At 65.0% G+C, this 42,949-nt stretch carries 43 protein-coding genes and 1 tRNA gene; 33 read left to right on the top strand and 11 right to left on the bottom strand.

The genetic code is table 11. The annotated features are described in order from the left end of the window. Window positions 1-87: 87 nt before the first annotated feature. Window positions 88-1,632 carry a Rieske 2Fe-2S domain-containing protein gene (locus ACFXKA_RS38870; protein ID WP_379431264.1) on the bottom strand — a complete coding sequence of 515 codons (1,545 nt, stop codon included), beginning with the start codon at window positions 1,630-1,632 and terminating at the stop codon, window positions 88-90. 45 nt (window positions 1,633-1,677) lie between these two features. After that, the gene (locus tag ACFXKA_RS38865; RefSeq protein WP_379431263.1) at window positions 1,678-2,520 is read right to left on the bottom strand and encodes a hypothetical protein; all 843 of its coding nucleotides are present in this window, start codon (window positions 2,518-2,520) and stop codon (window positions 1,678-1,680) included. A 99-nt stretch (window positions 2,521-2,619) separates the two neighbouring features. Here ACFXKA_RS38865 and ACFXKA_RS38860 point away from each other — a divergent pair, with 99 nt between their 5' ends. Then, entirely contained in the window at window positions 2,620-3,372 is a 753-nt protein-coding gene (locus tag ACFXKA_RS38860) for a lysophospholipid acyltransferase family protein (RefSeq protein WP_354847587.1), read from the top strand. 92 nt (window positions 3,373-3,464) lie between these two features. On the opposite strand, the gene ACFXKA_RS38855 is transcribed toward ACFXKA_RS38860, so the two are convergent. From ACFXKA_RS38855 to ACFXKA_RS38835, 5 genes are read right to left on the bottom strand one after another with little or no spacing between them, the layout of a single operon-like run. Further along, a complete protein-coding gene (locus ACFXKA_RS38855; RefSeq protein WP_379431262.1) occupies window positions 3,465-4,079 on the bottom strand; it encodes a hypothetical protein in 615 nt (204 codons plus the stop codon). A 38-nt stretch (window positions 4,080-4,117) separates the two neighbouring features. After that, window positions 4,118-5,800: an ABC transporter family substrate-binding protein gene (locus ACFXKA_RS38850; RefSeq protein WP_379431261.1), complete on the bottom strand. Its 1,683-nt coding sequence runs from the start codon at window positions 5,798-5,800 to the stop codon at window positions 4,118-4,120. Between the two features lie 44 nt (window positions 5,801-5,844). Beyond that, window positions 5,845-7,704: an ABC transporter ATP-binding protein gene (locus ACFXKA_RS38845; RefSeq protein WP_379431260.1), complete on the bottom strand. Its 1,860-nt coding sequence runs from the start codon at window positions 7,702-7,704 to the stop codon at window positions 5,845-5,847. Further along, the gene (locus ACFXKA_RS38840) at window positions 7,701-8,654 is read right to left on the bottom strand and encodes an ABC transporter permease (protein ID WP_379431259.1); all 954 of its coding nucleotides are present in this window, start codon (window positions 8,652-8,654) and stop codon (window positions 7,701-7,703) included. The genes ACFXKA_RS38845 and ACFXKA_RS38840 overlap by 4 nt, the downstream gene beginning before the upstream one ends. Further along, window positions 8,654-9,631 (bottom strand): ABC transporter permease, encoded by a 978-nt coding sequence (locus ACFXKA_RS38835; protein WP_354847600.1) that lies wholly within the window; start codon window positions 9,629-9,631, stop codon window positions 8,654-8,656. Before ACFXKA_RS38835 ends, ACFXKA_RS38840 begins: the two co-directional genes overlap by 1 nt. 259 nt (window positions 9,632-9,890) lie before the next feature. Here ACFXKA_RS38835 and ACFXKA_RS38830 point away from each other — a divergent pair, with 259 nt between their 5' ends. Further along, window positions 9,891-10,691: an HAD family hydrolase gene (locus ACFXKA_RS38830; protein ID WP_354847632.1), complete on the top strand. Its 801-nt coding sequence runs from the start codon at window positions 9,891-9,893 to the stop codon at window positions 10,689-10,691. A gap of 4 nt (window positions 10,692-10,695) precedes the next feature. Here ACFXKA_RS38830 and ACFXKA_RS38825 read toward each other — a convergent pair whose 3' ends face one another. After that, window positions 10,696-12,852 (bottom strand): N-acetylmuramoyl-L-alanine amidase, encoded by a 2,157-nt coding sequence (locus ACFXKA_RS38825; RefSeq protein ID WP_379431258.1) that lies wholly within the window; start codon window positions 12,850-12,852, stop codon window positions 10,696-10,698. A gap of 319 nt (window positions 12,853-13,171) precedes the next feature. Here ACFXKA_RS38825 and ACFXKA_RS38820 point away from each other — a divergent pair, with 319 nt between their 5' ends. Both ACFXKA_RS38820 and ACFXKA_RS38815 read left to right on the top strand, forming a co-directional pair. Then, window positions 13,172-14,602: a SpoIID/LytB domain-containing protein gene (locus ACFXKA_RS38820; protein ID WP_379431257.1), complete on the top strand. Its 1,431-nt coding sequence runs from the start codon at window positions 13,172-13,174 to the stop codon at window positions 14,600-14,602. Window positions 14,603-15,066: 464 nt separating this feature from the next. Beyond that, window positions 15,067-15,315, top strand: coding sequence for a hypothetical protein (locus ACFXKA_RS38815; protein WP_379431265.1), 249 nt, complete (start codon window positions 15,067-15,069; stop codon window positions 15,313-15,315). On the opposite strand, the gene ACFXKA_RS38810 is transcribed toward ACFXKA_RS38815, so the two are convergent. After that, window positions 15,241-15,495: a helix-turn-helix domain-containing protein gene (locus ACFXKA_RS38810; RefSeq protein ID WP_379431256.1), complete on the bottom strand. Its 255-nt coding sequence runs from the start codon at window positions 15,493-15,495 to the stop codon at window positions 15,241-15,243. The genes ACFXKA_RS38815 and ACFXKA_RS38810 overlap by 75 nt on opposite strands. Before the next feature lie 140 nt (window positions 15,496-15,635). Between ACFXKA_RS38810 and ACFXKA_RS38805 the strand changes: the two genes are divergently transcribed. From ACFXKA_RS38805 to ACFXKA_RS38680, 26 genes are all read left to right on the top strand, one after another. Beyond that, window positions 15,636-15,872 (top strand): hypothetical protein, encoded by a 237-nt coding sequence (locus tag ACFXKA_RS38805; RefSeq protein ID WP_379431255.1) that lies wholly within the window; start codon window positions 15,636-15,638, stop codon window positions 15,870-15,872. Beyond that, window positions 15,872-16,606: a hypothetical protein gene (locus ACFXKA_RS38800; protein WP_379431254.1), complete on the top strand. Its 735-nt coding sequence runs from the start codon at window positions 15,872-15,874 to the stop codon at window positions 16,604-16,606. The genes ACFXKA_RS38805 and ACFXKA_RS38800 overlap by 1 nt, the downstream gene beginning before the upstream one ends. An 843-nt stretch (window positions 16,607-17,449) precedes the next feature. Beyond that, on the top strand, window positions 17,450-18,223 hold the full coding sequence (locus tag ACFXKA_RS38795; protein ID WP_379431253.1) for a PE-PPE domain-containing protein: 774 nt from the start codon (window positions 17,450-17,452) through the stop codon (window positions 18,221-18,223). Window positions 18,224-18,366: 143 nt separating this feature from the next. Then, window positions 18,367-19,197, top strand: a complete 831-nt coding sequence (locus ACFXKA_RS38790) for a glycoside hydrolase family 25 protein (RefSeq protein WP_379431252.1) — start codon at window positions 18,367-18,369, stop codon at window positions 19,195-19,197. Next, entirely contained in the window at window positions 19,194-19,439 is a 246-nt protein-coding gene (locus ACFXKA_RS38785; protein ID WP_379431251.1) for a hypothetical protein, read from the top strand. The genes ACFXKA_RS38790 and ACFXKA_RS38785 overlap by 4 nt, the downstream gene beginning before the upstream one ends. Window positions 19,440-19,467: 28 nt before the next feature. Then, a complete protein-coding gene (locus tag ACFXKA_RS38780) occupies window positions 19,468-19,830 on the top strand; it encodes a hypothetical protein (RefSeq protein ID WP_379431250.1) in 363 nt (120 codons plus the stop codon). A 149-nt stretch (window positions 19,831-19,979) separates the two neighbouring features. Beyond that, window positions 19,980-20,051: transfer RNA gene (locus tag ACFXKA_RS38775), tRNA-Trp, on the top strand. Between the two features lie 77 nt (window positions 20,052-20,128). After that, window positions 20,129-20,419 (top strand): hypothetical protein, encoded by a 291-nt coding sequence (locus ACFXKA_RS38770; RefSeq protein ID WP_379431249.1) that lies wholly within the window; start codon window positions 20,129-20,131, stop codon window positions 20,417-20,419. 365 nt (window positions 20,420-20,784) lie between these two features. Next, window positions 20,785-21,399 carry a hypothetical protein gene (locus ACFXKA_RS38765; RefSeq protein WP_379431248.1) on the top strand — a complete coding sequence of 205 codons (615 nt, stop codon included), beginning with the start codon at window positions 20,785-20,787 and terminating at the stop codon, window positions 21,397-21,399. Window positions 21,400-21,401: 2 nt separating this feature from the next. Then, window positions 21,402-24,833, top strand: coding sequence for a hypothetical protein (locus ACFXKA_RS38760; RefSeq protein ID WP_379431247.1), 3,432 nt, complete (start codon window positions 21,402-21,404; stop codon window positions 24,831-24,833). Beyond that, the gene (locus ACFXKA_RS38755) at window positions 24,830-25,687 is read left to right on the top strand and encodes an immunity 49 family protein (RefSeq protein WP_379431246.1); all 858 of its coding nucleotides are present in this window, start codon (window positions 24,830-24,832) and stop codon (window positions 25,685-25,687) included. Before ACFXKA_RS38760 ends, ACFXKA_RS38755 begins: the two co-directional genes overlap by 4 nt. A gap of 18 nt (window positions 25,688-25,705) precedes the next feature. Further along, window positions 25,706-26,188, top strand: coding sequence for a hypothetical protein (locus ACFXKA_RS38750; protein WP_379431245.1), 483 nt, complete (start codon window positions 25,706-25,708; stop codon window positions 26,186-26,188). 74 nt (window positions 26,189-26,262) lie between these two features. Next, the gene (locus tag ACFXKA_RS38745; RefSeq protein ID WP_379431244.1) at window positions 26,263-26,850 is read left to right on the top strand and encodes a hypothetical protein; all 588 of its coding nucleotides are present in this window, start codon (window positions 26,263-26,265) and stop codon (window positions 26,848-26,850) included. Window positions 26,851-27,088: 238 nt separating this feature from the next. Continuing rightward, the gene (locus tag ACFXKA_RS38740; protein ID WP_379431243.1) at window positions 27,089-27,379 is read left to right on the top strand and encodes a hypothetical protein; all 291 of its coding nucleotides are present in this window, start codon (window positions 27,089-27,091) and stop codon (window positions 27,377-27,379) included. Window positions 27,380-27,447: 68 nt separating this feature from the next. Next, window positions 27,448-27,756, top strand: a complete 309-nt coding sequence (locus ACFXKA_RS38735; protein ID WP_379431242.1) for a DUF5361 domain-containing protein — start codon at window positions 27,448-27,450, stop codon at window positions 27,754-27,756. 103 nt (window positions 27,757-27,859) lie between these two features. Further along, window positions 27,860-30,262, top strand: a complete 2,403-nt coding sequence (locus tag ACFXKA_RS38730) for a hypothetical protein (RefSeq protein WP_379431241.1) — start codon at window positions 27,860-27,862, stop codon at window positions 30,260-30,262. Further along, window positions 30,259-31,152 carry a phage tail protein gene (locus tag ACFXKA_RS38725; protein WP_379431240.1) on the top strand — a complete coding sequence of 298 codons (894 nt, stop codon included), beginning with the start codon at window positions 30,259-30,261 and terminating at the stop codon, window positions 31,150-31,152. The genes ACFXKA_RS38730 and ACFXKA_RS38725 overlap by 4 nt, the downstream gene beginning before the upstream one ends. Continuing rightward, window positions 31,152-32,768, top strand: a complete 1,617-nt coding sequence (locus ACFXKA_RS38720) for a phage tail protein (RefSeq protein WP_379431239.1) — start codon at window positions 31,152-31,154, stop codon at window positions 32,766-32,768. Before ACFXKA_RS38725 ends, ACFXKA_RS38720 begins: the two co-directional genes overlap by 1 nt. Window positions 32,769-32,788: 20 nt before the next feature. After that, window positions 32,789-33,817, top strand: a complete 1,029-nt coding sequence (locus tag ACFXKA_RS38715) for a hypothetical protein (protein WP_379431238.1) — start codon at window positions 32,789-32,791, stop codon at window positions 33,815-33,817. 10 nt (window positions 33,818-33,827) lie between these two features. After that, on the top strand, window positions 33,828-34,904 hold the full coding sequence (locus tag ACFXKA_RS38710; RefSeq protein WP_379431237.1) for a hypothetical protein: 1,077 nt from the start codon (window positions 33,828-33,830) through the stop codon (window positions 34,902-34,904). A gap of 14 nt (window positions 34,905-34,918) precedes the next feature. Further along, the gene (locus tag ACFXKA_RS38705) at window positions 34,919-35,968 is read left to right on the top strand and encodes a hypothetical protein (protein ID WP_379431236.1); all 1,050 of its coding nucleotides are present in this window, start codon (window positions 34,919-34,921) and stop codon (window positions 35,966-35,968) included. Further along, a complete protein-coding gene (locus ACFXKA_RS38700; protein WP_379431235.1) occupies window positions 35,965-36,297 on the top strand; it encodes a hypothetical protein in 333 nt (110 codons plus the stop codon). Before ACFXKA_RS38705 ends, ACFXKA_RS38700 begins: the two co-directional genes overlap by 4 nt. Before the next feature lie 116 nt (window positions 36,298-36,413). Further along, a complete protein-coding gene (locus ACFXKA_RS38695; protein WP_379431234.1) occupies window positions 36,414-37,736 on the top strand; it encodes a hypothetical protein in 1,323 nt (440 codons plus the stop codon). Continuing rightward, entirely contained in the window at window positions 37,736-38,194 is a 459-nt protein-coding gene (locus tag ACFXKA_RS38690) for a hypothetical protein (RefSeq protein WP_379431233.1), read from the top strand. Before ACFXKA_RS38695 ends, ACFXKA_RS38690 begins: the two co-directional genes overlap by 1 nt. Window positions 38,195-38,208: 14 nt before the next feature. Next, window positions 38,209-38,967 (top strand): N-acetylmuramoyl-L-alanine amidase, encoded by a 759-nt coding sequence (locus ACFXKA_RS38685; protein ID WP_379431232.1) that lies wholly within the window; start codon window positions 38,209-38,211, stop codon window positions 38,965-38,967. Between the two features lie 9 nt (window positions 38,968-38,976). Beyond that, on the top strand, window positions 38,977-39,210 hold the full coding sequence (locus ACFXKA_RS38680; protein ID WP_379431231.1) for a hypothetical protein: 234 nt from the start codon (window positions 38,977-38,979) through the stop codon (window positions 39,208-39,210). 115 nt (window positions 39,211-39,325) lie between these two features. Here the strand turns inward: ACFXKA_RS38680 and ACFXKA_RS38675 are convergent, their stop codons facing one another. Next, complete coding sequence (locus ACFXKA_RS38675) at window positions 39,326-40,042, bottom strand: helix-turn-helix domain-containing protein (RefSeq protein WP_379431230.1); 717 nt, start codon at window positions 40,040-40,042, stop codon at window positions 39,326-39,328. Between the two features lie 260 nt (window positions 40,043-40,302). Here ACFXKA_RS38675 and ACFXKA_RS38670 point away from each other — a divergent pair, with 260 nt between their 5' ends. Next, complete coding sequence (locus ACFXKA_RS38670) at window positions 40,303-40,500, top strand: hypothetical protein (RefSeq protein ID WP_379431229.1); 198 nt, start codon at window positions 40,303-40,305, stop codon at window positions 40,498-40,500. A 67-nt stretch (window positions 40,501-40,567) separates the two neighbouring features. Here ACFXKA_RS38670 and ACFXKA_RS38665 read toward each other — a convergent pair whose 3' ends face one another. Next, on the bottom strand, window positions 40,568-41,068 hold the full coding sequence (locus ACFXKA_RS38665; protein WP_379431228.1) for a MarR family winged helix-turn-helix transcriptional regulator: 501 nt from the start codon (window positions 41,066-41,068) through the stop codon (window positions 40,568-40,570). 107 nt (window positions 41,069-41,175) lie between these two features. On the opposite strand from ACFXKA_RS38665, the gene ACFXKA_RS38660 reads away from it, so the two are divergent. Together ACFXKA_RS38660 and ACFXKA_RS38655 are read left to right on the top strand one after the other, a co-directional pair. Next, the gene (locus ACFXKA_RS38660) at window positions 41,176-42,114 is read left to right on the top strand and encodes an EamA family transporter (RefSeq protein WP_379431227.1); all 939 of its coding nucleotides are present in this window, start codon (window positions 41,176-41,178) and stop codon (window positions 42,112-42,114) included. 29 nt (window positions 42,115-42,143) lie between these two features. Continuing rightward, the gene (locus tag ACFXKA_RS38655) at window positions 42,144-42,782 is read left to right on the top strand and encodes an NAD(P)-dependent oxidoreductase (protein ID WP_379431226.1); all 639 of its coding nucleotides are present in this window, start codon (window positions 42,144-42,146) and stop codon (window positions 42,780-42,782) included. Window positions 42,783-42,949 lie beyond the last annotated feature (167 nt).

Here is a 42,949-nt window from a genome sequence, read left to right as displayed (position 1 = left end):
TATGGGGTGCGCGTCACGCCGTGAGGGGCCCGGGGCTTTGCGCCGGGCGGGGGGCGGCCGATGCCCCGGGCATCGGCCGCCACCGGGTCAGACCAGTTTCTTCGAGCGCAGCTCGTGGCCCTTGGAGGTCTTGCAGCGGCCCGATTCCAGATCCCACTGCCAGCCGTGCAGGTTGCAGGTGAGCGTATTGCCCTCGACCACACCGAATTTCGACAGGTCGGCCTTGAGGTGGGGGCAGCGGCGCTGCACTTCCCAGCCGTCGAGCTCGGTGGAGGCGGAATCGTCGTGCGCCTCGGCGAACCAGCCGTCGGCATACGCGATGCGCTCGTCGGTGAGGCACTTGAAGAAGGTGTAGAGGAATTCGTTGTAGCCGCCGATGCGCCAGGTGGTGAAGCGCGTCGACAGGAAGATGGTGTTCACCCAGTCCGGCTCGTCGTCGCGCAGCACGGTGCGCACCAGCTGCGGGTCGATGCGGAATCCGTAGCGGTACTTGCCTTCTCCCTCGATGGGCTCGCGCACCACCCGCTTGGGGAAGTCGAGCACCACGGTCTCCTCGCCCATGACCAGGCCGACCGGGTAGCCGATGCCGTCGCAGATGAGGTCGCTCTGCGCCATGATCGGCTCGAACTTGGCCTTGAGCGCGGGCAGCAGCGGCTCGCCCTCGGCCGGGGCCCAGGTGGCCTTCTCGGCGGCCAGCACCGGCGCCATGCGCTGGGCCATGGCCTCGATGTAGGCGGCCTTGTCGCCGTAGATGGTGTCCGGGTCGACCGGGTGGGTGAGCGAATTCAGTTCCTTGCCACGCAGATCCGCGATCGAGCCGGGGATCATGAGCAGCCCGCCCTCGTTGCCGTGGATCTTCATCTGATCCAGGAAGACGATCTGGTCGGGGAAGATATTGCCCTCGTCGCCGCGGTCGTCGTTGAGGTAGCGCAGCTCGTCGTCGAGGAAGACCGGCGGGCCGGCCGACGGGACGACCCAGGTGGCCCCGACCTGTTCGATGTAGGAGCGGCAGCGGTCCATGCCGCGCTGGCGCTTCTGCTTGCCGAAGTTGGCCTTGGTCTTGGCCGGAATGTCGTACACCATCGGGTACCAGATGGCGCCGGAGTACTGCAGCAGGTGGATGTCCACGTGCCCGAAGGCGTCGTGCAGCACGTCCATGTCGACGGGCCGGGCGTCGTTCATGTTGAAGCACACGGTCTCCCCGTCGGCGACGACCAGGGCGGAGTCGCCGATCGGGCCGTCGGCGGGCGCGCGCAACGCGATGATCATGATGTCCAGGTCGCCGCCCGGACCGGTGACGGTGGTCTTGACCGAGTCCTCGGTCTCCACGAACTTGGTGAAGCCGAGCTTCTCGAGCTCCCGCTTGAGGTCCGGCACCGGGTAGTCGGGCAGCAGGACGGTGGCGTCCTTGTTGACCTTGTCGGCCAGGTGCTCGGCGTCCCAGTGGTCACGGTGCAGGTGCGAGACATAGAGGAAATCGCAGTTGCCGAGCTCGTCCCAGTCCAGCTGGGTGTTGTCGGGGAACGGGAACCACGATCCGAAATAGGCCGGATTGACCCACGGATCGCAGAGGATCGTTCCGGCAGCGGTTCGAATGTGGAATCCGGCGTGTCCGACGCTGGTGATCTGCACGAGCTTCATTCCTCCCTGACCGTTACCAGCCACCCAGAGTACTGGCTAGCCGGAGACGTCGCCGATGCAGTAACCCTCGGAGCCCGACTTCAAGGTGTATATCTGCTTTGTCTGGTCTCCGGCCCCGGTGGTGACGGGTACCGACACGGTGATGTACCCGCCGCGCGGCCACTCCGACTTGATGGACTGGTCCACGAAGGTCCTGACCGCCCCCGGCTTCGACGGGTTCACCGCCAGCGGCGCGGTGGCCGGTTTCCCGGTGCCGTCCGGATCCCAGGTCCAGCCCGCGGCGCAGACCAGTGGATACGCGTCCTCCCGGTCAGTGGGGTGCAGCGGCCGGCCCATGGAGCGAGAGAGGAAGCGCCGCACCGTGTGTCGCGCGTCGGCGTCGTTGAAGCCGAGTTCGCCGCCGGTCGGGTAGACGTGCGGGCAGGCATAGCCGGTGGCGATGTCGCGGTCCTGCGCGGTCACGGTGACCTCGGCGTTCTGCCAGGTCACGGCCTGGCCGCTGGACACACCCGGTCCGGCGAGCGCATCGATGATGATCTGCGGCTCGGCGTACATGCTCTGAATATTGGGCGGCGCCATGGTCCAGCAGCGGTCGGCCAGTTCGTCCAGCCCCCTTCCCTGCAGGTCGGCCGCCCAGCGCGCGACGGCCGGCGCCGCATTCGGTTTCCCGGGCGCCGCCCCGACGCCGCTGCTCACCGCCGCGACCGGGCTGGGGCTACTGCTGATTTCACTGGACATATCGAGGTCGGCCCCGAAATCCGTGCCCTCGATTCCGGCTTTCGAATCGCAGCCGCCGGCAAGGCAGGCCGCGCCGACTATCAGCGTCCCGAGCAACCACTGGTGGATTTGTGCACGCAACGCTGTCCGGCCGTTTTCCACTCGTGCGAACCTCTTTCAGTGTCGAGAAGTCACATCAACTGAATTGCTGTTACCGGGATCACTGGATGCCGCGCGGGCAGCGACTAGGCTAGCGGAACTGTGGAACCCGTCTATTACCCCGTCATCGGCCTGGCCCGCACGATCTTCGCGCTGCAGGGCCTGAAGTTCACCGTCAAGGGCGACGAAAACATTCCGGCGACCGGTGGCGCGGTGATCGCGATCAACCACACCGGGTACATGGACTTCACCTACGCCGGTCTGCCCGCGCGCACCACCGGGCGGTACATCCGCTTCATGGCCAAGAAGGAAGTCTTCGACAGCTCCGTCTCGGGGCCGATCATGCGTGCCCTCAAGCACATTCCGGTGGATCGTGCGGCGGGAGCGGAGTCCTACCACGAGGCCGTGAAGCGGCTGCGCGCCGGCGAACTCGTCGGCGTCTACCCCGAGGCCACCATCAGCCGCAGCTTCGAACTCAAGGAATTCAAGTCCGGCGCGGCCCGCATGGCCATCGAGGCCGGCGTCCCCATCATTCCCATCGTCATCTGGGGCGCCCAGCGCGTATGGACCAAGGGCTTCCCGAAGCGCCTGGGCCGCACCAACACCCCCATCTCCATCGCGGTCGGCAAGCCGATCCAGCCCTTCGAGCCCGCCGCGGCCCTCACCGACGAGCTCCACGCCACCATGTCCGACATGCTCCTGGACCTGCAAAAGGACTACGTCCACGAGCCCGGCGCGTACTGGGTGCCCGCGCGCCTGGGCGGCAGCGCCCCCACCCTCGAGGAGGCCAACGCCATGGACGCCGCCGAGGCCGAGGAGAAGGCCGCCCGCCGCGCACAGAAGCCGGCCGAATAACACAGCCCTACGTTCAACGGCCTGCTACGGGGAATCGGAGCCCCCGGAGCAGGCCGTTTCCGGTTGGGGCACCGAGCCCGGACGGCTTCGGCTCAGCTCGGGTCGGAGCCGCGAACAGCCGCCAGCCAGGTGGCCGCTGCCGCCGCGACCAGCGTCGCGACCGCGAAGGCAGGCCATCCGCCGCCGGAGGAGTACACCCACAGCAGTCCCGCGAACGGCCCGGCCACCGCGGACTGCGCATCCAGCAGAAGCTCGCGCCCGATCCCCGTCCGCCCCATCGCTTCCGGATCCGGCCGCACCGGATTATCGATCAGTTTCCCCACCGGCTCCGAATCCCGCAGTCGCCCAGCCGGATACATCCGGCGCCCCCCGACATGCACCGCCCGCCCGGACAATTCGGCCGTGTCGGGCGTGAGCATCACCAGCACCGGATCGAAATACACCGGCAGCCAGCGATTCTTCCCCTCGATCGTGAACTCCAGCCAGGACCGGCTGACCAGCCGATGCTGCTGCCGCACCCGCCGCACCGCCACCTCCCGCCGCTCCGGCCCGCCGGGCAACCCCGCGGGCAGCCACCCCAGCGCGACAGCGAACCGAAACCCGCTGTAGCCCAGGATGATCACGGCCACCGTGCCCAGCATGGCCACTTGCTCCGGATCGGCGAACGGGACCCAGGCGAGGGTGATCGCCAGGGTCCCGATCGTCACGAGCGCCGGATAGGCCAGGGGATGGCCCGTCCGGAAATTCACTTCAGGAAGCCGATTTTGGTGTAGTCGAGGCTGGCCAGACCGGCCGCGCCGTAGTTGGCGAGATTGGCGCGAACGGCGAGATTGCCGGGCGACTGCATGAGCGGCATCGAATGGCCTTCGGCGAACACCTGTTTGTCGACCTGGTTCGCCAGGTCGATCGCCTTGTCGGGATCGAGTTCGGAGACAGTCTTCTCGATCAGGTCGTTGAGCTCGGGCGAGCCGATCCGGCCGTAGTTGCCCTGGACGTCACCGGGGTGGTAGCCCCAGATCTGGTCGAGGCTGCCGAGCGGGAACAGGTCGCCGACCCAGCTCCAGAAAGCGATATCGAAATCGCCGGGCTGAATGACCTTGGTGAAGTAGTCCTGGCCGGGCTTGGTGTCGATGGTGAGCTTCACACCGATCGCCGACAGATTCTGCTGCATGATCTGCGCCATCTGCACCCAGGTGTCGTCGTTGTACATCACGTCGCGGATCTCGAGCTTGCGCCCGTCCTTCTCCCGGGTGCCGCCGCCGGCGGGCACCTTCCAGCCGAGATCGTCGAGCTCCTCGGCGGCCTCGGTGGGGTCGAAGGCGGGCGCGTTGTCCTGGTAGCCCTTCTGCCCGGCCATGTAGATGTGGTTGTTCAGCGGCTTCGGGTCGTTCACCAGTCCGCTCTGGATCGCGGTCGCGATGCCCTGCCGGTCGACGGCCTTGCTGATGGCCACGCGCAGCTTGGGGTCGGCGAGGATCGATCCGGGCGCGCCGTTGAAGGTGAAGTGCGACCACTGATTACCGGGCGCGCGGCGGATGGCCACGCCGTCGGTGCTCTGCGCGGTCTTGAGATCGTCGCGGCTGCCGATGCCGACAGCGTCGATCTCATTGTTCTGCAGGGCCGGAATCAGCGCCTGGCTGTTGAGGATGCTGAACGTGATGGTGTCCAGCTTCGGCGTCGCGCCCCACCACTTCGGATTGTGGCCCAGGACGATTCGGCCCTGACCGCGGTCGGTGGACTGTACGACGAACGGGCCCGCGGTCGTCGTGATGGCGTCGACCAGGCTCTTGTTGAAGGCCTCCGGCGTGCTGGTCACGGACTTGGGGTAGAGGAAGGAGTTGCCCGCGAACTGGCCCTTCCACTCCGCGAAGTGCTTGTCGAAGGTGATGACGGCCTGCCGGTCGTCAACCCCGCGCTCGATCTTCCCGACGCGGTCGAAGCCCTGGCTGTTGGCGATCAGGAAATCCTTGTTCTTGCCGCTGAGCGCATTGGCTTGGGAGGCGATGTCCTCCCAGGTGATCGGCGACCCGTCGGACCAGAATGCCTTCGGATTGATCGTGTACGTGACCTGCTGCGGATTGGTATTCGTCAGCTGGATATCGGTGAAGTAATTGGTGTCGACGGACAGATTGCCGGCCGCGTCGGACACGAAGGCGCGCGGCATCATCGACCGCTCCACGCCGGTGATCTCGATGTCATTGCCATCGATGTTCAGCGTGTTCCAGTTCGCCGGATACGCCGAGATGGCCAGCCGCAGATTGCCGCCGTCCTTCAGGTCCGCGACATCGTGCGGGTTGATATCACTGGTGGTGCCGAGTTCGGCCTTGCCCTGCGGGGAGGTGTTGTCACCGCCACCGCATCCGGTCGCCACCAGTGCCACGGCGACCAGTGGGACCGCGAGCCTCGAGCCGATCGAGCGAATCCTCACCGGTTGCTCCTTCCGTCGGAGTATTGCTGGAACACTCTGCGCCCCTATCCCGAAACGACCGGGACCGGGACAGCGTCGATGAGGGCGCGGGTGTACTCGTGCCGAGGATCGCCGAAAACCTGCTCGGCCGCACCGTATTCGACGATCCGGCCGCCATACATGACCGCGATGTCGTGCGCCAGATTGCGCACCACCGACAGGTCGTGTGACACGAACAGATACGACAGTCCGCGCTCGGCCTGCAGGTCGCGCAACAGGTTCAGCACCCCGGCCTGGATCGAGACATCCAGCGAGGACACCGGCTCGTCGAGCACCAGGATCTCCGGATCCAGGGCGAGCGCCCGCGCGATATTGATGCGCTGCTTCTGCCCGCCGGAGAAGTCGGCGGGATAACGGTCGGCGTGCTCTGGGCGCAGGCCGACCAGATTCAGCAATTCCCGTACCCGGCGCTGGATTTCGTTGTTCGAACGGCCGTCGATGCGCAGCGGCTGGGCGAGCGCGTCGAAGATCGGCAGCCGCGGGTCCAGCGAGGCCGACGGATCCTGGAACACGATCTGGAGCTTGCGACGGATTTCGCGGCGGCGGGTCTTGGTGAGGGTGGCGACATCGCTGCCGAGCACCTCGATGCGGCCGCTCTCCGGCGCGACGAGCTCCATGATCTGGGTCAGCGTCGTCGATTTCCCGGAACCGGATTCGCCGACCAGCGCGAGCGTGCGGCCCGACTTGATCTCGAAGCTGACGCCGTCGACCGCCTTCACCTCACCGGTCCGGCGTTTGAAAACCACACCGGAGGTGATCGGGAAGGTCTTCTTCAACTCCGAAACCCGCAGGACCACTTGCTCATCGGTGGGGACGGGGATCTCGGCGGGCGGCACCTCGCGGCGATAGGCCGTGAACAGCTCCGCGGATCCGACCTCGGCCACCCGGATGCAGGCAGCGCGATGGCCGGGTTCGGTGTCCTGCAGGGGTGGTTCGGCCGCCAGGCAGTCCTCGACCGCGACCGGGCACCGCGGCGCGAACGGGCACCCCGGCGGCAGCTCGTGCATGGCCGGTGGCGCACCGGCGATGGGCACCAGCGGCACCCGCGCCGGCCCGTCCAGCCGCGGGATGGAACCCAGCAGGCCGACCGTGTACGGCATCCTAGGTGTGTTGAAAAGTTCTGTGGTACGCGCGGTTTCGACGATCCGTCCCGCGTACATGACCGCGACCCGGTCGGCGAGCGTGGCCGCGATACCCATGTCGTGCGTGATGAAGACGACGCCGGCGCCGGTGATGTCGCGCGCCTTGCGCAGCAGATTCAGGATCTGCTTCTGCACCGTGACATCCAGTGCGGTGGTGGGCTCGTCGCAGATGATGAGCTCGGGATCATTGGCGATGGCGATGGCGATCACCACACGCTGCCGCATACCGCCGGAGAACTCGTGCGGAAAAGCCTTGGCGCGCACGGCCGCATCGGGGATGCCGACCAGGTCGAGCAGTTCCACCGCCTTCTGGGCGGCCTCGCGCTTGCTCATCTTCCCGTGTGCCAGCAGCGCTTCGGCGATCTGGTCACCGACCTGGTACACCGGCGTCAACGCCGAGAGCGGGTCCTGGAAAACCATGGAGATCTTGCTGCCGCGCAGCGTGGACAACTGCCGGTCATCCATGCCGAGCAATTCCTGCCCGCGCAGACGGATAGACCCCTGCACCCGCGCCTGATCGGGTAGCAGGCCCATGATCGCCAGTGACGATACCGATTTTCCGGAGCCGGATTCACCGACGATGGCCAGCACCTCGCCGTCCTGCACGGTGTAGCTGACACCGCGCACGGCGTCGATGCGGCCTTCCTCACCGGGAAAGCTCACGCGCAGATCGGAGACCTCGAGCAGCGGGGCGGTAGTGGTGCGAACCGTCTTGTCCGTCATGCCTTGGCCTTTCCGGCGTTCTCGGCCTTGCTCCCGCGATCCTTGCGACGTGAGCGCGCCCGCTTCGCGGTCGGGTCGAAAGCGTCGCGCAGACCGTCACCGACCAGATTGGCGCACAACACGATCGTGATCAGGAACGCGCCCGGGAACATGAACAGCCACGGATAGGTCAATGCCGACTTGGTTCCCGCAGCGATCAGAGTGCCCAGGGAGACGTCGGGCGGCTGCACACCGAAATTCAGGTAGCTGAGCCCGGATTCGCCGAGGATCGCGGCACCCACGGCGAGGGTGGTGTCGATGATCAGGATGGAGGCGATATTGGGGAGGATGTGCGTGGTGATGATCGTCCGGGCCGGCGCGCCCATATACCGTGCGGCCCGGACGAATTCGCGATCCCGCAGGCTCAGTGTGAGCCCGCGTATCAGACGTGCGCTGATCATCCAGCTGAACAGGGACAACAGCAGAATCAGCAGCAGGACGGATCCGCTGCCCTTCATACGCGGCGCGAACAGGGCCACCATGATGAAGCTCGGCATCACCAGCATCAGGTCGACCACCCACATGATGGCGGTGTCGGTCCATCCACCGAGCAGCCCGGCCACCGATCCCATTACGGCCGCGATGGTGCCGGAGATCAGTGCGACCGAGAAGCCGATGATCAGCGACTTCTGTAGTCCGCGCAACGTCTGCGCGAGGATGTCCTGACCGATCTGATTGGTGCCGAACGGATGTCGTGAACTCGGTGGCTTCAGCAAGGCCGTGTAATCGAGCTGCTGGTAGTCGTATTTCAGCAATGGCGGCAGTGCATAGCAGAGGATCAGCATCAGCAGCAGGATCGCCAGGGCCGTCACTGACACCTTGTTACGGAGGAAGCGCCGAACCACCAGTTTGCGGCGGCCCGCCGCCATGGGTTCGGGCGTGCCCGCGACGATGATTTCGGTTTCGGTCATCAGGCACGCACCCTGGGGTCGAGAATCGCGTAGACGATGTCGGAGAGCAGGCCCGACAGCAGGATCACCAGGGCAGCGAACGCGGTGATGGTCACCACCGGGTACAGGTCTTGCGCGGTGATCGAATCCACCAGCCATTCACCGACGCCGTGCCAGCCGAAGATCTTCTCGGTGAAGACGGCACCGGTGACGAGTCCGCCGAATCCGTAGGCGAACAGCGTTGCCATGGGGATGAGCGCGGTTCGCAAGCCGTGCTTGAACAGGGCACGGGTGCGGGTGAGCCCCTTGGCGCGGGCGGTTCGGATGAAATCGCTCTGGAGCACGTCCAGCATGGCGTTGCGCTGATAACGACTGTAGCTGGCGGCCGCGCCGAGGATCAGGCCCAGCGTTGGAATCACCATGTGCTGGAGGCGATCCACGAACTGGTTCCACGCGCCGTGCACGACGTTCGCGGAGGTCTCACCGGTGTAGTAGAAGACCTGCGTCCCGGTCAGCGTGTTGGTCTCCAGCGCACCGTATTTCAAGAGGGTCGCCAGCAGGAATACCGGAGTGCTCAGCAGCAGCAGGGAAAACACGGTGGTGACGTAGTCGCTGAGTTTGTATTGCCGGATCGCGCCCGCCGCGCCGATCAGCACACCCAGCAGGGTGCCGAGCACGGATCCGATGATCAGCAGCCGCAGGCTCACCCCGATGCGGCGCGGCAGCTCCTCGCTCACAGGCTGTCCGGCCATGGTCTTGCCGAAATCGCCGTGTGCCACGATGCCGCCGACCCACTCCGTGTAGCGCTGCGGGATCGGCACGTCCAGTTTCAGCTCATCGCGTTTGGCATCGATCACCGACTGCGGCGGGCGCGGGTTGCGATGCTCGAGACTGTCGAGTGGGCGAAAGGTGAGGGACGCGAGACTGAAGGTCAGGAACGACGCCAGCACCAGCAGCACGACATAGTTCAGCGCACGTCGCAGCAGAAAACCGGCCATCATTCCCTTTCGGGGTCGAGTTCTGCCCCAGATCATAGGGAGTGAGAACCGTAAACGCGGGGTACGGACCGCGGATGGCACGGCAATCCGTGTGTTATTGCGCGCGTCCTGGTGGGTGTGGGGGTCGTGGGGTGGTGTGGTGCGGAGCGGTGTCCGAAAGGTCTCTTTTGTACGGCGAGGTCCGGAATCCACGGGCGCACCGGTCGTGGCTCGAGGCAGGATGGAGTAGGTGACGCTCTTTCACCTGCCCAAACCCAAGATGGTCGCCTCCGATGTGGACGGCACGCTCATCGACCACCGTGAGCAGGTGAGCGCCCGCACCAAGGCAGCGATCAACGCCCTCCTCGCGGACGGGGTGCCGTTCGTGCTCGCCACCGGAAGGCCGCCGCGCTGGATCGATCCGGTCGTCGATGGGCTCGGCTTCTCGCCGCTGTGCGTGTGCGGCAACGGTGCGGTCATCTACGACAGCGCTGCGGATCGGGTGTTGGACACCCGCACCCTGGATATCGAAACCCTCACCTGGGCGGCCGATCTGGCCGAGCGCCTGCTGCCGGGCTGCGGCCTGGCCGCGGAACGGGTCGGTTCCAGCGCGCACGACGCGGCCACACCGCAGTTCGTCAGTTCGCCCGAGTACGAGCACGCCTGGCTGAATCCGGACGACACCCAGGTCTCCCGCGCCGAGGTCATCTCCGCGCCCGCGATCAAGATGCTGATCCGCCTACCCGGCGCCGCCAGCGCGGACATGCGCGCCGTGCTGGACCCGCACCTGGCCGGCCGCGCCGACCTCACCTACTCGACGGACAACGGCCTGATCGAACTGTCCGCCCCCGGCGTGACGAAGGCCACCGGCCTCGCGACCATCGCACAGCGCCTGGGCGTCCAGCACAGCTCCCTCATCGCCTTCGGTGACATGCCCAACGACGTCCCCATGCTGCTCATGGCCGGTCACGGCGTCGCCATGGCCAATGCCCACCCCGAGGCCATCGCCGCCGCCGACGAGGTGGCCCCCTCCAATATCGAGGACGGCGTCGCTCGCACCCTCGAACGCTGGTGGTCCTGACCGTCTAGCGGGGCGCGGCCGCGGGGATGGGGGCGGCCTGGGCCGGGGTGCCGGGGGCGGGGATGTGCTTGCCGGGGATGGGGTCCTGGACGGCGCCGTAGTTCTTCAGGACGGTGGTGACGATTCCGGTGATTTTGTTGAAGATCAGGGCGCCGTTCTGGAAGTCGGTGCGGACGCCGTCCTGGACCGGATATTCATTACTGGTGGGCAGGCCGAGAAGGCCTGTGCCCGCACCCAATTGCAGGAAGCGCTCCAGAATCTTGCCGACCACCGAGAAGATCTGACCGGTCGGCGAGGCATACACGTAGCCATTGGTGAATTGGCCGTACTGGCCGCCGTCCGCCAAGGCGATCGGTTCCGCTTTCGGTTGTCCCAGTGGGCCGTTCGCGCCACCCTGATCGTTCCAGTAGCGGGCCACCGGGCTGCGGTCGAGCATGTCCAGGATCTTCTGGGTGAGATCGGCCAGGGCGGCCAGATCCGCCTGGCCGTCGGCATCGGGGGCTGGGGCGGGCTGCGGATTGCCCGCGTTCTGGCCGGGACGGACCCGCGTCGGACCGGGATCCTCGGGCGCGTTCGTGCCGGCCGCCACGTCCTCGGCGATCTGCCGGATCTTGTCCATCAGCGCGTAGGCGGCGTCACCCGGGCAGGTGGTGTTGCCGACATCGCGGTGCGCGAAGATGTTCGGCAGCTTGACCGCCTGTCCCAGAGCGTATTTCGTGTAGTCGCTGCCCTCGGAGTACATGGTGGTCTGACCCTCGGGCTCGATGCCCGCAACCTTGGCCCGCCAGCCGATGTACTTGCCGATCGCCTGGATGGACACGTCCGTCGGGGTCTCGTCCTCGTAGTCGCCCATCAGCGCGACGCCCGCGGTATTGATATTGAAGCCGCCCGCGTGCGCGCCCTCGACCGGCTTGTCCAGGCCGCCGTAGCGGCCCTCGAAGATCTGCCCGTACTTGTCGACCAGGGCGTTGTAGCCGATGTCGCACCAGCCCAGCGTCTTCGCGTGATACGAGTAGATGGCGCGCACGATGCCCGCGGACTCGGCCTTGGTGTAGTCGTTGCGACCCGCGGTGTGGTGCACGGTGATCGCGTTGACGCCGTCGTCGTAGGTGGGTTCCTCGCAGCGCAGCGATTCGTCCGCGCCCCACTGCGCGCGGGTGATCACCTTGGGCCCGCCGCCGGGCAGCGGCGCCGCCACCGTCTGCAGATTCTCGTCGATGTTGCCGCGGCCCGGATCGATCAGCACCGCGGCCAGTTTCTCCAGATTGATCTGCGCCGGATCGGCCGAACCGTCGTCCAGCGATTTGGGTTCGGCGGGCGCGGCGGCCGGCGTGCGGGTCACCAGCATCTGCACGGTCTTGGTATTGCCGACGTAGATCGGCTCGGTGCCGGTGCGCTTGCCCGGCGCGGGATGGTCCCTGCCGTTCTCGGTTTCGGCGTCGTACCAGGGTCCCCAGGTGCCATCGGGACGCTGGGCGCGGAGCTTGGTGGTGGTGCCGGCCAGGTTCGGCGCGGTGAGCGCGACCATGCTGAACGGGGTGTCCCGGGTCAGCTCCTTGACCTGTGCGCCGACCTTGTCGACCAGATCGGCGGGCACCGCGCCCGCGTTCAGCGCGGGGGTCCGCAGGTCACCGGTGAGACCGGGCACGGGATGCGGGCCGGGGGCGGCCGGATTGTCGGCGGTCGGGATCGGCGCCGGCACCCCGGAATCGGCCGGGGCGATCGGTGTTCGACCACCGGGAGCCGGTGTGGCCGCGGGAGCCACTGGCGCGGAAGGGGTTTCGGCGCCCGGCGGCCCGGAGACCTCGGGCCCGGGTTCGGCGATGAAGCCGGGCACGCTCGCGGCCGGACCGGTCGGCCGGGCGGAACCGGGGGTGACGATGGTGGCGTTGGGGAGCGAGCCCGGGAGGGTGGGGCGGGTGACGTGCGGCCCGGTGTCGGATGCGGGCCCGACGGGCTGCTGCGGCGAGCCGTTCAGCCGCGGTAGCGGAATCTCGCTGGGTAGTTGGACCCCCGGAATGAGATCCGGCGGGATCGGAATCGATCTGGGCAGCGGCAGCATTCGCAGATCGGACAGCCGCAGGTCGGGCAGGTCCAGCCCGGTGAGCTCGCGCAGCGGCAGGACGATATCGGGCGCCGAGTCCAGGGCGACTTCTGCCATTTGTGCAGGTATAGCTGCCCAATTGCTTTCATCGGCGTTCCGGACATCTCGGGAATCGCTCAGCGCCAGAATGCCGACGGGAGCGGACAGCGCGAGGACGGTGATGACCGGGAGCGCATACGCGGGTTTCGGTTTGTGATACGGCACAAGCATCTCCCATTCAGGTAAATCCGTCTAACCGCGCCCGGAGCACAAGCTTGCTACTTGGCGCATCAACGATCACACTAGTCCCTACTGTCACATTCCCTGAACGTATGGTTGAGGCTTAGTTTCGGGGTAACTCGAATGTAGCTTCGGCTCTCGACAGAACGGGTATGACATGCCGAACGGGTACCTAGCCAAGCGCCGTAGACGGCGCGGTCTGCTCACCCTCTCCCTCGCCGTCGCGGCCACCACCGGCGGCATCGCAGTACTGGTCTGGGCCTGGCCCGACAATGCCTTCCTCTTCACCGCCGGCGCCGGTCACGGGCGCGGCCTGAGCCAGAACGGCGCCTTCGACAAGGCCGTGGCGGGTTGGAACGCCGACCGCATCCTGGCCACCTATTACTCCGGGGCCGATCTCGCCGACGTCGGTCGGACCACGGTCCGCGTCCGCCTCATGGAGCAGGACGGCAAGACCCTCGACCTCGCCTCCGACTCCGTCTTCTACGTCGCCGGCCGCCGTGTCATCCCCGGCCAGGCCGCGCATCTGACGCCCACCGCCACCGGCGCCGACGTCACCATCACCCAGGGTTGCGACGGCAACACCCTCTGGGAGGGCGGCACCGACGACCCGTGGGCCTACCCCGTCACCGACGGCACCGACCGCCCCGCCAACGAGCAACTCGAGATCTGCGGCGGCAACGCCTACCGCGGCGTCCTCGGCGTCGCCCTCGACAACGGCTCCCCCCGTACCGTCAACGAGGTCGACCTCGACGACTACCTCAAGGGCGTCGTCCCCGCCGAAATGGTCCCCGGCTGGGCCGACCAGGGCGGCGCCGAGGCCCTGCGCGCCCAGGCCATCGCCGCCCGCTCCTACGCCCTCGCCGAAGACCGCTACTCCTACGCCCAGACCTGCGACACCACCGATTGCCAGATGTACCTCGGCACCGACAAGGAGGACTCCCGCACCACCAGCGCCGTCGAGGTCACCTCCGGCCGAGTCCTGGTGCGCGACAACCACATCCTGCGCGCCGAATACTCCGCCGCCCCCGACGGCGGCCTCCCCACCCCCGCCTCCGCCATGGAGGTCGGCCCCGCCCTCACCGACTTCCCCGCCGCCGCAACCCCGGCCGACCCCAACCTCCCCTTCCCCGACCCCCAGTCCCCACAAACCCAGCCCACCCCAACGGAATCCGACCCGTTCGCCCCCACCACCACGGCCCCCATCACCACGGACCCCGTCACCCCGGGCGCCGCGACCCCGGACACAACGGTCCCGACCTACCCCGACCCCACCAACACCGTCCCCGGTACCCGAATTCCCGTCACCCCGGGCAATGTCCCCCCGGCGATCCCGCTGCGCCCCACCCCCGACGACCGCTCACGGATCACCATCCCCCTGCCGTCCCCCGGCAGCGCCGACCCCAACTCCACGCCCTCCAACCCCCGCACCGTCCCGGCCCCAGCGAGCTCGGGCCCGGTCAACCTGGTGATCCGGACCGCGACTCCGGCTCCCCGGACCACCTCCACCCCCAACCCGCCGACCTCCCCTGTCCATGCCCCGGCGCAGCCGCCGGGCCCAGCGCCGGCGAACCGAACTTCGGAATAATTGGCACGAATAGTCATTGTCAATCCGCCTGTTGCGACTTCGTATGTATGTTCCTTCGCCGCGAAATGTGGTTAATGGCAGGTGATTTCACTGTGCATCGGCGCAGGTCAATGGAGTCCCGTCCAACCTGTCGATAGTTCTGTACAGGCTCTTAATCGCTCAGATCCATTGTGTCAGAGATGAACCGGGGATTGTCTGGCGGAATGTGTATACTCCGCTCGTTGACCTTGATTCGAAGGTGTTGTGCCCCAGGGCATCACGGACAGGTGGATGTATGCGTTAGGTCTGTGTACCGCGCGGCATTTGGGGGCCGGGCGGTGGGTAGTTGCTGTCGTGGGGGTCGACCAGGCGCGGCGTAGTGCCATGTTGCCACCATCGACTCGTCGGCGGTCTTTCATGACCCGGTCGGGTCGACGGATTGGTGGTCCGCTGTTCGCGGGCTGGTATGAAGGGGTATTTGCGCCGTGTCCGCAGAAGCGTTGGCCGCGTGGTTCACTCAGGTTTTCGATGCGGAAAGCCTGACCCTGGTAGCAGGTCAGTTGGGTGTCGAGTTAGCGCAGCGAATCATGTGCGGCAAGGCGACGGTCGCCGACCTGTTCCTGGCGTCGGAGGTCATTGGCTGGGAGTTGGGGGAGCTGCTACCGGCTTCGCTTGACGAACTGAACGGCACGGTCCATGACCTCGAGCGGCGAGATATCGAGTGCATTGCATAGTGCGAACAGCTGATGCATATCGGGGGAGCGCTCCCCGTTCTCGAAGCGCTGGATGGTACTGACCGCGACGCCTGACGCCGCCGCGAGCTGAGCCCGTGTGTAGTCGCGTCGCGCGCGGGCAGCGCGGAGTTCTTCACCCACTGCGCGGTTGATGCCGTCGTGGAGGTCCCGCAGTTCCATATGGACCATCATGAAGTCCAAATGGAGTTATTGCAAACAGTCCCAGCAGCTTCTCAGCTCAAACATAGGTTGAGGTAACGATCAGATAACAGGTCCGTTTGGACTTGATGGAAGTCCGTTCGGACCATACGGTGGTCCGTATGGACTTGCTGAATCGACATATCGCCGACAGGGTCGCATGGGCGCTGGGTTGTCTACGCATGGACATCGGGCAGTTGGTTGCGCAAACCGGCCTCGCTGAGGCCTCGCTTGCGGCCAAGCTCGCCGCGAACGGACGGTTCACGGTCAGCGAGTTGGTGCTGATCGCCTGTGCGCTCGACCGGGATCCAGCTGGTTTCATCCCTGGGATCGCTGCCGTCGAAGGCGAGGTGGCCTGATGTGTCAGGATGCCTCGACCCATCTGTATCTGGACGAGGGTGCACTCCGTGATCTCGCCACATTGCTGGATGGGGTGCCGGGCCTGTCGGAGGATCTGCAGGACGCAGTAAACGGGCAAGCGCGTCTGGGGCCGGCCCGCACTCGCGTGAGTTCTCGATCCAGCGATCAGCCGCTGCCCTTCAGTGTGGGTGCGGCAAAGGTGCGCGACCACTTGCACGCGACCTTGGTCGCATGGGTCCGGCTCGTTTGTGAACAACGCGCCATCGAGTACGACGGCCGGACGTCGACGGCCGGATTGGCTCGCTGGCTCCGTGCCAACCTCATCGCGCTCGCCATGACCGAAGGCGTCGATGCGGCGCCGGCCGACATCCGCGCGGCCGTCGAGGCTGCCGAACGAGTGGTATGCCCACAATCGGAACAGATTGCGGTCGACGCCGCGGCGCTCGAGAATGCTCGGCGGGCTCGCCTCAATGCGTCGGGAATCGTCACGCTTGCAAAGGAATTGGGTGAGCCGTTCCGCTCGGTGACAGTCCGTCGTATTCAGACGCTGCGTGATGCCGGCCGGGTTACCCCGGTGCCGGGACCCTGGGCGTCGGATTGGCCGGAGCAGTTCATCCTCGGTGAGGTGCTGGACGCGCACCTGGCGTACCCGATGCGTCGTCGGAAATCAGCCTCATCCCGCGCCGACGCGCATCCATCGCGACTTCACGTCGTGGACGAACTCGCCTCCTGAAGGCCCATGGCACCTCTATCGGGGTGGTGTCACCGCAAGTCCATGCATTTGCGTGATCCCTTGTCGCGAAGACAAAGTCACGGTTCCAAGGCCGCCGACCGCAGCTCCCCGCCCGGTTCGGTGGCCTTTTGTCGTTCCCGCATCCCTGACCAGGAGGTCTGTCATGAACTATTCATTGCTCGAGTTGATCGAGATGGCCGGGCATACGGCACCCAGTACCCCGCTGTCCGTAGAGAGTGCCCACGAGATCATGCGTCTCCACCGTGAATGCCCGGCCGGCAGGTGCCCCCGGAAGTCGGCGGCGTTCGATTCGTTGGCCGCCGCAGGGCGCCTGGTGCCGGACTCCGGTCGCCGCAGCTGATCTCTGAAGTGGCTTCTACCAGCGCTTTTCAAGAGATTTGATCTTGGGTGTTGACATTCCTCGCCGCTTAAGTGAAGCTATCTGCAGCGCCACAGTTGTGCCTTCCTCCCGAACTCACGGGAATCATCACTCCACCAACGGTTTCCATTCCTGACGATCCGGCTTGGTTCGAGAGTTGTTGTACTGCAACAGATATCGATGATAAGGCCACCGGCTCTTTCCCAAGACCCATGTGGCCGGCCCCCGAAACCCTTTCGCAGGTATGAACGCGGGATCAGAGCCCGCCGCATGCTCACCCCTCGTGCGCCCGTCTCCCGCAGGTGGTTCGCGGTCGCAGACGCCGCAGCAGCACAGGGGTGCCACGGTCCCGCCCTCGAATCCCTCGAACCCGAGGGCGGGACCCAGACCTCGACGGCCCCACCCGCAGCCTTCATTCGCGGGTGGGGCCGTCCGCTATCCACCGGACCGAAAGGCGATTCCGCGTGATCACCGTCCTGACCTGCCGCGGTACCGGAGAACCCCTCGGATCCCCGGTGAACATGCTCACCGCGGTGACCCGGCAGCTTGACCCGGCGATCTACGAAATCGGCCCCGACGTCGACTACCCCGCCGCCATCGGCCCCGCCAATCCGCAACTCGGTGTCGGCGGCTGCAGTGAACAGCAATCCATCGACCAGGGCATCACCGCCCTGGTGCGGGCAATCCACGCCACCCCGAACAAGGTCGGACTCCTCGGCTACAGCCTCGGCGCGGAGGTGGTTACCCGCTTCCTCGAGGCAAAGGCTCGCGGCGAGTACCCCGACTGCGAACTGGCCTGGGCCGCGAATTTGGCCAATCCGCTGCGTATGCAGGGAGATTCGATCGATCCGAACGCTGTCGGCTTCGGCATCAATGGTCAGCGCGGGCCTTGGCCCGACGAGTTTCCGACCTGGGAGGTCGCGAACCCGGCGGATGGAATCACCTCATGCCCCCCGGATTCGCCGCTTCGCACCCTCGCCGACACGGTATCCGCCTTCAGTTTCGCCGACATGGGCGGCTGGACCCGCGACCTGGCCGACCGCATCCGTCGAAATCGCTGGCAGGCAATGCAGTTCGGCTCCTGGTCGCATCCGCTCCGAATCTGGGACCGGTGGTCGCAGGCCGCGGCGCTGATGGAGGGCTATCTGAACGGTGGTCAGCACACCACCGCCTACATCACCGGCGGCTTCTGCGATCGTCTGGCCGCGATCCTCAACCGCTATCCGGAGAGGGGGTGAACGGAGTGATCACCATTGCCGAAGATCTCATCAAGCTGATCGGCGACCTGATTCCGCTGGTCCTGCCGCTGTTCGGGCTGTAACCGGCCGCTCGCCAGGTCGGTGACTCGAATTCCGGCGGCACACAACATGAGGAGAGCTCCATGACCATCTTCGGGATCGACATCTCCAATAACAACGGTCCGGACATCGACCTGGCGCAGGTCGCCCGCGAAGGGTTTCGATTCGTCTTTGCCAAGGTCTCTGAAGGAGACCGCTTCGCCGACCACACGTGGCCGGCGTATCGAGATGCAGCCCACGCCAACGGATTACTGGTGGCGGGCTATCACTACCTCAGGGGCGACGCCGACGTCGAAGGCCAGGCCGACCTGTATATCGCCCATCTCGGCGACGCGGCGACCATGGTCGACTTCGAAGCGGATTCCGGTGATCTGTCGACCTTTTGGGCGTTCGTGAACGCGGTGAACGCCCGGGGGCGCCAGATCAACCTTTCCTACCTGCCCCGTTGGTACTGGCAGCGGATCGGCTGTCCGGACGTGTCGACCGTGCCCGGGTTGATCCAGTCGAGCTACGTCTACGGTTCGGCTCCCGCCGCGGCGCTGTATCCGGGCGACGACTCCCCCTTCTGGACCGGCTTCGGCGGCAAGAACGTCGACATCCTCCAGTTCACCGACGCGGCCGTGGTCGCCGGGCATCGAGTCGACGCCAACGCCTTCCTCGGCACCCTCGACCAACTCCGCGCTTTGCTCGGGTTGGCACCATCTACTACTCAAGGAGTCCTCATGGCGCTCACAGATGCCCAGCAGGCTGACCTGTACGAGAAGGTCCAGGAAATCTGGGGTCAGCTCCGCGGCCCGGACGGTCAAGGCTGGCCGCAACTCGGTCGCAATGCCCAGGGGCAGAACATGACTCTGGTCGACGCGGTGGCGAAGCTGCAGCAGGACCTGCTTTCGGCTCCGAAGGCCACATCATGAGCGCTCCGGGCGCGTTCGTGTCGCGCAATGCGAAGGCAGTGGTCTCCGTCATCGGCGGAATCATCAATGTGCTGGCGGTCTCCGCGGCCCTGTTCCAGTTCGCGCCGGCCGAATACGCCGGTGTGGGCGCCACTTTGCTGGTGGTGATGGAGGCGCTGCGCAGCACCAATGTCTGGATCGTCAAGAACGAACCGGCCCTCGTGTCCGCCATCGACGAGATCGCCGCACCGCAGGCCGGGTGATCGCTTGTTCGAGACACTGCTACTCGCCGTGGCCACCTTCCTCGGTGGAACCGGTACGTCGACCTTCTTCACCTGGCTGCGCACCCGCCGCATGCAGCCCATGACCAGCCTGCGGCACGAGGTCGCGGCGGCCAAGGACGTGAACGACATCGCGATCAAAACACTCTCGCGGGTATCGCAGGAGTTGCGCGACGTCACCGGCCGCCTCGACGCCGTCGAGGCCGCCCAGGAAGCTTCGATACGCGAATTGACCAGAGTGACAGGGCTTTTCCGTGAAGCTCTCGCGGTATTGCGGGGTGTCATAGAAGCCGCTCAGCACGGCCGCATCCCGGAACTGCACATGTCCAGGGAACTGATGGACGAAGTCGAATACAACCGAGCGATCCCATGACATCACGGGATCTGCCACGTTGAAAACCGGAGGCGGGCATTGTGTCCCGGGTTCGACTCCTCAGCTTTCCGCAACCGTCATGGCATCTGACGGCATATGCGATGCCAGGTTGGCAACCTGATCGGCACGCGCCCGGTCGAACAGCCCGAATGGGCGTAGCTCAGTGGTAGAGCAGCCGTCTCCAAAACCGTGTGTCGGAAGTTCGATCCTTCCCGCCTGTGCAGTGCCGTTGTCCCGAGGCCGAGTATCGGGGCACTCTCCAACTAGAAAGGGGTGTCACTTGCTTCCAGGCCGCATCATGGAAGTCAACGTGTCGATGCTGAACGACCAGTTCTTCTGTGCTGGATTCATCGACATTTGGCGTTTTGAACCCAAAGGCGATCAAGGATCGATTACCGCCTTCGTCCGCTACGACCCGGACAACCTCGGGGAGGTTTACCGGATCGATGTGAAGCGCTACCCCGAGTGGCTGCCTCCGGACATCGATTTGGATTCCGGACTGCAGAATCATCCGCTCGGTGTGGTTCATACCCCGTTCGGTTGGTACAACACGGTTTACCGTGCCAAGAAGGTTCTACCGGTTAGTTAGACCGCGTGCCCCGACAACAGGGAGTTGTCGAGGCAACAGTGGCATACGCGCCACACCACGCGCGTTATTGCGGCGGCACGGGATGCCGAGCAGTGGGGTCAAAGCTCACCAGTCCACCTTCGCGTGGGCGTACGTCCATTACACCGACGCGATCGTCAAGGGCTGATACTCCGCCCATTTCCGGTGCACCCGTCTTCCGCAGATAGCCCGCAGTAGCAGACCCCGTTCGTTATGCCGAAGGGGCGCAAAGGGTCCCGTCCCCGGCCCTCCCCACTCCGGGGCGGGACCCGTCCCACCCACCGATCCCGAGCCCGGAATGGGCCCGGGGTTTTGCCATGCCCTCGTCCCGGAAGGTCCTGAATCCGATGCCAGACAAGGAAGTCGTCGAATCCATCCGCTTCGGCAACCACCAGCCCCCTTCCGAGTACGTGAAAACCGATACCGGCCAGCTGGTCACCCCCGAATTCCTCGCCCTCATCCAGCAGTCCCTCTCCGGCAAGCTCACCGAGTCCCGCCAGACTGACGAACCGTCCCCCGAGGTCAAGGCGCTCGCCGAAGAACTCTCCGTCATCCACCTCCCCGAATGGCGCAGCGAAGTCGGCCGAAAACTCGCCGAACCCACGGTAACCAGCATCAAACAGGCTGTCCGAGTAGCCGAATACCTCGTCCAGCGAGGCGTCCGAGTCCACCCCGAACTCGAGGAAATCCGCTGGACCGCCACCCCCGGCGGCCAGCCCGGCGTCTTCGACACCGGCATCCACATCACCAAGGACGCCGCCGGCAACTGGCCCGCCCCCGACCCCGAAGACTTCTACAACCTCGAAGACATCCAGGTCACCAAAACCGACGAGGGCCTCTGGGTAGCCACCCACCCCCGCGGCCTGGCCGCCGAAGCCCCCACCAAAACCGACGCCTACGCCACCCTCGTCGACCAGCTCCGCCAGCGCATCGAACAAGCCCGGCACACCCGTCAGGAGTGATCATGCCGATCACTCCGACCGAAACAACCAGCAGCGGCCGCACTTACGACATTCCGGTCAAATCACCCGCTGACGCTGCCCAGCGACTGGCACGGATCCACAGCGTCAACACGCTGCTCTCCGACACACGCACCCAAGCTCCCGACGTAGTCCTACCAGGCTCCGCGTTCGTCGCCGATCCCGACGCATTCTCGAACCTCGGCAACGACGGATACCGTAACGGCGGACCCGGAACGGTGCCGAACCCTGGCCAGGGAACCCGCCCCCAGCCCACGACACCGACGCACCCTCAACCGGGCGTCACCACACAGCCCCAGCCGCCGGCACCCGCGCCGCCGACACACCCTCAACCGGGTGTTACCGCGCAACCTAGCAGCGTTGCGCCCACGGCTACACCGGATCCCGAGCCCGTGCTCAAGGAAGCCACATACACCGGGCCGACCATGTTCGACATCGGCAACAGCGCACCGCCGAATCAGGGTGAAGGCCAACCGTGGGTGGTGCAGGATCCCAACCTCGGCAAGATCACCAACACGATCGTTGCCGGAACCGGAGGCCAGACCGTCGATTCGGTCATCGAAAAGCCCGACGGCAAAACCGTCACCCTGCGCCGCGTCGCCAACGGCATGGGCGGCTACACGATGTGGATGAACGCCGGCGGCGTCATGTCGGTCTCGTACTCGCCCGGAACCAACGGCGCCGCACCAGGTCACATCCTCCAATACACGATGGCCGACGGCGACGACCCGGCGAACCCGTCGATCCTCTCCGATCTCATCGACGGCGGCCGAACCTCGGTCAACCTCGACATGCGAACCGGAAACACCTGGGGCACATCCTATCTGGACAACGGTGAACAGGAAGTCACGGTCCTCACCCAGGACAAGTTCCAACAAATCTTCCGCACCTACCACGACGAGATGGGCAACCCGTACACCGAGCAGGTGGGCGAAATCCGCCCGGATATGACCGGCTGGTACCTCGGCACCGACGGCCTCAGACGCAACTACAACCCTGATCACAGCGTCGACGTCTCCGGAATGGACAGCACCCGCACCTCCCAGAACCTGCACATCACCCGCACCGGGCAGGTCAGCGGCACCCTCTCCAACGACGTCCAAGCGCGGATGGTCACCATCACGCCGAACGACACCGGTTCACTCGAAGTAACCCAGGACTTCCGTGGAAAAACCCTCCACATCACCAGATTCGACCTGAAGGGAAACCCCCTCAGAGACTGGGCCCTCGGCGACAACGGCAAGTGGATCGACTACACCCGAAACACCGACGGCTCCACCACCTTCAACCAGCCCGACGGCACAAAAATCCAGATCAAGGACATCTGGCGATACACCGTCTGGAACCCGGACGGATCCCACGAGGATTACGACGAGTCCCCGAAAGTCGACACCCGCTCCTTCGGCCAGAAGTTGAAGGATGCCGCAGGCAACGCCTGGGATGCAGGCTTCGAAAAGGGACGAGGCCTCGCGCTTGGCCTCAGTTCCATGACTGGTTTCAGCAACCAGTACAACGACATCGCCACGTTGATGGGCTGGGACTCGAGGCTGCCGACGCAAAAGATTCCCTTCGCGAACATCGGCATGCGCCTGGACCCCGTGACGGGGCTCGCCTACGGCATGACAACCGGAATCCTCAAAGGCGTCTTCGACACAACCGCCGCCGACTTCAAAACAGCAATATCAGCAGGCAAAGCAACTGGCGACTGGCTCAGCGGAAAAACCAGCTTCGCCGACGCCGTAGTCCGCGTCTGGCAAGAAGCCGCCTTCGACAGCATCAACACCCGGTCGCAGTTCTTCCTGATGACCGATCTCCGCGGCGCCACAGAGCACCCCTCAAAGACAGCCGGCGAACTGACCTTCGGCGCTCTCACCTTGCTCCTACCAACAAAAGGAATCGGCCGAGGGCTCGGCACCGCAACAAAGACCAGCATTTCGACCGCAGCGAAGGCCGCAGAGCTGACGAACGCAGCAGTTCATGCAATTCGGCGTTCATCAATCGCCGACTCTGCACTCCGAGACGCGATGCGCTCACAGATGGTCGATTCAGCACGTGCAGTTGCGAAAGCAGTTCAGCTGAACAGCGCTTCCGCAGCCCGAACAATGTCTCAAGCGCTGGAGTCTTTCCGTACAAATCGAGCCGAATTGCTCGAGAGGTTGCAGTCGGAGAGCGGTAGAACTGAGTACTTGCCTCGGCAAGCTTGGTTGGACGACAGTGGGCGACCTTCGCGTACTCGAAACCAGCGACCTGAAGTCGCCGAGGGGAACATCACCGGAATCATCAAGCTCGACGCGTGGATCGAGAGATTTGTAAAAGATCTGTCCAATGGTCCGCCTCCAACCGGAGGGTTGGTCCGCGTGGGCGCTGGAGGCCCATTCGATGCCTTACCTGGCTCAGCATCTAGAAACTGGCTGGAAGGAAGACTATTTGAACAGCGTAACCGAGGCGGTTCGTCAGTGCCGCGATCAGGTTCTTCTCGGCGCTCCACGTCACCCCAGTGGAACGTCCCAGCGGATATCAAGAAAACACCGGCCGACTTCAATTCCGTAGATGAGTACCAGGTCTGGCTTGCGAACACTTATCCGGGTTATCGGAATGCCTATTATAGAAAGAACGGCCAGCGCAAGCTTACCGAAGTCCGCGACCACACTGGTACAACCCCTCCACATCTTGTTGAAGTATCTGCCGGCGTTTGGGATCTGGCTAGTAAGAAGGCTCCTGCGTTTAGGCCACACTACGGTTCGCTTGAAATCCATCGAGAACGCAGAGATTCTAGTTTGGAGACTATGGACATCATGGATCCGTTTGCTAGCGACAGGCGGACCGCGGTTGATAAATCTATCGAATACAAAAATCTCAAGCTCAAGGCCAGAGACCTCTACGAGAACAATCCAACGTCTAAGAATAAAAAAGAATTGGATCTGGTAACGGCCGACTATAAGGCGGCGCATCATGTAGCCACCAAGAATTCTGAGATCTATGGTGAGACTGTTTGGCGCGAAGTGGTACAGCCTGAGAATTTCCCAGGCGGCAAGCGAGTAGAGGTCGAAGGGCCAGGCAACGGCAACGATAGGTTCGATGACATTCTCCATTTCCCAGACGGGGTATATATGGTTGTCGAAGCGAAGGCTGATAGGTACACAAGCTTGAATGAACGCGCTTTGCCGAATGGGAAGAAGGCTCTCGAGGGAACTCAACAGTATTTCTTCAGCATTCTGCTAGCGATGCTGAAAAGTCGCGGAGAGGCGGCCCGGGTTGCTCGTGCGCTATACAAGGCATTCGGAGAGAATCGAATAATGTATATCGAGGTCCGGGGTAAGAGTGCTACTTTTGTCGACTCAAGTGGGAAGAGGATTGGCCTGTATGATGGCTACATTGCCCGGAACTTCGACCTCAGTAAAGGCGGCACCCCGTGACCGTAGTCATCACCCGTCATGGAAGTCCGACAAATGCCGATCTAGTGCGAGCAAGGGAAGTCCAATCAGACCTGGCCATGTTTATAGACTCGCTCGAAGATATGCCTCAGTCGATCGGGCTTGCCTTCGGTACTGCGCTTCTGGCAATGCAAACTAATTGTTGGGTGGACCAGGATGCGGAATACTTTGAAACTTGCGAGTCGTTTGCTATAGCGATGCAACTAGGCACCGCTATGTTTGCCATTTCCGGCATCGACGATGGCCCTGTCGAATCTCTAATTTCACAGAAGTCGCGCTTGCTGTCGAGAATTGGACCTAATAGTTTCGCTAATGTGGACAATTGGCTGAATTCCTTCTATCTCGCTGTAATATGTCGGGATCAAGCGCGTATGGCCAAGCTTTGCGACATCCCATCGGGCAGCCTTCGATCCAGTAGTGTTGCAGATGAATTTCTATTTCTTTGGATGGATGTCCTGCAGATTTTCTGGCTCCAGCGCGATGGATTGTTTCAAAAACTGAAGTGTTCGATAGAGTCCTCGTATGCAGAGGTTGTAAAGGTTGCACCGGAAGGGCTTCTACAGACCGTCCTGTACCCTCCTATAAATCTCTTCTATTCGCTTGTGTTCAAGAGTGAAGACTCTTTCAATGCCGCACTCAAAGACGCCATTGAACTACATAAAGTGTATTGGACATCAGATGTTGATCGCCTCGTGGATGTTGCAGGCAGCGTGGCACTTGCGCCTTTGGCGATCGCTTGCATTGCATATGATATGGAGATTCCGGTTCGAGTCGAATCCAGCTATATGCCCCGGCATTTACTGACCGGCAACTGGCTCGACGGATTTCCTATCTAAGGGGCGATATTCTGATTGATGATCGACAGTTCATATCGGCATCGATTGAAAGGTATTCCTGTTTTGGATGAGCAGATCATTTTCTCCAGTATCGAAGCGGCCTTAGTGGATTTTCTTACCTCTCGGCTCATCGAGCCTTCGAGTTCCGTAACTGTTGCAACCAGGACTCCTGAGCCGCGGCCCTCGCGAATGGTTCGAGTCTCGCGTAACGATCGCAAGTATCTGTTGGATCTTGAGGATTATCCGAGCCGTCGTGGCGCCAACAGGATCCTTGATCGCCCCCGCGTCGTATTCGAGTGTTTCGATGATTCTGGCGACGCTGTGGAATTGGCTTCGAAGGTGCGCGGCATTATTAATGCTGCCGCACCCGGGTATATCGGCACCGTCTGGTGCGACTACGTCGAGGATGTCGGCGAAGAGAATGATACTGATCCGGTGACTGCCGCTCCGCGGTACACGATTGTCACCGACTTGATTGTGCGGGGCAAAGTTCTCGCCTGACTGCGTGTAAGTGGCAGTCACAAATGAATATCCAATCCCTAGGGCCTGCGCAAATCCCAAGGGAGATAACGAAAATGGCTCTGCCTTCCAGCAAGTACATTGGCGCCGGCACTCCGAACATCGCCGTTACCGGCGGTGTTCTGGTGGCGCCGCTGGCTACCGCGCTGCCGACCGCTGCGGCTGGCTCCATCGATCCCGCGTTCAAGGCGCTCGGCTATGTGTCCGAGGACGGTATCGAATCGATGGGTGAGCGCAAGATCGAGTCCGTGAAGGACTGGAACGCGGACATCATCGCGCAGCTGCAGACCGAGCACTCGGTGCGTTTCGGTCTGACCCTGTATGCGGTGTGGGACAAGGACGTGCTGAGCGAGGTCTTCGGCGCGGGCAATGTCGTTCCGACCGCCGCCACCTCCACCTCCGGTGCGCTGTACCAGGTCAAGGAGACCGGTACCCCGCTGCCGCGTCACTCGTGGATCTTCGACATGGTCACCGAGGACAAGAAGCTGCGCATCGTGCTGCCGAACGCCAAGATCACCTCGGTCACCGAGAAGAAGTTCGTGTCGAACGCCCTGGCCGGTTTCACTATCACCGTCGAGGCCTTCAAGGACGACGCCGGTGTGAAGGCGTACCGCTACCTGGACGACGGCATCAAGGCTGCCTGATTATCGAGGCCGGCTGATTCCGACGGTATTTCACCGTCGAAACATCATGACGGAGTGTGACCCCGTGTAGCTCGGGGTTGAACCCTGTCCGATGACGGCTCAGGCCGTCCTGTGAAAGCCCCCAACGGCGGCGGTAATTCCAACCTATGCGCAGGCCCGCCGCCGCCGTTGGGCCACCCGAAGCAACGCCCCTGTAACCGCAAAACCATCAATACTCAACGAAAGGGTCTGCGTACCAATGACTTCCCCGAAAGCCCCTATTGCGATCACCACGCCGGTGAAGGTGAAGGACAACTTCCACTACCAGGTCGAGGGTATCGACATCGAGCTGCCGTCGCTGACCTACCTCAAGCCGGGTCTGGTCCGCCGGATCCGCCGCCTGGGCGACGTGGACGCGATGTACACCCTGCTGGAGTTGGCGGTCTCTCCCGAAGCGCTTGCGGCCCTGGACGATATGGATCCGGATGCCTACCACGAGATGTTGGAGGCCTGGCGCGCGCACTCGGGGATCAGCTTGGGGGAATCCTGAGCCTCGATGCCCTTCTCGAAGAGCATTCCGAGGCAATCGAATACGACCTGATTGCCCTCGGCCTGCGGTTGCGTCAGCTCAGCGGTGAAGCGCTGAGCTGGGGCGACCTGAAGGCCATAGTCAAATTCCTGCCGCCCGACTCGGCATTGATGCGCACCATGCACCCCGAAACCCACCGCTGGCAGCTCGATCAGTATCTGCTCGCGGAGATGGCCGACTGCCTGCGCTGGCTGGTGTGGTCCAAGAGCGACGACGCCCGGCACGGGCGCAATCGTCCCGAGCCGATTCAACGGCCCGGGCTCGAGTCCGGCCGTGAACGCGTGGGGACCGCGATGGGCGTCGACCGGATCAACGAATTCCTCGGCTGGAGTGAGTAATTCCTCGCCGGTGGGCGAGCTCGGGCGCAATCGGCCCAGAAATTGGATGTGAATTGTGGACAAGCAACGCCCACCGGCGATGACACTGCCGGACATTCTCGCGATGACGACCAGCGGGCAGCCGGCTCCCGGGAAGCGGATCACGCTCCCCAGCGGCGCCCTGTGGGAAGGAGGCCCCACTCCGGGAACCTCCCTCGTCACGCTTCCCGACCAGGATCCGATTCTCGTCTCCGACAACGGTTCCGGCGCACCGAACTCCCTCGTCGGCAGGTCCGGCCCGTTCGCCGCGCTGGCCCACGCGTTCGAAGAAGTGCTCGGCCACGTGCCGAACTTCTTCGCGGACCGGGTCGCGACGCAAGCGCTGAACCTGCTCCGGGACAACTCGAAGGGCGACGAGACCGAGACGCGGATCGTCAAATTCAGTGCCAAGACCACGCTGCTCAACCCCGCCAAGCGAGGAGGGCGGTCGACCGACCGATCGGAAGATTCTGAGGACCAGGATGATTCGGTCTTCGACAGGCAGAACCCGGTTCGGCGTGCGCGCGGGGGCATGGTCTTCAAGCCGGGCGATACGGTTGCCGGCGGAGGCCTGGTCACAGGCTCCGGCGGCCCGTCGTCCGACTTGGTTCATCTCGCGGCTTCTCGTGGCGAGTACGTGGTCAATGCCGATGCGACCGCGCAGGCGCTGTCGCTGCTCGAGGCGATCAACTCCGGTTGGGTGCCCTCCGTGGACTTCCTGGCGGGCATGCTGCCGAGTCTCGCGGGCGCCGACCCGAGCCGCACCGCCGCGCCCGGCAACCCCAGCCAATGGCGTGATCTCCTCGGCCAGGGAGTCATCGCGGACACGCTGGGCGGCCTGGGCAATGCCGCGGTCGACGCGGCATCCTGGGCCGGCGCCGCGCTGGGATCGGCCCTCGCTCCCATGTTCGGACGGGGCGGATTGCTCGCCCCCAGGCCTGGTTCGGCCGCGTCCACGACGGTGCGGAGCGATCAAGGCCTGACAGACTCCCGATCCGCGGTGCCCATGACGGCATCCATGCAAGCCACACCCTCTGCCACGCTGGGGAATCTCGGTGCCGGACAGCCGAGTCCAGCCGGGAGCGGAACCGGCGAATTGGGTTCTCTCGCAGCTGCTCTCAGCTCTGGGATCAGCGGTGCGGCCACTGCGGCGGGTAGCCGGCTGGGCGAGGTTCTGGGTTCGGCCATCGCACCCGCCCTCGGTCCGGCCGGAGAACTCGCACCGGTAGTCGGCGAGCAGCTGGGCCGATTGATCGGATCGCAGTTCGGTAGCCAGCTGAGTACGTCACTCACCGTACAGGCCGGACTCGGTGGCGGACAGACGAGTTCTGTGACCGGTACCGGGGGAGCGGCGGGAGCCGCACCGGGCGGAGCGGGAGCGAACTACAGCGAAGGCGGTTCCGCACCGGAACCGACTCCAGATGCCAATGGTGGCGGCAGCGTTGTCAACAACTCCGGCCCGGCGGGCTCGCCCAGTGGCGGCAGCCCCGCTGGCGGTAATACCAATACCCAGGCGCATTGGGAGTACCTGTCCGGTAGCGAGGACGGCACCCTGTCCTCGGGCTGGGCGTACCTGGCACCGGAAGTGAACATTGCCAAGACTCCCGGCATGCAGGTCCAGGCCTTCGTGAAGGACGACCCCAACATCCCCAAGCGGTACGTGCGGACGCCGAAGGGCCTGACCTGGCTCGATGCCCTGACCGGCAAGACGGCGAACGGTGACGCGCAAACCCTTCAGGACGACATTCACCAGTACAACCCCAGCGAAGGCAATTTCACCGATCTGGTGTCGTTGGCCGCCAACAAGGTCGGTCGAGACCTGGGCACGCTGCTCTCCCCGGTGCTGGGGGATCAAGCTCCGGACACGTTGGGCCAGTTAGCCCAAGACCTCATGGCCCCGATCGGACAGGCCTACAGCAATGCCGACCCCAATCACAACTGGACCGACACGATCGGTCGCTGGCTCAGCCAGGCGACCGGTATCGAATGGAGTCCCAAGGGAACCTCGGGATCGTCGTCCGCGAACCAGGTGACCAACGAACAACAGGTCGGCGTCGCCGCTTTCGAATCCGGAGTCCAGGGCCTGCAGCAGCACGGTCTGCTCGGCGGCCTGACCGGAGCGATCTCGGGCGCCGGTTCGACCCTGGGCAGTCTCGCGGGCAATTTCCTCGGAACCCTGGCCGCGCCGTTCCTCGGCCCCGCGGCTGCGCTGGGTCCGATCATCGGCCAGTTCGTGGGTTCGATGATCGGCGGCTCGCTCGCCGAGGAATTCACCCGCCCCATCGAGTGGGCGGGCAATGCGGTGAAAGAGCTGGTGGGCACCGGTTTCGGTCTCACCGATCTGGCTGAGGGCCCGGGCGGGCACACCGTCCGTGGCGATATCTACAACTTCAACGGCATGGACCCGAAGAGTGCGTCGATCGCGGTGGAGCGGGTCCGTCGGCGCCGGGCTGTGGCGCAGCAACGCGGAGGAGGTTTCGGGCGATGAGCCACCAACTTTTGGAAACCCACGGCACGAAGGTGGTCGTGTGGGATGTCAACGGACGAGTGTGGCACCTGTCCGGAGTGAACTCCGGGCGGGAGGGTGTGCGCTTGTCCCAGCAGACCGGCTTCATGTTCGCGCCGGTTCAGCTGCTGGTGTCGGAAGGCGCGCGTCAAGACGGTGCCACCTTCGTGCGGTCGGTCCGCTCGAAGAAGGAGTGGGACTTCCTGGTCGTCATCTCGACCTCGGCCAAAGACGCTGGGGTGGACCCGATCCGGGACTTCCACGCCGTGCACGATGCCTGGTTTCGAGGCTGGTCCACGGACAAGCCGGTGACGGTTGGCTATTACACGCGCCACCAGGGCTGGCGATTCCAGCAGGCGCAGCTGGACGCGGCGCCGGAACCGGTCGGTGAGGTGGACCCGGCCCGAAATGCCATGGCGGTCTACAAGATGTCGGCCACCGCGATGGATCCGCTCGAGCGGCACTTCGACGAGAACTCGGTCTGGACCAATACGGCGGGCGTAGGTCAGGGCATCGTGCGGTTGCGCAATGCCGCCGATCAGCCGGTATGGCCGCGCTACACCATGAACGGCCCCGGAAAGTGGTCGATCCTGGACCCAGTTCCGGGTGATCTGCCACGAATGGTGCAGACGCCGACGCTGACCGCCACTCAGACCCTGCGGATCGACACCCATCCGCGGCACCGGACCGCGACGGTCTACGACAGCTCGGGTGTGAAACCGGTCAATGTGTGGGCGCAGCTCAGGGGCCGCCGCTGGATGCAGTCGATGGACCCGTGGAGTTCCACCGAGATCACCGTGCAGGTCGAGGGCGGCACCACCGCCTCCAGCATCATCGCCTCGGTCACCCCCCGATCCTCGAGGCCGTTCTGATGACCGCGGGCACCTGGGATCCGTACGACGAAGCACGCCGGATGGACGAGCAGTTCCAGGTAGATCAGGAGCAGGCACGCAATCCCGATGTGCTGGTTCGCTATTGGAACAAGTTCATGGAAGAAGTGGGGGAGGAGCACAGCTACCTGTCGCTGCAGTTCACCTATCCGCGTAACTCCGCCGGCGGCTTGAAGATGATCTGCCCGCGCGACATGGTGCACTTCGACCACCTGTTCAACAACCCGGACGGTGAAGACGCCACCATTCCTATCACGGTGAACACCAAGGGTTTCCGGTGGGACGGATACATCACCAAGGCGTCGATCGTCCGGGACGAGAACGGCGTCGAAACCGTCGATATCGAGGCCATCCACGCCTGGAACCACATCGCCACCATCTGCTGCTGGGCGTCGCCGTTCGCGCCGGTACTGGCACAGTTCCCCCGGCATCACATCCTGTTCGGCCCGGTCCGGACACTGGTGACCACCTACCTGTCGATGAACCTGATGCGGTTGCAGGCACCGGGATGGGCCCCCGCGGACGGACCGGACACCCCAAAGTGGAATGCGGGCAATACCCTCTTCCCGATCGCCGTCGTTCCGGTCGACCCTCTGCACGACACCAGTCGCTGGAGTGCGGCCTCCGCGCGATTCGACATGGCGGACAAGCTGTTCCAGCCGATGCTGGAGGACTCCGGTGTCATGCTGACCGCGCGGTTCTTCCTGCCCGAGGAGGACGAACAGCCCGCACCGCAGTACTTCTACCTGGAGAAGCCGACCGTCGTGATCGACACGGTCGACAAGTCCGGCGTGACCGGCAACACCGGTACGCTCCTGGACGGAATCAAGTCCTGGATAGAGGAATTCGCCGACGACGGCACCACGCCGATGCGCTACCCGAACCTCGACTCCACCACCGAGTACGAGGCCGTCTACGGGCAGCCGGGCAAGTTCGGCACCACCAGGAACTTCCCCTGGGTCTGGTACTTCGAAGGCGAGTACTCGGGAATCGGCGCCTCCGAGATCGCGCTGCACAAGCCGACGGCGACCGACGTCATCATCGGCGGCCGGTCCCCCGGCTGGGTGAACGCCGGCATCGAAGTCGTCATCAAGGGCCTGCTGTCGCTGATCGGGTTCGGGTGGCTGTATCGCGGTCAGCTCAACGACGTCTTCCTGGCCTGGATGGTGTACCGCGACATGGAACGAGCCCGCCGGGCCGGGCCTTACGCCTTCCGTGAGTTGTACATCACCGGCAGCGACAAGGCCTTCAACCTCGACGGCCTGGTCGCCGCGCGCCAGGGCCTGCACCTCACTCGCGGCTACACCAGCCACAAGGTGACCATCGAGGACAACGCCCCCTACCTGCTGGGCAGGGACTTCGGGCTCGGCGATCAGATCGGCTTCGCGGTCGGCGAGCACGTGTTCACCGACTATGTGACCGAACTGACCTTCACCGACGATCGGCAGACGCCGGCCGTCTGGCAGATCACCGTCGGCGACGGATCCGACGAAGAGGACTCGGTCGTCAAGGCCTGGCAGCGCCTCGGCCGCTTCGCGGCGGCCATCAAGGATCTGTCCACCGACGTCGGCGCGGATCTGGACCTGCTCATCTTCTAACCTCGCTGGGAGGAAACACCATGGCGGACATCAGTTTTCCCGCCCGAATCACCATTGCCCGGCAGCCGGACGCCGATGGCCTGCCGGTACTGAACGCGAAAGTAGCGCTCTCCGACGACGTGGCGGACCTGGCGCTGCCTCCCGGTCCGGCCGGCGCAACCGGCCCGAAAGGCCGCCCGCGCAGCACCTTTCGAAAGATGGGTGAAATCCCCACCGCCGCGGCGCGCCCGGGTGGACTCGGCGCCGACGACCGCGGCAAGTGGTGGCATCGACTCGACGACGACGGCATGGACGTGTGGGACGGTGCGCAGTGGGTGCACTCGCCGCACGCGGTGGGTCCGCAGGGACCGCTCGCTGAGGCCAATACGCTCGATGTCGCCCCGACCCTGCACAAAGCAGAATTGACCGTCCCGGCTCTGGATTTCGTCGGCAAGGGCGCGAATCAGCAGGTGAAGGTCACCGCACCGGCCGGTCTGGCCGGGCCCACGGGGCCCGCGGGCGTCTCGGGCAGGATCGTCGATTCGCCGGACTACGACCGCTCGACCAGTCCCGGTTCGAACTACGTGTTCGCCTATCACCGTCCCACGCAGAAGTTCCGGCCGCTCCCGCCGCCGATGGGTGTCGGCCCCTGGTCCTGGTTCCAGGAGGACTTCGTGGCGGATCAGGAGGTCGACGCGCCGCAGCTGACCGTCGGTACGTTCACCGTTCCCGCGCTGTCGTTCGGGTGGCGGCCGGTGGTGCAGGGGCATGTCTACCTGTACGGGGCGAGCTCGGCGGTGGATGCGACCGTGCGGCTGGGCAGCTCCGACGGCGTGATCGTGGCCGCCACCCGTCCGTGTTCCGGTGGGTATCTGTACCTGCCGTTGATCACCGCCTACCGCGACGAGGATTCGGTGCCGACGCTGTCGCCCAGTTCGAACTTCGCGACGCTGCCCGCAGGACAGCCGGCCACCTTCGTGGTCAGCCTGAACCGCGTGGGAAACGGCAGCGGGAAGATCGGCTTCTCACGCACCCAAGCGTCGCTCGTCGTCCACGCCCAGCCCATCTGAATGAGGTGACATGTCAACCGTAGGAGAATATTTCGAGTCCACGCTCATTCGCGGGATCGACGAGGGCGTCGGAACGGCGGGGGTCGTGCAGGCGCTGCACGGAACCCCGCGCGATGGTTCTCTCGAACTGATGACCGGCATGCCCGGTCGGGTGGGACCGCAGGGTGAGCCGGCCGCCACGTTCCGCTGGGAAGGCGATATCGCCGACCGGGCCGCGCTGGCGGCGCTGTCGGCGAAGTTGAACACCGCCCATGCGGGTAAGGCGTGGCGCGTACTCGAAACGAACACGCTGATGTACTGGAACGGAACGAGTTTCGACTCCTTCATCGACGCGTTCGGCGGCGCCGGACCGGTCGGGGCACCGTGCAATGTCACGATCGGCACGGTCGCGACCGGTCCGGTGAATTCCGATCTGGTGGTGACCGTGACCGGAACACGCCCGAACCTGGTACTGAATCTGACCGTCCCGCAAGGAGTCAAGGGAATCAAGGGAGCCGCGGGCGGCCCCGGCCCGATCCGGCAGGCGCCCGACTATGCCGACGGTCCGCACGTCGATGGCGCGGTCCCGGTGTGGAATACGACCACTCAGCTGTGGGCGCCCCGCCCCAATCCCGGTCTGCGAGGCCCGTGGTCGATCACGGGCGCACTGGCATGGGACGGCGGTCCGGGCTTCGCTGCCTCGCAGACCAAGGTCGGCACCTCACCGAATACTGTGGCGCAGCTGAAGATTCCCGCCCAGGACGTCGATTGGCGGCCGGTGATCGCGGGCGGCACCCTGATCTTCACCGACGAAACGATCGGCAGCTTCAACACCCGCGTCGACGCCGAGGTTCGCATCGACTCCGCGTCCGGGCAGATCGTCGCGCTCGGCGCCGGATTCCCGTTCGGCGCCGATGGATTCTGCTCCTTCCAGCCTTACTACGGCACTCGGACGATGACTCCCGACAGCTCGGTCGGCGTCGTGCAGGCTGGCCGGGCGGTCACGTTGTACGTGGTGCTGCGGCGAAACCGGGGCGACTCCAACTATTCCTACCGCCAGGACAACTCGCACATCGTGTGCTGGGCCCGTCCGGTGACGGCCTCGTGAGCGTGGAGAACAGCATGACCGACGAACTACAGACCGCTTACGACGAGAACATCATGATCACCATGCGCGGTGTCTCCGACTCGGTCGGCCTGCCGTACACGGTGAATCCGCTGGAACTGGTCGATCGCGAAGCGCTCATCGAGCTACGCGAAGGGCCCGCCGGTGAGCCCGGACCCGACGGCGATCCAGCCTGGCCCTGGCAGTGGCGCGGCGACGTCGCCGATGTCGCGGCATTGAAGACACTGAACCTGACCACCGCCGATGCCCGCAGTGCTTGGCGAGTGGTGTCGGAGAACGCCGTCTACTACTGGACCGGCCTCGATTTCATCGCATTCGCCAACGCGTTCGGCCGACCGGGCAAAGCCGGCCCGGCGAATGTGCTGACCGGCACCGCCATCGCCGGTGCACCCGGATCCTCCGCCTCGGCACGGATCACCGGAACCACACCCGGCCAGAATCTCGAAGTCACCTTCCCCCGGGGCGTCCAGGGTGATCCCGGCGACCCGGGCGCCGCCGGCCGCATCCAGAACGCGGCCGATGTCCTCATCGACACCGATCATCCGGTTGCCCAGGACTACGTTCTCGAATGGAACGCAGCCCTCGGCAAGTTCGTCCCGGCCCCCAACCCGAAACTCGGCGGGCCGTGGGCGATCGGCAAGAGCCAATTCAGCGGCGGCTCGAACCTCAACGATCAGAAGGTGATCGCCACTATCACCATTCCGGGGCAGCCGACGGCCTGGCGCCCGCAAGTGCGCGGTTCGGTCCGGGTCTTGTCATCGAACGGCAACGGCTACGGCACCCGCACCGATGTCGAAGTGCGTATCGGCGGCCCGTCGGGCGAGCTCGTCGGTTACGGCTACGGCTACGACATGAGCAACTGGGATTGGGTGCTGATCGGCCCGAGATTCGAGTACCCGCTCTCACCCACGGCGAATTTCGGTGTGGTGCAGCCCAACCAAACCGTCACGCTCTACGTGATCGCCAAGCGCACCAAGGGCAACCAGTCGTTCTCCGTCGACAACACCGGCGCACAGCTGATCGTCTACGCGGGGCAGGTGTCATGACGACCATCTTCCGACTCCAGGTCGACGTCGGATCGGAGTGGACGGACATTCTGGTACCGAAGGACAGCGAACTGATCTGGACCAGCACCGAATTCGGCAGGCTCGTCACCTACTGGAGCCACCCCGGCGAAACGACCACTACCGCGGACGAACTCCGCAAGCTTCGGATCGATTCTCTCCCGCTGGCGCCCGGGGCGGATTCGGGTAACACCGTCCGCGGTGTCTCCGGGCTGCCCGGTGCCGTCGCCTATATGAAGAACGATCGGCTGCTCTGGGTCTACCGGCAGCCCGCGGAACCGCCCGCGGGCGGCACGGCTGCGGCCGAGTAGATCCGCACACATGGCGCTCAGACGCGCTGACATCCAGCGCGGCTCCGCGGCGGAGCCGCTCTCGCTCTCCGGCATGCCCCTCTCGTGGCTGCCCGCTGTTCGAAAGGCATTGATCGATGGCTGATCTGGCCCCACTGAAGTACGGCAAGGTCGTCGGGCGCTTCCTCGTGAACATCGCCCATGGCCCCTATACCGCCCCAGGCTCCGGAAACGACGATCTCCCCGAGTTCCCGCCCCTCGCAGGTACCGTCACTTTCACCGCGGAGGCGCCGAAGGTACTGGTTGCCGCCGCGCAACCCGCGCCGGCCACCTATGTCCAGTTGCCCGACCACTACGTGTGCGAACTGGATGAACTCGGTTACCTCACCTGGCGGGGTCGGCGCGGCATCCGGCTGGTCGCACCGAACGCCGACACCAATCCGAACCAATGGACCTGGCGGGTCTCTTTCGCGCTCCAGTACGAGGGCGAACCGGTCACCCTGGAGCCGTTCAGCTTCACCGTCCCCGAGTACATGGCCGGCCCGGACCCCGCCAATCCCGACACCGGCGCATCCGGCCTGGTCGATCTGACGCTCGTCTCGCCGGTGCCCGCCAGCCCCGGCAATGCCGTGGTGCGCGGAGAGCGCGGTGCGGGCATCCAGATCGACGGCCAGGCAGCCACCTACGCCACGCTGCCTGCCACGCCGAAAGACGGTGCGCAGTACGTCGTCAAGGCCGACGGGCTGTTGTATGTCTACCGCGCGACGGCCGGTGGCTGGACTCCCAACGGACAGGGCATCGTGATCCGAGGCCCGGCCGGTGCGACCGACTGGTCCGGTGTCACCGGCAAGCCGGCGACCTTCCCGCCGACCATCGGCTCGACCTCGACAACCGCTGTCGCGGGCGATGATTCGCGGCTCACCGACGCACGCACACCCACCGCGCACACGCACACCACCGCGCAACTCTCCGATGCAAGCTCGGTGGGACGCTCGCTGCTCACCGCCACCGACGCGGCGGCCGCCCGCACCGCGCTCGGAACGGTCTCGACCACCGACACCCGGCTCAGCGATCCGCGTCCGCCCACCGCGGCCGGCCAGATCTACGACATCGCGTTCAAGTCCCACACGGGAACTCGCGCTGCGGGTACCGGAAACGTGATGCCGGAAGGGCTTCGCATCGAGCGCTCGATCAGCATCACCTCGATCACCTACCGCGGTGAGACCGCAGGCACCGGCAACCTCGTCGTGGAATTGCGCAAAACCAATGGCAGCGGAAACAACCCTGTCGCAGGCAGTTCGGCGACCATCGCGGCCGCCGCCCACAACACCGACACCGTCATCACCCCGGGCAGCCCGTGGACGTTCGCCCCGGGCGATCGCCTCACCGTCAATATCACCACCGCCGACAGCCCGGCGGGTAAGGGCCTGCAGGTGAGCCTCAAGGGAGTGACGATCTGATGGCCTTCATTGTGGTCGCCCCCGGCGCGGTGCTGGCACCGATGGGCATGGACAAAACCGGTGATCTTCCCGTCGGCAAGGACACCGCCAATCTGAAGGTGTCCGGGTGGGTCGCACGCAGCGGGTATCCGGACACCGTCATCTCCGCCGCCGATGAAATCCTCATCGCAAGCTCGGGCGCGGGCATCGCCCGCTGCACGGTGACCCTGGCCGGGCCCTGGAACCCAACTGCAGGTGGCGGCGCGTTCCATGTGTCGCTCATGCAGAACAGCACCGAGATCAGAGGCGCGGATTTCCCGACCGGCGCGACCTTCGTCGCCCTCACCGATACTCCGATCACCGTGCAGCCCGGTGATCGTCTGTGGCTTGCCGTCACCAACACGACCACCGGCATCTGGGGTGTGACCGCGACGTTGAAGGGTGGTTCCGGAACCTACGTCACCTTCGATGTCGTGTAACGGAGGAACACGACATGACATGGACAGGAGACCCGATCTGGCTCGCGGACGTGCTCCGTGACGCCGGCCTGCACGTCATCGAACACGAGGGCTGGCGTGACCGCGGTCACGGCGACTTCGCCGACCTGCGCGGCGTGCTCTGCCACCACACCGCGGGCGGTGGACCGGACGATTGGCGCACAGTCCAGTACGGACGTCCCGACCTGGAAGGCCCACTGGCCCAACTGGTTCTGGAAGGCGACGGCACCTATCGCGTGATCGCCGCGGGCATTTGCTGGCACGCCGGCCGTGGCTCTTGGCCCGGCTGGCCCACCAACAACGCCAACTACCACGTGATCGGCATCGAAGCGGTCTCCCGTGGTGACGGAACCGATTGGACCTCAGCTCAGCTCGACGCCTACAAACGCGGCTGCGCCGCCATCCTGCGCCGCATCGACCGCACCGCCGCCGACTGCGTAGCCCACCGCGAGTACAGCAGCGAAGGAAAAAGCGACCCCGCCGGCATCGGCATGGACGAATTCCGCCGCGATGTCCAGGCTTTCATCGACGGAGAGGACGCGCCGATGAGCGCAGCAGAAGTCGCCGAAATCAAAGAACTCATCACCGCGGTCTGCGGCCCGATCAGCAGCGACGTCAAAGACATCCGCGAACAGCTGTGCGGCCAGGCCCAGCGCGACAGCGGCCAGTACGCCGGCTGGCCCCAGCTGAACAACCGCACCGTCGTCGACGCCCTCGCCGACATCTACGCCCGCCTGGAACATCTAGAGCATTAGGAGGCCCCGATGTCGAATTCGACACCGCAGACCCCGTTCTCGGCGTCCACGCGACCGCTGGCCACATGGGCGCCGGGAAGCGTCAGCACGGCCGAACTCGCGTCCTCGAGCCGCCGACAGAATGTCTACAACTTCAACAACCTGAATCAGCAGGACACCGCCAGGCTGGTGCAGCGGGTCAACCTTGGTCGGCAGATGAAGAGCTCTGCCCAGGCCGGTACGCGGACTACGAAGTCGGTGTGAGCCGCTCACAAGCCCGGCACACCGACGTCGGCCAGCATCGCCTCCAGCACCGACACGACCGTCTACTTCGACCTGGCCTGACCTGGATTCGACCGTGACCCGGGAAACGCGGTGCTCATGGGCGGACCAGACGGCAAAGCCACCAGCGCCGCCCAGGGAATTCCGGTGCGTATACGCGGACCTGCATCGATTGGACGCGATTCGCGGCCAGGTCGCGGATCGCAACCTGTTTACGGTCCGATCCGGTCGGCGGTCTGCTGTGCCAGAGCTCTTCCCATTCCGGCGCGTCTTGGCAATTCCTGACGAGTTCCTCGGTTCCCGGCTCCGTCGTGAAATTGGGAGAGAGCATTCGAACGCTGTGGAGGAGGTTGTGGGCCTCGTCCCGCCATTCGACCATGACCTCCCGCGCAGCCGGGTGCCGGAACATCCATTCGACGAAACTCATGCCAATCTGCAGACCTGGGAAGGTACGCCGGTGTGTGGTGTTGGCCGCAAGGATGGTGAAGGTCGGCAGCGTGTACAGGCTGGCCGGGCCGGGCAGGGTTTCCAGATCAGCCCGGTCGGCGAGAGTGGGGTCGGCCGCTTCCGAGTCGGTAGAGGTACCGAACAAACCCGGCAGGCTGAGAGCCAGGATGTGGCGGCGGTACATCGGGGCTATCTCCAGCTCGTCGAACAGGATCTGCAACGTGTGCAGGGTCGGTGGGCGGGTGCCCAGTTCGATTTTTTCGATCAAGGAGACGGACAGGTTTGCCTTCTTGGCTAGTTCGGTGCGGGTGAGCCAGGCGTCCTCGCGGCGTTGGCGGATGTAGTCACCGAAGAGGTTGTCGGCCAAGAGTTCTCACCTCTCCCGCGAGCAATTGTATTGCGCTCTGTGTGCGAGGTCTCCCACGGATTGTGCGGACGGAGTTCGTTGAACTCTCATCTTGATACCCCGGATAATAGAACACATGTTCGAACAATAGCTCAAATGCTGCCACTGGCCGCGATGGCGGGGCCGGTGGTGGCGATGGGCGAGGGGCGGAAGGCGGTCTTGTGGACTGGATGGACAGATGTGTCGGGGCGCGGGTCGGGCGGGCCATGAAGGAGGCGGGGGTGAGTGACGTGGACCTGGGGGAGCGACTTGGGATGACGGGTGCTGCGCTCGCCGGCCGGATGGCGCGGCCCGGGTTGTTCCGGGTGGACGAGTTGATTCTCGTTGCCGCAGCGCTCGACCATGATGTCCAGGACCTGCTTCCGCCAGCTGACTGCTTGCCTGGGAATGGCTGTGCGGTCTGCAAGGCCGAAACGTGATCGGTGGCAGGTTGTTTCGACCCGCGAAGGCGGCGCTCTCGAAAAGGGAGCGCCGCCTTTTCGTGTTTCAGTCCAAAGAGATGTCGCCGAGAGATTCGGCGAACTTGCGGAGTAGGGGGATGAGGGTTTCGCGGTCGGTGGGGGACAGGTCGGCCAGGAGGCGTTGCTCGTTTTCCATGTGTAAGGGGAGGATTCGGTTGATCAGGGCTCGGCCGGAGTCGGTCAGGTGGACCTGGATGGCTCGGCGGTCCTTGGGGTCGGGGACGCGTTCGACCCAGCCTTTGGCGCTCAGGCGGTCGATGCGGTTGGTGATGGCGCCGGAGGTGATCATCGCCGCCTTGTTGAGAGCGCCTGCGCTGAGGCCGGATTCGTTGCCGGAGCGGCGGAGGGTGGCGAGGACGTCGAATTCCCAGCGTTCCAGGCCGTGGGTGCGGAAGAAGTCGGAGAGCTCGCGGTCGATGATGCGGCCCAGGCGGGCGAGGCGGCCGAAGATCTCCATGGGGGAGGTGTCGACGTCGGGGCGCTGCTGACGCCAGGCGGCGGTGATCTGGTCGACGGCGTCGGGCACCGGCGGTCTCCTCTCGGGGCGGAATAAATCTCAACATTGAGATACTTGACGGTGAGGTATCTGGATGGTGTTATCTCAACGTTGAGATTATCAATGAGGAGCTATCGATGACCACCACACGCGCCGGAGCCGCCGGACTCGCCGGGACGCTCGCCCTCACCGGGCTCGCGCCACTGGTCTGGGGGTCGACCTACGCCGTCACCACGACGTTCCTGCCGCCCGAGCGGCCCATGTTCACCGCGCTCATGCGGGTGCTGCCCGCGGGACTGCTGTTGCTCGCCATCACGCGGAAACTGCCGCGCGGGCAATGGATTCCACGCGCGCTAGTGCTGGGCGGGCTGAACATCGGAGTATTCACCGCGCTGTTGTTCGTGGCCGCCTATCGGCTGCCGGGCGGGGTGGCGGCGGTGCTCGCCGCGGCCGCGCCGCTGTTCGCGGTCGGTTTCGCCGCACTCGGGCTCAATGAGCGACTCACCGTACGCAAGGTGGCAGCGGCGCTGATCGGGCTGGCCGGCGTGGCACTCGTAGTACTCAGGGCCACAGCCACTCTCGACACGCTCGGCATCATCGCGGGGCTGGTGGCCGCCATCGCCATGGCGGGGGGCACGGTGCTGACCAAGCGCTGGGGACGGCCCGAGGGCATCGGCCCGCTGGCCATGACGGGCTGGCAGCTCACCGCCGGCGGACTCCTGCTGCTGCCGGTCGCCGCCATCGCCGAGGGCGCGCCGCCCGCGCTGGACGGCCGGGCCATCGGCGGCTACCTCTACCTCGGCCTGATCGGCACCGCCGCCGCGTACGCGCTGTGGTTCCGCGGCATCGCCAAGGCCAATGCCACCTCGGTGGCCTTCCTCGGCCTGCTCAGCCCGCTGTCGGCGGCCGTCATCGGCTGGGCCGCGCTCGGCCAGGCGCTGGCCCCGCTGCAGATCCTGGGCATGGCCATCGCGCTGGGCGGCACACTGCTCGGCCAGACCGGATCCGCGCCCCGCACAACGGAATCCGCGCCGCAGACCGATGACGACACTCCCAAGAACCGCGTCGCGGCGTGATTCGAACCCTCGATAAGGAGCGAAAGACCATGCAGATCACAGTGTTCGGAGCGAGTGGAGACGCCGGCAGCCGGGTCGTGGCCGAGGCGCTGAGCCGGGGCCACCGGGTGCGGGCGGTCGCTCGCACCGCCGAGCGGCTGCGGGAGCTGCCCGCGCAGGTCGAGGTGTGGACCGGTAATGCCGCTGATCCCGCCGATGTCGAGAAGGCCGCGGCCGGCAGCGATGTCGTGGTCAGTGCGACCCGCCCGGCCCCGGGCCGCGAGCACGAACTGGCCGAGGTCGCCGCCGCGCTGCTGGAAGGACTGGCGGACAGCGGGATTCGGCTGCTGGTGATCGGCGGCGCGGGCAGCCTCACCGTCGCGGGAACCGGCAAGACCCTCACCGAGCAGCCGGGCTTCCCGGCCGAGCTGGTGCCCATCGCCGAGGGCGGCAGCCGCCAGCTCGAGGTGTTCCGGACGACCCCGCACGCGGTGAACTGGACCTATGTCAGCCCGGCCGCACTGTTCGAACCCGGCGAGCGCACCGGCGCCTACCGCCTCGGCCGGGACGACCTGCTCACCGACGACCAGGGCAATTCCTCGATCTCCATGGAGGACATGGCCATCGCCCTGCTCGACGAGATCGAACAGCCCGCGCACCATCGGACCCGGTTCACCGTCGGCTACTGAGGATTCACCGTCGGCTACTGAAAAACCGCACGGCACAACCGAACACCTGTCGAATGCGCCGCGGGGGGGGTGCCCGGGGAACCCGGAAGCCCCCCCCGCGGTGAAAATAGACGGAGGTACGCCAGCCGGGAGCCGCCGCCCCCGCCCCCCCACGATGAGGGAAAGCG

Origin of the sequence: Nocardia sp. NPDC059228, from assembly GCF_042754245.1 — a bacterium.
In the GTDB taxonomy this organism is placed as follows: Bacteria; Actinomycetota; Actinomycetes; order Mycobacteriales; family Mycobacteriaceae; genus Nocardia.
The sequence above is the reverse complement of the archived record's forward strand: the minus strand, read 5'-3'. Positions and strand labels throughout refer to the sequence as shown.

Coding starts and splice junctions, on each gene's coding strand:
- ACFXKA_RS38695 (WP_379431234.1), top strand. CDS start 36,414: ATGGCTGATCTGGCCCCACTGAAGTACGGCAAGGTCGTCGGGCGCTTC.
- ACFXKA_RS38830 (WP_354847632.1), top strand. CDS start 9,891: ATGGTCGCCTCCGATGTGGACGGCACGCTCATCGACCACCGTGAGCAG.
- ACFXKA_RS38715 (WP_379431238.1), top strand. CDS start 32,789: ATGGCGGACATCAGTTTTCCCGCCCGAATCACCATTGCCCGGCAGCCG.
- ACFXKA_RS38680 (WP_379431231.1), top strand. CDS start 38,977: ATGTCGAATTCGACACCGCAGACCCCGTTCTCGGCGTCCACGCGACCG.
- ACFXKA_RS38810 (WP_379431256.1), bottom strand. CDS start 15,495: ATGGAACTGCGGGACCTCCACGACGGCATCAACCGCGCAGTGGGTGAA.
- ACFXKA_RS38770 (WP_379431249.1), top strand. CDS start 20,129: ATGGAAGTCAACGTGTCGATGCTGAACGACCAGTTCTTCTGTGCTGGA.
- ACFXKA_RS38825 (WP_379431258.1), bottom strand. CDS start 12,852: ATGGCAGAAGTCGCCCTGGACTCGGCGCCCGATATCGTCCTGCCGCTG.
- ACFXKA_RS38685 (WP_379431232.1), top strand. CDS start 38,209: ATGACATGGACAGGAGACCCGATCTGGCTCGCGGACGTGCTCCGTGAC.
- ACFXKA_RS38745 (WP_379431244.1), top strand. CDS start 26,263: ATGGCTCTGCCTTCCAGCAAGTACATTGGCGCCGGCACTCCGAACATC.
- ACFXKA_RS38785 (WP_379431251.1), top strand. CDS start 19,194: ATGAGCGCTCCGGGCGCGTTCGTGTCGCGCAATGCGAAGGCAGTGGTC.
- ACFXKA_RS38750 (WP_379431245.1), top strand. CDS start 25,706: ATGATCGACAGTTCATATCGGCATCGATTGAAAGGTATTCCTGTTTTG.
- ACFXKA_RS38740 (WP_379431243.1), top strand. CDS start 27,089: ATGACTTCCCCGAAAGCCCCTATTGCGATCACCACGCCGGTGAAGGTG.
- ACFXKA_RS38700 (WP_379431235.1), top strand. CDS start 35,965: ATGACGACCATCTTCCGACTCCAGGTCGACGTCGGATCGGAGTGGACG.
- ACFXKA_RS38765 (WP_379431248.1), top strand. CDS start 20,785: ATGCCAGACAAGGAAGTCGTCGAATCCATCCGCTTCGGCAACCACCAG.
- ACFXKA_RS38800 (WP_379431254.1), top strand. CDS start 15,872: ATGTGTCAGGATGCCTCGACCCATCTGTATCTGGACGAGGGTGCACTC.
- ACFXKA_RS38660 (WP_379431227.1), top strand. CDS start 41,176: ATGACCACCACACGCGCCGGAGCCGCCGGACTCGCCGGGACGCTCGCC.
- ACFXKA_RS38805 (WP_379431255.1), top strand. CDS start 15,636: ATGGACTTGCTGAATCGACATATCGCCGACAGGGTCGCATGGGCGCTG.
- ACFXKA_RS38820 (WP_379431257.1), top strand. CDS start 13,172: ATGCCGAACGGGTACCTAGCCAAGCGCCGTAGACGGCGCGGTCTGCTC.
- ACFXKA_RS38730 (WP_379431241.1), top strand. CDS start 27,860: ATGACGACCAGCGGGCAGCCGGCTCCCGGGAAGCGGATCACGCTCCCC.
- ACFXKA_RS38760 (WP_379431247.1), top strand. CDS start 21,402: ATGCCGATCACTCCGACCGAAACAACCAGCAGCGGCCGCACTTACGAC.
- ACFXKA_RS38845 (WP_379431260.1), bottom strand. CDS start 7,704: ATGACGGACAAGACGGTTCGCACCACTACCGCCCCGCTGCTCGAGGTC.
- ACFXKA_RS38835 (WP_354847600.1), bottom strand. CDS start 9,631: ATGGCCGGTTTTCTGCTGCGACGTGCGCTGAACTATGTCGTGCTGCTG.
- ACFXKA_RS38725 (WP_379431240.1), top strand. CDS start 30,259: ATGAGCCACCAACTTTTGGAAACCCACGGCACGAAGGTGGTCGTGTGG.
- ACFXKA_RS38720 (WP_379431239.1), top strand. CDS start 31,152: ATGACCGCGGGCACCTGGGATCCGTACGACGAAGCACGCCGGATGGAC.
- ACFXKA_RS38840 (WP_379431259.1), bottom strand. CDS start 8,654: ATGACCGAAACCGAAATCATCGTCGCGGGCACGCCCGAACCCATGGCG.
- ACFXKA_RS38705 (WP_379431236.1), top strand. CDS start 34,919: ATGACCGACGAACTACAGACCGCTTACGACGAGAACATCATGATCACC.
- ACFXKA_RS38655 (WP_379431226.1), top strand. CDS start 42,144: ATGCAGATCACAGTGTTCGGAGCGAGTGGAGACGCCGGCAGCCGGGTC.
- ACFXKA_RS38790 (WP_379431252.1), top strand. CDS start 18,367: ATGACCATCTTCGGGATCGACATCTCCAATAACAACGGTCCGGACATC.
- ACFXKA_RS38710 (WP_379431237.1), top strand. CDS start 33,828: ATGTCAACCGTAGGAGAATATTTCGAGTCCACGCTCATTCGCGGGATC.
- ACFXKA_RS38690 (WP_379431233.1), top strand. CDS start 37,736: ATGGCCTTCATTGTGGTCGCCCCCGGCGCGGTGCTGGCACCGATGGGC.